This window comes from Hahella ganghwensis DSM 17046, from assembly GCF_000376785.1.
Lineage (GTDB): Bacteria > Pseudomonadota > Gammaproteobacteria > Pseudomonadales > Oleiphilaceae > Hahella > Hahella ganghwensis.
In genome coordinates this window covers 57,672-115,342 of sequence record NZ_AQXX01000131.1, presented here as the reverse complement: position 1 = coordinate 115,342, position 57,671 = coordinate 57,672, and the positions used below count along the sequence as shown (strand labels likewise).

At 50.3% G+C, this 57,671-nt stretch carries 53 protein-coding genes (1 of these 53 only partly in view); 36 read left to right on the top strand and 17 right to left on the bottom strand.

The window, feature by feature from the left end; genetic code table 11:
• Positions 1 to 7: 7 nt before the first annotated feature.
• A complete protein-coding gene (locus F566_RS35725) occupies positions 8 to 280 on the top strand; it encodes a DUF2061 domain-containing protein (RefSeq protein WP_051085411.1) in 273 nt (90 codons plus the stop codon).
• Positions 281 to 411: 131 nt separating this feature from the next.
• On the opposite strand, the gene ltaE is transcribed toward F566_RS35725, so the two are convergent.
• A complete protein-coding gene (gene ltaE / locus F566_RS0121705; protein WP_083921152.1) occupies positions 412 to 1,419 on the bottom strand; it encodes a low-specificity L-threonine aldolase in 1,008 nt (335 codons plus the stop codon).
• 541 nt (positions 1,420 to 1,960) lie between these two features.
• Here ltaE and F566_RS0121700 point away from each other — a divergent pair.
• Complete coding sequence (locus F566_RS0121700) at positions 1,961 to 2,341, top strand: hypothetical protein (protein ID WP_020409140.1); 381 nt, start codon at positions 1,961 to 1,963, stop codon at positions 2,339 to 2,341.
• A 195-nt stretch (positions 2,342 to 2,536) separates the two neighbouring features.
• On the opposite strand, the gene F566_RS0121695 is transcribed toward F566_RS0121700, so the two are convergent.
• Positions 2,537 to 3,562 carry an AraC family transcriptional regulator gene (locus tag F566_RS0121695; RefSeq protein ID WP_020409139.1) on the bottom strand — a complete coding sequence of 342 codons (1,026 nt, stop codon included), beginning with the start codon at positions 3,560 to 3,562 and terminating at the stop codon, positions 2,537 to 2,539.
• 401 nt (positions 3,563 to 3,963) lie between these two features.
• On the opposite strand from F566_RS0121695, the gene F566_RS0121690 reads away from it, so the two are divergent.
• The 5 genes from F566_RS0121690 to F566_RS0121670 all read left to right on the top strand — a co-directional run bounded on the left by F566_RS0121690 (position 3,964) and on the right by F566_RS0121670 (position 8,804).
• The gene (locus tag F566_RS0121690) at positions 3,964 to 5,775 is read left to right on the top strand and encodes a choice-of-anchor D domain-containing protein (RefSeq protein ID WP_033416699.1); all 1,812 of its coding nucleotides are present in this window, start codon (positions 3,964 to 3,966) and stop codon (positions 5,773 to 5,775) included.
• 212 nt (positions 5,776 to 5,987) lie between these two features.
• On the top strand, positions 5,988 to 6,614 hold the full coding sequence (locus F566_RS0121685) for a DUF6160 family protein (RefSeq protein WP_020409137.1): 627 nt from the start codon (positions 5,988 to 5,990) through the stop codon (positions 6,612 to 6,614).
• Positions 6,615 to 6,747: 133 nt separating this feature from the next.
• Complete coding sequence (locus tag F566_RS0121680; protein ID WP_020409136.1) at positions 6,748 to 7,470, top strand: helix-turn-helix transcriptional regulator; 723 nt, start codon at positions 6,748 to 6,750, stop codon at positions 7,468 to 7,470.
• Positions 7,471 to 7,610: 140 nt separating this feature from the next.
• A complete protein-coding gene (locus F566_RS0121675; protein WP_026180213.1) occupies positions 7,611 to 8,363 on the top strand; it encodes a transglutaminase-like domain-containing protein in 753 nt (250 codons plus the stop codon).
• Positions 8,364 to 8,387: 24 nt separating this feature from the next.
• Positions 8,388 to 8,804 (top strand): LIC_13387 family protein, encoded by a 417-nt coding sequence (locus tag F566_RS0121670; protein ID WP_020409134.1) that lies wholly within the window; start codon positions 8,388 to 8,390, stop codon positions 8,802 to 8,804.
• Positions 8,805 to 8,844: 40 nt separating this feature from the next.
• Here F566_RS0121670 and F566_RS0121665 read toward each other — a convergent pair whose 3' ends face one another.
• A complete protein-coding gene (locus F566_RS0121665; RefSeq protein ID WP_020409133.1) occupies positions 8,845 to 9,831 on the bottom strand; it encodes a lipin/Ned1/Smp2 family protein in 987 nt (328 codons plus the stop codon).
• Positions 9,832 to 10,137: 306 nt separating this feature from the next.
• Positions 10,138 to 10,893, bottom strand: a complete 756-nt coding sequence (locus tag F566_RS0121660) for a hypothetical protein (RefSeq protein WP_020409132.1) — start codon at positions 10,891 to 10,893, stop codon at positions 10,138 to 10,140.
• 486 nt (positions 10,894 to 11,379) lie between these two features.
• On the opposite strand from F566_RS0121660, the gene F566_RS0121650 reads away from it, so the two are divergent.
• Both F566_RS0121650 and F566_RS34960 read left to right on the top strand, forming a co-directional pair.
• A complete protein-coding gene (locus F566_RS0121650; protein WP_020409130.1) occupies positions 11,380 to 12,117 on the top strand; it encodes a DUF481 domain-containing protein in 738 nt (245 codons plus the stop codon).
• 144 nt (positions 12,118 to 12,261) lie between these two features.
• Positions 12,262 to 12,939, top strand: coding sequence for an MBL fold metallo-hydrolase (locus F566_RS34960; protein ID WP_020409129.1), 678 nt, complete (start codon positions 12,262 to 12,264; stop codon positions 12,937 to 12,939).
• A gap of 84 nt (positions 12,940 to 13,023) precedes the next feature.
• Here the strand turns inward: F566_RS34960 and fabR are convergent, their stop codons facing one another.
• Positions 13,024 to 13,716: an HTH-type transcriptional repressor FabR gene (gene fabR / locus F566_RS33725; protein WP_083921151.1), complete on the bottom strand. Its 693-nt coding sequence runs from the start codon at positions 13,714 to 13,716 to the stop codon at positions 13,024 to 13,026.
• A gap of 208 nt (positions 13,717 to 13,924) precedes the next feature.
• Here fabR and F566_RS0121635 point away from each other — a divergent pair, with 208 nt between their 5' ends.
• From F566_RS0121635 to F566_RS0121615, 5 genes are all read left to right on the top strand, one after another.
• The gene (locus F566_RS0121635; RefSeq protein WP_169334457.1) at positions 13,925 to 15,109 is read left to right on the top strand and encodes a flavin reductase family protein; all 1,185 of its coding nucleotides are present in this window, start codon (positions 13,925 to 13,927) and stop codon (positions 15,107 to 15,109) included.
• Between the two features lie 40 nt (positions 15,110 to 15,149).
• Complete coding sequence (locus tag F566_RS0121630; protein ID WP_020409125.1) at positions 15,150 to 16,256, top strand: fatty acid desaturase family protein; 1,107 nt, start codon at positions 15,150 to 15,152, stop codon at positions 16,254 to 16,256.
• Between the two features lie 447 nt (positions 16,257 to 16,703).
• Positions 16,704 to 17,702 carry an amidoligase family protein gene (locus F566_RS0121625; protein ID WP_020409124.1) on the top strand — a complete coding sequence of 333 codons (999 nt, stop codon included), beginning with the start codon at positions 16,704 to 16,706 and terminating at the stop codon, positions 17,700 to 17,702.
• On the top strand, positions 17,681 to 18,379 hold the full coding sequence (locus F566_RS0121620) for a gamma-glutamyl-gamma-aminobutyrate hydrolase family protein (RefSeq protein WP_020409123.1): 699 nt from the start codon (positions 17,681 to 17,683) through the stop codon (positions 18,377 to 18,379). Before F566_RS0121625 ends, F566_RS0121620 begins: the two co-directional genes overlap by 22 nt.
• Positions 18,380 to 18,411: 32 nt before the next feature.
• A complete protein-coding gene (locus F566_RS0121615) occupies positions 18,412 to 18,843 on the top strand; it encodes a YqaA family protein (protein ID WP_020409122.1) in 432 nt (143 codons plus the stop codon).
• A 75-nt stretch (positions 18,844 to 18,918) separates the two neighbouring features.
• Here F566_RS0121615 and F566_RS0121610 read toward each other — a convergent pair whose 3' ends face one another.
• Together F566_RS0121610 and F566_RS0121605 are read right to left on the bottom strand one after the other, a co-directional pair.
• Positions 18,919 to 19,911, bottom strand: a complete 993-nt coding sequence (locus tag F566_RS0121610; protein WP_020409121.1) for a substrate-binding domain-containing protein — start codon at positions 19,909 to 19,911, stop codon at positions 18,919 to 18,921.
• A 160-nt stretch (positions 19,912 to 20,071) separates the two neighbouring features.
• Positions 20,072 to 20,977, bottom strand: a complete 906-nt coding sequence (locus F566_RS0121605) for an aldo/keto reductase (RefSeq protein WP_020409120.1) — start codon at positions 20,975 to 20,977, stop codon at positions 20,072 to 20,074.
• Between the two features lie 289 nt (positions 20,978 to 21,266).
• Between F566_RS0121605 and F566_RS0121600 the strand changes: the two genes are divergently transcribed.
• The 3 genes from F566_RS0121600 to F566_RS0121590 all read left to right on the top strand — a co-directional run bounded on the left by F566_RS0121600 (position 21,267) and on the right by F566_RS0121590 (position 26,147).
• Positions 21,267 to 22,505, top strand: a complete 1,239-nt coding sequence (locus F566_RS0121600) for a multidrug effflux MFS transporter (RefSeq protein WP_020409119.1) — start codon at positions 21,267 to 21,269, stop codon at positions 22,503 to 22,505.
• A gap of 26 nt (positions 22,506 to 22,531) precedes the next feature.
• A complete protein-coding gene (locus F566_RS0121595) occupies positions 22,532 to 23,323 on the top strand; it encodes an SDR family oxidoreductase (protein WP_026180212.1) in 792 nt (263 codons plus the stop codon).
• Between the two features lie 175 nt (positions 23,324 to 23,498).
• Complete coding sequence (locus F566_RS0121590) at positions 23,499 to 26,147, top strand: response regulator (RefSeq protein WP_245555285.1); 2,649 nt, start codon at positions 23,499 to 23,501, stop codon at positions 26,145 to 26,147.
• A gap of 17 nt (positions 26,148 to 26,164) precedes the next feature.
• Here F566_RS0121590 and upp (F566_RS0121585) read toward each other — a convergent pair whose 3' ends face one another.
• The 3 genes from upp (F566_RS0121585) to F566_RS0121575 form a co-directional block, all read right to left on the bottom strand.
• Positions 26,165 to 26,827: a uracil phosphoribosyltransferase gene (upp, locus tag F566_RS0121585; RefSeq protein WP_020409116.1), complete on the bottom strand. Its 663-nt coding sequence runs from the start codon at positions 26,825 to 26,827 to the stop codon at positions 26,165 to 26,167.
• A 139-nt stretch (positions 26,828 to 26,966) separates the two neighbouring features.
• Positions 26,967 to 28,292 (bottom strand): DUF1688 family protein, encoded by a 1,326-nt coding sequence (locus tag F566_RS0121580; protein WP_020409115.1) that lies wholly within the window; start codon positions 28,290 to 28,292, stop codon positions 26,967 to 26,969.
• A gap of 2 nt (positions 28,293 to 28,294) precedes the next feature.
• Positions 28,295 to 29,548 carry a GTP cyclohydrolase II gene (locus F566_RS0121575; protein WP_020409114.1) on the bottom strand — a complete coding sequence of 418 codons (1,254 nt, stop codon included), beginning with the start codon at positions 29,546 to 29,548 and terminating at the stop codon, positions 28,295 to 28,297.
• A 682-nt stretch (positions 29,549 to 30,230) separates the two neighbouring features.
• Between F566_RS0121575 and upp (F566_RS0121570) the strand changes: the two genes are divergently transcribed.
• The 3 genes from upp (F566_RS0121570) to F566_RS0121560 all read left to right on the top strand — a co-directional run bounded on the left by upp (F566_RS0121570) (position 30,231) and on the right by F566_RS0121560 (position 34,065).
• Positions 30,231 to 30,869 (top strand): uracil phosphoribosyltransferase, encoded by a 639-nt coding sequence (upp, locus tag F566_RS0121570; RefSeq protein WP_020409113.1) that lies wholly within the window; start codon positions 30,231 to 30,233, stop codon positions 30,867 to 30,869.
• 3 nt (positions 30,870 to 30,872) lie between these two features.
• Entirely contained in the window at positions 30,873 to 32,189 is a 1,317-nt protein-coding gene (locus tag F566_RS0121565) for a uracil-xanthine permease family protein (protein ID WP_020409112.1), read from the top strand.
• Between the two features lie 448 nt (positions 32,190 to 32,637).
• Complete coding sequence (locus tag F566_RS0121560; protein ID WP_020409111.1) at positions 32,638 to 34,065, top strand: M28 family metallopeptidase; 1,428 nt, start codon at positions 32,638 to 32,640, stop codon at positions 34,063 to 34,065.
• A gap of 80 nt (positions 34,066 to 34,145) precedes the next feature.
• On the opposite strand, the gene leuA is transcribed toward F566_RS0121560, so the two are convergent.
• The gene (gene leuA, locus F566_RS0121555; protein ID WP_020409110.1) at positions 34,146 to 35,828 is read right to left on the bottom strand and encodes a 2-isopropylmalate synthase; all 1,683 of its coding nucleotides are present in this window, start codon (positions 35,826 to 35,828) and stop codon (positions 34,146 to 34,148) included.
• Positions 35,829 to 36,154: 326 nt separating this feature from the next.
• On the opposite strand from leuA, the gene F566_RS0121550 reads away from it, so the two are divergent.
• On the top strand, positions 36,155 to 36,640 hold the full coding sequence (locus F566_RS0121550; protein ID WP_020409109.1) for an Lrp/AsnC family transcriptional regulator: 486 nt from the start codon (positions 36,155 to 36,157) through the stop codon (positions 36,638 to 36,640).
• A 149-nt stretch (positions 36,641 to 36,789) separates the two neighbouring features.
• A complete protein-coding gene (locus F566_RS0121545; protein ID WP_020409108.1) occupies positions 36,790 to 37,230 on the top strand; it encodes a VOC family protein in 441 nt (146 codons plus the stop codon).
• A 28-nt stretch (positions 37,231 to 37,258) separates the two neighbouring features.
• Here the strand turns inward: F566_RS0121545 and F566_RS0121540 are convergent, their stop codons facing one another.
• Complete coding sequence (locus tag F566_RS0121540) at positions 37,259 to 38,269, bottom strand: hydrolase (protein WP_026180207.1); 1,011 nt, start codon at positions 38,267 to 38,269, stop codon at positions 37,259 to 37,261.
• 313 nt (positions 38,270 to 38,582) lie between these two features.
• Here F566_RS0121540 and F566_RS0121535 point away from each other — a divergent pair, with 313 nt between their 5' ends.
• Both F566_RS0121535 and F566_RS0121530 read left to right on the top strand, forming a co-directional pair.
• The gene (locus F566_RS0121535) at positions 38,583 to 39,020 is read left to right on the top strand and encodes a nucleoside deaminase (RefSeq protein ID WP_020409106.1); all 438 of its coding nucleotides are present in this window, start codon (positions 38,583 to 38,585) and stop codon (positions 39,018 to 39,020) included.
• A gap of 261 nt (positions 39,021 to 39,281) precedes the next feature.
• Positions 39,282 to 40,958: an acyl-CoA dehydrogenase family protein gene (locus F566_RS0121530; RefSeq protein ID WP_020409105.1), complete on the top strand. Its 1,677-nt coding sequence runs from the start codon at positions 39,282 to 39,284 to the stop codon at positions 40,956 to 40,958.
• Between the two features lie 414 nt (positions 40,959 to 41,372).
• On the opposite strand, the gene F566_RS0121520 is transcribed toward F566_RS0121530, so the two are convergent.
• Both F566_RS0121520 and F566_RS0121515 read right to left on the bottom strand, forming a co-directional pair.
• Complete coding sequence (locus F566_RS0121520) at positions 41,373 to 42,158, bottom strand: hypothetical protein (RefSeq protein ID WP_020409102.1); 786 nt, start codon at positions 42,156 to 42,158, stop codon at positions 41,373 to 41,375.
• A gap of 220 nt (positions 42,159 to 42,378) precedes the next feature.
• Positions 42,379 to 43,278 (bottom strand): LysR family transcriptional regulator, encoded by a 900-nt coding sequence (locus F566_RS0121515; RefSeq protein ID WP_020409101.1) that lies wholly within the window; start codon positions 43,276 to 43,278, stop codon positions 42,379 to 42,381.
• 135 nt (positions 43,279 to 43,413) lie between these two features.
• Between F566_RS0121515 and F566_RS33720 the strand changes: the two genes are divergently transcribed.
• From F566_RS33720 to F566_RS0121480, 7 genes are all read left to right on the top strand, one after another.
• The gene (locus tag F566_RS33720) at positions 43,414 to 43,713 is read left to right on the top strand and encodes a putative quinol monooxygenase (RefSeq protein ID WP_169334456.1); all 300 of its coding nucleotides are present in this window, start codon (positions 43,414 to 43,416) and stop codon (positions 43,711 to 43,713) included.
• Positions 43,710 to 43,976, top strand: a complete 267-nt coding sequence (locus tag F566_RS0121505; protein ID WP_020409099.1) for a DUF2798 domain-containing protein — start codon at positions 43,710 to 43,712, stop codon at positions 43,974 to 43,976. Before F566_RS33720 ends, F566_RS0121505 begins: the two co-directional genes overlap by 4 nt.
• Positions 43,951 to 44,325: a RidA family protein gene (locus F566_RS0121500; protein ID WP_020409098.1), complete on the top strand. Its 375-nt coding sequence runs from the start codon at positions 43,951 to 43,953 to the stop codon at positions 44,323 to 44,325. The genes F566_RS0121505 and F566_RS0121500 overlap by 26 nt, the downstream gene beginning before the upstream one ends.
• A gap of 351 nt (positions 44,326 to 44,676) precedes the next feature.
• Positions 44,677 to 45,789, top strand: coding sequence for an extracellular solute-binding protein (locus F566_RS0121495; protein WP_020409097.1), 1,113 nt, complete (start codon positions 44,677 to 44,679; stop codon positions 45,787 to 45,789).
• Positions 45,790 to 45,894: 105 nt separating this feature from the next.
• Positions 45,895 to 46,977: an ABC transporter ATP-binding protein gene (locus F566_RS0121490; protein WP_026180204.1), complete on the top strand. Its 1,083-nt coding sequence runs from the start codon at positions 45,895 to 45,897 to the stop codon at positions 46,975 to 46,977.
• Complete coding sequence (locus F566_RS0121485; RefSeq protein WP_020409095.1) at positions 46,970 to 47,857, top strand: ABC transporter permease; 888 nt, start codon at positions 46,970 to 46,972, stop codon at positions 47,855 to 47,857. The genes F566_RS0121490 and F566_RS0121485 overlap by 8 nt, the downstream gene beginning before the upstream one ends.
• A complete protein-coding gene (locus F566_RS0121480; protein WP_020409094.1) occupies positions 47,854 to 48,654 on the top strand; it encodes an ABC transporter permease in 801 nt (266 codons plus the stop codon). The genes F566_RS0121485 and F566_RS0121480 overlap by 4 nt, the downstream gene beginning before the upstream one ends.
• A gap of 56 nt (positions 48,655 to 48,710) precedes the next feature.
• Here the strand turns inward: F566_RS0121480 and F566_RS0121475 are convergent, their stop codons facing one another.
• Positions 48,711 to 50,546, bottom strand: coding sequence for a PilZ domain-containing protein (locus F566_RS0121475; protein ID WP_157496973.1), 1,836 nt, complete (start codon positions 50,544 to 50,546; stop codon positions 48,711 to 48,713).
• 311 nt (positions 50,547 to 50,857) lie between these two features.
• Here F566_RS0121475 and F566_RS0121470 point away from each other — a divergent pair, with 311 nt between their 5' ends.
• The gene (locus tag F566_RS0121470) at positions 50,858 to 51,490 is read left to right on the top strand and encodes a TetR/AcrR family transcriptional regulator (protein WP_020409092.1); all 633 of its coding nucleotides are present in this window, start codon (positions 50,858 to 50,860) and stop codon (positions 51,488 to 51,490) included.
• Positions 51,491 to 51,546: 56 nt separating this feature from the next.
• Here the strand turns inward: F566_RS0121470 and F566_RS0121465 are convergent, their stop codons facing one another.
• Positions 51,547 to 52,452 (bottom strand): alpha/beta fold hydrolase, encoded by a 906-nt coding sequence (locus F566_RS0121465; RefSeq protein WP_020409091.1) that lies wholly within the window; start codon positions 52,450 to 52,452, stop codon positions 51,547 to 51,549.
• A gap of 182 nt (positions 52,453 to 52,634) precedes the next feature.
• The gene (locus F566_RS0121460; protein ID WP_020409090.1) at positions 52,635 to 53,897 is read right to left on the bottom strand and encodes a 6-phosphofructokinase; all 1,263 of its coding nucleotides are present in this window, start codon (positions 53,895 to 53,897) and stop codon (positions 52,635 to 52,637) included.
• Between the two features lie 300 nt (positions 53,898 to 54,197).
• Between F566_RS0121460 and mpl the strand changes: the two genes are divergently transcribed.
• The 4 genes in view from mpl to F566_RS0121440 are tightly spaced (at most 49 nt apart) and all read left to right on the top strand, a layout consistent with a single transcriptional unit that may run on beyond the window.
• Complete coding sequence (mpl, locus tag F566_RS0121455) at positions 54,198 to 55,568, top strand: UDP-N-acetylmuramate:L-alanyl-gamma-D-glutamyl-meso-diaminopimelate ligase (RefSeq protein WP_020409089.1); 1,371 nt, start codon at positions 54,198 to 54,200, stop codon at positions 55,566 to 55,568.
• Positions 55,568 to 56,218: a flavin prenyltransferase UbiX gene (locus tag F566_RS0121450; protein ID WP_020409088.1), complete on the top strand. Its 651-nt coding sequence runs from the start codon at positions 55,568 to 55,570 to the stop codon at positions 56,216 to 56,218. Before mpl ends, F566_RS0121450 begins: the two co-directional genes overlap by 1 nt.
• 49 nt (positions 56,219 to 56,267) lie before the next feature.
• The gene (locus F566_RS0121445; protein WP_020409087.1) at positions 56,268 to 57,029 is read left to right on the top strand and encodes an ATP-binding protein; all 762 of its coding nucleotides are present in this window, start codon (positions 56,268 to 56,270) and stop codon (positions 57,027 to 57,029) included.
• Positions 57,026 to 57,671: the start of an intermembrane phospholipid transport YdbH family protein gene (locus F566_RS0121440; protein WP_026180203.1), read on the top strand. 2,015 nt of this gene lie beyond the right edge of the window; the window shows 646 of its 2,661 coding nt (coding positions 1-646); it begins with the start codon at positions 57,026 to 57,028; its stop codon lies beyond the right edge, outside the window. The genes F566_RS0121445 and F566_RS0121440 overlap by 4 nt, the downstream gene beginning before the upstream one ends.

Sequence of the window (57,671 nt, the reverse complement as noted above, 5' to 3'; positions counted from 1 at the left end):
TACCGATATGGCCAAGACAATTTCATTTGCAGCGGTCCATTTCAGTGTTGCTTTTGCTGTTGGATATCTGATGACAGGCAGTTTTGTAGTCGGTGGTGCTATTGCATTGGTGGAACCCTTATGTAACACCGTTGCCTATTTCTTCCATGAAAAAGTCTGGGAAAGGATTCGCGTTAGAAAATCTACAAATGACGCTCCCAGATCTGTGAGCCGAGAGATGGCGAACGGCGAGGCACTGGGTCAGGAAACCGGGAATAACTCATTGGCGTTAAGTCCGTAGAATTGGTGTGAACAAATGCATCACCAGATGATCGGGGCCGACAACGAACCCATTGTTACCGGGACAACCTGAAGTGCATCCCGGTAGAGCTGCAGTGGATGAGAAAAAAAGCCAATGGATAAATTACAGTCTCAGGCGTAGAACTCCCGAATTGCCATTAACAGCCTGTCCACATCCTTGGCGCTGACGTCCATATGAGTGACAAAACGCATTGGCTCACCGGCTGTAATCAGGATGCCCTTATCGGCCAAGAAGTCTTTAAGTTGTTTGGAGAGGCCCGATTTACAGCGGGCATAGACAATATTGGTTTGTGTGAGCGCAGGGTTAATCTCCAGTTGCGGGAAATCAGCCAGACCAACAGCCAGACGCTGGGCATTGTCGTGATCTTCCTGAAGGCGCAGCGGCATCTTCTCAAGCGCAATGCGACCTGCAGCCGCGAGTACACCGGCCTGACGCATTCCACCTCCCAGCATTTTACGCAATCGTCTGGCTTTATTGATAAACAGCTGGTTCCCCAGCAACACTGATCCAACCGGCGCGCCGAGACCTTTGGACAGACATACACTCACCGAATCATAGAGGTTTGTGATCTGAGTGACGTCAACGCCGCTCTTAACCGCAGCGTTGAAAACCCTGGCGCCGTCCAAATGGAGCGATAGTTGATGTTTGTCGCAAAATGCGCGGGCTGACTGCTGATAGTCAAGTGATAGAGCTTTGCCGCCAATGGTGTTTTCAAGCGACAGCATACGGGTCACCGCAAAGTGAAAGTCATCGGGTTTGATCGCTGCTTTGGCCTTATTCAGATCAATGCTTCCGTCGGCATCATTCTCGATTGGCTGGGGCTGTATACTACCGAGAACTGCTGCACCGCCGGCCTCATAACGATAGTTATGAGCGGACTGCCCACAAAGGTATTCTTCTCCCCGTTCACAGTGACACATGATGGCCAACAGATTGGCCTGGGTACCACTGCTGGTAAACAATGCGGATTCAAATCCCAGTCTTTGCGCAGCAAACTCCTGCAGCGAGTTAACGGTGGGGTCGTCGGCATAAACATCATCGCCAACCTCTGCATTGGCCATTGCCTGGCGCATTTCCGGGGTGGGACGGGTAACGGTATCGCTGCGGAAATCCATCATAATCAATTCTCTTCGATGATGTGGTTTGATGATTGTTGCTGCTGAAGGCTGGACTAACATCCTGCCGTCATCATACGGAGATTCTATCCCCGAAGACGAGTTCTTTGTGAACAGACTGCAAAAAAGAGGTTCTATTAGACCACGTCAGGTCAATGGGATGAGGATGATGACTTTGAAGTGCATGACAGCTTCGAAGAATCAAGGATGACTAACGAGATTGAATTTGGCAGTTTCATTTCTGAAAAGTCAAAGAGGTCCGGAGGCAGCCTCGAATTTCACAATAAGACCTTGCTCTAGCTACCGCTAAAAGCTTTAATTTAAATCCTGATAATTAAAACTTCACAACCACAGTATTCTTCCCAATTTAAAGTCCACTTTCGCATGCTAGTGAAATTGCTTGACGGCTTTTTCATGTGAGTGTCGCTACTATAGTTTGGCAAAAAAAAAGTCATACTATTTCAAGAGCCGATATTTGGCTTTTGAGGAATTAGAAATTTTCTTTGCGATTCCCTTTGATCCTTAGAGATGGAGGTCAATCAGAATGTCTCAAATGGATGTTTTTCTTTTATCCGTTAAAGTTCGAGCCCTAGAAGGCAGCTCGATTGATATGGATGGATGTGAGTTCTATTACGTGGAAATATTCGTACCTGTAGATTCGACTCTTGGCTTCGAGCAAAAAATTGCTGTGGCAATCGATAGCTCAAAAGAAGTCCTTTCAAGCGACAATCTGCAGCTTGAAGAAATTTCCAAACTATTGCTATTCAAAGAGGCTGAGTGGAAGGGCGAAGGTGAGTTCAATGATGAGCTTCGTGAAGAAGCCAGGAAGTCACTGGCTACCGGGAAAGTTTGTAAAGGCGCCTTCCGTTCAGAAGAAATTGAAGAGGAATGCGAATACTCAATATCACTAGATGATTTAGCCTGATCCAATCAACGAGGCGGTGCGTCCTCTGTGTTCAGTGATGAACGGCGACATAGAGTGCTGATAGGAAACAATGCCGGTACCGACAGAATTAGACAAAATACGAATTATCATCTGGCGATGTTTAATCTTTAGCTTTATGTGTCCAAGGTTCGCTTAAGCAACAACTAGAAGACTTCACCCCACCTCCCACCAGATTCAATTGCAGGATGTTGCGCTCTTGGCCTGGCGTCGGTAATCCCCGGGGGTTTTTCCCGTCCAGCTTCGGTAGGCTCTGGTAAAGCTGGCCTGATCACTGAATCCCAGTTTGCGGGCAATGTCTTCCAGGGGAACAGGGGTTTCAGCAAGATAAAGATCCGCATAACTGCGCCGAATCTCATTGTGCATTTCCCTAAAGGAGGTTCCTGCCTGGGATAAATGATTTCTGAGGTGGCGTGCGCTCATATTCAGTTGCTGAGCGGTACGTTCCAGTGTGGCTCTGCCAGGGGATTTCAGAATCTGTTCGCGTACCTGAGTGGCAATTTCATTGGCTTCTTCGCTGACAGTCGCATTCTCGCGATAACGTTCTTTGGCCAGGGAGTAGGCAACCCTTTGATGGTCGTCCTGATGATGACGCCCGATAATCGGCAGCGTCACCTGGTTGTGTTCTGCTCCAAAACGCCACTTGGCGTCAGGAGCCACAGCGTGCCAGGCAGCGTCGTTCAGTTCGCTGCTGAAATCAAACTCAAATTGCATGTTGCGTGAAATCTGGGAGGCTACCGTATAGATACTTCCCATGTAAATTTTCGCCAGGAAAGGACGGGCCTTGCCCATTTGCCAGGTATCATGAAGTCTGATTCTCACGTCAGAACCGCTGATACTGACTTCCATGTCCACCAGCGGAAGACAGACCCTCAGGTGTTCCACTACCATTTCCACCAGTTTGCAGTAATCATCCTGGCTGAGCAGTACGTAGCCAAAAAGTCCGTGAGCAATCAAATCCAGCTGCTGGCCAAATTGAAACGCCGCGCGCTCGTCCGCCACCAACCATTCCGCGTGTTCAAGTGTTCTGATGACCTGATTGACAGAAAGAAAGGCATCCGGGTTGTTCAGGGTGGCAGCATCTACCTCACTGTTGGACAGGAGTACATCAGCGCTTACACCTTTTGTTCCCATGAAACGCAAGAAACGGCGTGCGTATCTTGTCGATATCAGCGGGACATCATAGGTCAAAGCGTTAGTCATAATTCCGTTTTCAAGTCGTCCTGGTCTTTGGGATTATTGTTCTGCATTGGCTGCCTCGCCAATGCTTTTCAACAACCTGCTAGGATTCTAGTGCTGCGACTCATCAATTGAAAAGCGCTTTGTTCAAATTTTCATTTTTAAAGTTTGATCGGTTTCACGAAACGGGCGTTCAGTTCTATCCGTTTCCGCTTTTAACAAATCCCCTGCCGTTTAAGTCAATGACCGCCCCCCTCCCGGTAGGCTTAATTACGGGAACTGGTCTGGTTAAATCAAGACAAAACCTCATGTCTGATTTGTTGGTAGCCGCTACGAGGCACGCAGCAGATGGCAGCTCATTCCCGCTAACAACCACCGAGCAGCCTTACTGTGTTTCATAAAAAATACAAAAGAGAGGATGAAACATGAACCCAACAAAGACTATCTTTCAAAGGAACCGGCTACGTGTAGCGATCGCCAGTGCAGTCCTGATGACCGCTCATGGAATGGCAAACGCCGATCCGGTGACATTGAACCTGGAAATGATGTGTCCCTTCCCACTGATCGGTGATCAACCGATTCTGGCAACCATTAACGCGGACTATCCGGCAGAGGTAACTGTCGGTGAAAGCTTCGGTCCCTTTGCCGTTGATACCATCACCGTAGTTAACGATACCTCTCGTCAGGGATTGTCATTGATGCAGGCAAAAACTGTGACAGGGGAGGCGTCCAGTTTTACCACTATTTCCACGGGACATCGTGATATTGCCAATGATGTTTTGCTTACGGTTGAGCCGACGGCGGTGCCAGAGGAATCCGGCTCCTTTGATGTTCCAGCTGTCGGCGATGCGCCTGCAGTCGTCTTTACTGTTGCCGATGTGGGGACGGCCCAGATCACTGTGGATGACTTGATTCTGGACCTGATTAACCGTAAGGCAGACGGCACACCAGCCAATCCTCCCATTGGAGAATTTACCTCCGACTGTACTGTGGTGGAAGGACAGAATAACGTATTGCACACCTTTGAAATTGTTGAAGGTGATGTCAGCGTTCCGCAAAACATTGAAGTTGATCAAACGGCTATCGACTTTGGTGATGTGCAAATGGGCATGACTGAGCAAATGACGGTGGCTATCAGTAACAGTGGTGGTGAAATTCTGGGCATCAATGGCGTTTCCATCGCTGGCACAGACGCTGATCAGTTTGTTCAGACCAATAACTGTACCACTTTGGCTGCCGGCGAAAACTGCAGCGTAGTTGTCACCTATTCAGCCTCGGAAGAGGGTGTGCAGAATGCCACCCTGACCATTGCCTCTGATGATCCTGATACTCCAAACGTCACAGTCGCTCTGACTGGCAACGGGTTGATTGAACCGGTTTCGGACATTGTGCTGAGTGATGAATCATTGGATTTCGGAGCCATTGAAATTGGTACTTCAAGCGAGAAAACACTGACAATCAGCAACCTCGGTGGAGCCAGCCTTAACATCAGCAACGTGTCTTTGGCCAACAACAGTGACTTCCAGATCACCAGTACTGACTGTGACATTGTGGCGCCGGACGCTAATTGCTCCGTGACGATGACCTACACCGCTAATTCGACTGACACCAGCAGTGACGTGTTGACCATTGAATCCAATGATCCTGATCAGGCTTCTGTCACCGTCGCACTCAGTGGCAGCGGTAAAGACCCGGTCGACAATACACTGGAGATCTTCATGAATGTTGAGGGGACAACTTATGTGTCGGCCTCAGATAACTCTCTCCCGCTGTCCGGCTCGATCGACAGTATTCTGGATCTTTCCACAGGGATGATCACTGCCGACCTGATGCTGAACCCAACCAGCGGAACTTTCCACATTTCCCAGCTATTCCGTAAATTGACTGCAACAGCTCATGTTGAGTTCGAACAACTGGGTCAAACCACCGGCAGTCTGGTTAACGGTGTTCTGACGGCCAACTCTCAGGCATATGTCAAAGTGCCTAAAGTCACTGTGAACATATTCGGTTTGCCGATTCCCATCGGTGGCGGGAACGATTGCCGTACGATGGATCCTGTGACCTTCAGTGTGGCGACTCCGGACGGGGAAATTTTCCAGCCATTGGAAGGAGGCAGCCTGGTAGGCAACTATGAACTTCCGGCACTGGAGAATTGTGGGCTGCTGACAAGTGTTCTCAGCCAGTTCCTGGCTGGACCTGGTAATACCATCGATCTTGACCTGACCCCTCAACAGTAATGGACGGACGGTAACTTTTGTAGGGCCGAGGCCGCTCTAAGGATGATCTATCACTCCCATTTGGATTTATCAGTCCTATAGAGCGGCCGGTTTTTTTAAGTCGATGAAGGAATTCATCCGGGGAATCCCTAACTGCCCCGTATGACAGCGCTGTAGCCGATCATTTGGCGAGGCATCAAAAAACAAGTAAAACAATATGTTGGAGAATAAAAATGAAAGGGCTGAATAAAAGTATTGCATTATTGGCAGCCGCTGCGGTTTCTTTGACTGCACAGGCCGAACTTAAATCCATAGACGATACCACCCTGGCCGACGTGACTGGTCAGAGTGGACTGGTGATTGAAGCCGGGTTTGGCTCGATCTCAGGCGTTGATGCTGCAACAGGGGATTTTTACGGAATTGACTGGAGTGGTGCCGGTATCACCATTGATGCATTCAAATGGATTGTGGATATCGAAGGTGGCTGGGATCAGGATACCAACGAGGGGGTAAACACCCGATTGCTGCCATTGCAGGACAGTCTGGTGGAAACACCTTACGCGGGCTTCCTCGCTGAAGATATCTCCATTGCCGGGTCAGTGGACATGACCATTGATGCCACCGCCGATCTGGCCAATGTGATTGGCAATGGCGGTGCCGTTTCGGAAGGAGACGGCGGTATCGGGATTACATTCGCCAACTCTGATATTCACTTTAGGGTCGGCAATCTTGGCGTATTTGTAGAAGACTATAACGGTCTTCAAATAGATGGCCAGCAGGTCAGTAGTTTTGGCGGAGTTGAGTTGATCGGTATGAACATTGATGGGCTTAGCTTGGTTGTGAGGGGTAACGGACTGTAGTATTCCCCTGATAATCACTTACCTCCCCGGCGGATTGAGCCATCCGTCGGGCTTTTTCCGCTGTCAGATTATTAGCATGGCGATATCGCTGCCATGGTAGTATTTTCATAAGAAAACTCTGCATTAGACGCTTATGAATAATACTATCTCGATACGTCCAGGCCTGATCACCTTCCGGGGTGGAGCCTTTGATGCGTCACCTCATGCACATCATGCTATTCAGGTAGTGAAACAGGAAAATGGCAGTGTCATGACCTGCCAGATTGATGGTGAAACTATTACTTCGGATGTTGTGATTGCTCCTGATATCACCCATGAACTTCGCTTGAAACAGGGGCTGGTGGTTTTGGTTGAGCCCCAGAGTGTAGTGGGGCAGAAACTGATGGATTATCTGGGTAAACGGGAGTACCGGGTGATCGAGTCATCTGATCCATTCAGCGCAGCCGGATGCGATATTTCTACTGGCATATTGAGTAACGCAGGAAGATCTGACGCAGAAGAAAGTCAGGTTCCCGTCCCGCTGGATACCCGAATCCAATCTTTGATTAGCCGGTTAGATCTGTGTCTTCAGGGAGAGTGTATAAAACCCTCCCATTGGAAAGCGGCGGAAGTGGCCGATGAACTTGCGATCTCCGAAAGCCGGTTTCTGCATTTATTTCGGGAACAGATGGGCGTGGCGTGGCGGCCCTATCTGTTATGGCGACGGCTGATTTGTGCCCTGATGGCAATGCAAATGGGAGCCAAGGCAACGGATGCCGCCTACCGGGCAGGTTTTTCGGACAGCGCCCATCTCAGTCGCAGCTTTCGGCAGAATTTCGGTATGAGTATTCGTGAAGCCTCTCGTCTATTTTCATAGTTCTGGATTCGATCGCTTTCCAGATTCTTTGTTTTATTGAACGGCAACTGAATTTTACAATGTAGCTGGTTTATTCAATTATGTTCGGCTCGATCTGGATATCCTCAGTATCTGTTAAATGCAGAAGAGAGGGAATGGGTATGACGTCGGTCAACGAACGTTATCTGATGAAAACGCACATGCTGGATTTTGATCACCCGGAAATCCAGGCTCTGATTCAAGATAGGGGGTGGAAGCGATTGGTCCCCTATGAAGCTATTGGTGCTGTTTATGCCTTTGTCCGGGATGAGATCCTGTTTGGTTACAATCGGGATGACAGTATTCCGGCCAGTGAGGTTTTGAAGGACGGATATGGTCAGTGTAATACCAAGGGCACGCTGCTTATGGCGTTACTCCGTGCGGTAGGCATTCCGGCCAGGATTCATGGGTTCACCATATTCAATGAGTTGCAGCGTGGGGCGATTCCAGGAGTCCTGATGCCGCTGGCGCCGTCGCGGATATTGCATAGCTGGGTGGAAATCCAGTGGGATGGACAGTGGGTGAATCTGGAAGGTTATATTATTGATCGCGAGTACCTGACCAAGGTGCAGCAAACTTTTGCCGGTCAATGTGAGCAGTTCAGTGGTTTTGGTATTGCCACACCCTGTCTGAGCCAACCTCAGGTGGATTGGAGCGGACAGGACACTTATATCCAGAAAGAGGGAATTGCGGACGACTATGGCGTGTTCGCCCAACCTGACGATTTCTATCGAAAACATGGTATAAATCTGTCAGGAGCCAAAAGACTGCTGTTTCGATATCTGTTGCGTCATTGGCTCAACTGGAATGTGGACCGCATAAGGCGAAAAGGTATCCCGGATAGTTATATACGGACTCGTGAGAGTCCTCGTTGATTGTGTTGACTCAGGTGGTTACTCGTGATTGAAATTCTTCTTATGGCACTCAGTGCTGGCATCGTTTTATTGTTGGGATTGGTTCACTTGTTCTACACCTTTGCAAGCAATAAGTTTTCGCCGAGAGAGCATGACTTAAGGACATACATGGAGCGGGTTTCACCAGTGATCACGCGTGAAACCTCTATGTGGAAAGCCTGGGTTGGATTTAATGCAAGCCACAGTATGGCGGGCATTCTATTCGGTCTGATCTATGGGTATCTGGCTTTCTATCACAGCGAGCTGCTGTTTCAATCCGCTTTTCTGCTGTTGACCGGCGGATTGATGCTGGTGGGATTATTTATCCTGGCCTGGCGCTACTGGTTTCGCATTCCCCTGGCAGGGATCAGTCTTTCTCTCGCGCTCTATCTGTCCAGTGTCATAATGGTACTGATGTCGTGATGGTGCCGGACGACTGATTGTCGCCCGGCCACAGTCGGCGTTAACGCCAGGTACAACCGGAATTTGGGATGCCGATCACCTTCGTTGAGTAATGATAGGCGTAGTCGCCGTCGATCGCCTGGGTTCCTCCATTGCCGGCTTCCGGGCCGATAATATAGGTTTCCGACTTTGGAATACCGGCGTCGGCATAAGCGGCGATGTCCGTATCGGCATTACCGTAGGCTCGGACAATATCCAGTTCCACATCATTCAGCAGATAACGGATGTAGTTGGTTTTATATTCCTGGGTCTGAGGGTCTACCGGGTTCTCGGCGTTGCTGTCAGTGCGCAGGTGCCACTGAAACAATCCTTGAGTGTTGAACCATTGACGGGTGGTTTTGGCCATCCAGTACTGACGGCCTGTCAGGTAGATAATCTGGTAACCTTTTTCCTCGTAGTTCCAGACAACATCGGAGGCATATCCATGCATCTCGGCGGAGTCGATGCCCAGGTAATCTCCTACGGCTTCGAAGTCGTTTAGCGTCAGGGTCCCGTCGATATCAAACAATACCGCTTTACGGCCGGGTTGAACGACCGTCAGGTAACCGGTTGCCTCGGAATGATCTCCTTCGACAATCATTCTGACCCGATAGTCCCCTTCGGGCTTGTTGACATCCACATAGATTTTGCCGTCACTGTTGGTGCGGTACTCGCCAAGATACTCCCAGTCAGCCATACCGGTACCGTAGATGTAGACATGGATATCCTCGTCTTCCAGGTCTTTGTGAAAAACACTGGAGTAATCGAACTTTCCGACCATGGTGGTGGCAGTACCGGTTTTGACGATCTGATCATGCACCATATGAAAAGGACGGTGCCAGGACGATAACCATCTGTTGCCCCAGTGCCGAAAAGATTTCTGGTGAGGTTTCTGCAGGTTGGGAGTATTCGTCACACTGCCGTAATCCGGGCAATATTCCGCGACCGAGGTGCCGCTTAAGGTGACGGCGATCAGCCCGCAGGCTGCTATGGTAAGTGCTTTGTTCATGGAAGGTATCCTTGCCTGTTTTTATAGGTTGTATTGGCTAGGGTCTGTAGACACTTTGTTTGGTGCTCGTGTTGAGTCTGAGAGCAGACCCTAAGGAAACACTGATATTTCCCTGATCAATTTAATCTCGTTCAGCCAATAGAATATGTGAAACGAGCCAGATTTTGATGGTTGGGTATGAAAATTAGATGAACAGGCAGAGATGAGTAAAAGAGATGAGTAGATACGGGAGAGGCTAAGTGAGTACGAAAGAGGATATGGCGGACATCCGTGCAGGTTGACCGCCATAATGGTGAAAGAATGGCCTCAGGTAGAAGCCATCTTGGAAAAGATCCAGTAACCGGCTTCATCGCTGTCCATGGCGCGAATGGCTTTCATTTCCTCAGGGCTCCAGAGTTCGGATACGATATCTTCTGCCAGATTACAGGTGCAGGAAACCAGGTGCACTGTCAGGGCTTGGGCCATGTGATGACGCTGTTTTCCTCGGTTGCCGCTCAGACGCTTGAATATACTGCGCACACCTTCTTCTGCAGTGGTCAGGGCGCTTCCCAGTAACGGCACAGATTCTTCACCTTTTCGACGCATCTTGCGCTTTTTCTGCTGGATAATGTAAGGCAGCACGACACTAAGGAGGTACTTGTGCTGCTGATTGTCACCGTCGCAGAATTTAACGCCCCGCTGCAGCTGTATCTTTTCCAGATTGCGGATATGATCCAGTGTTTTGCAGAACGATACTCCAGCGGCCACGGAGCTTCCCAAAGCAACGGCACCGGCAGTTGCAACTGCCCCAATACCTGTGGCCGACAAGGCAACGGCGCCACCGGTTGCTGCACTATAGGCCAGGGTTGTGAAGCCTGTGTTGGTGGCCGTGCTGAATGCGGCGGATCCTGTTGAGACCAGGCCTTTGCCTACAGCTTTGGCCATCCCCCAGTCCCCATGAGCATGATCACAACGGTGAACGCTTTTCACGTGTCCCCAGTTATGCATATCAACACTAGATCTGTCGAACCATTCCCTGTCGACGTGGTTATAGGCATTGTACACTTTGTCACCGAGTCCCATTAATACCTCCGGGTGTGGTGATTTAGAATTGTCTATAGCTCAATGTCACTGTTTCCACAGGGATCCTGCAGTCGAGAGACGTGAATGGTTATAGTGTTCTTGGGTTGTAGCGTTTTTTAAATGCAAAAGCCTTCAATATAGTTGATTGATTGTCATGAAGTGTCCGCACCTTATAAAAGAGCGTAAACGCTTCACTCTGAGGTCGCCTTTGGGCCGATTGCCTGTTGTTTCATGCGACAGATTGCAAAAAAGACACTTAACTATCTGAGCTGCCTCGATTATGGTGTTTGTCCAGCAGGGCATCCAAAACCACAGCCTTGCCAGTGAAATAGCTGACATCAACCGACATCAATATTATCTATCTGCCCGGGTCATTCTTCCCGGCAGTACAACCGAACTTATATTGGAAAAAATTCCCGATACATGACTGTCGTTCGGCCGTTCAAGCGGTCTTGTCGGTCATGCGGTTTCAGGTAAGGAGAACTTATGCGGTTGTTAACGGCGGGCCTGGTTATTGTCGTTCAGGCTATGTCTTTTCAGGTGTTGGCTCAGCAAGGTCAGTGGGAGGGGGAAACGGAACTGGGTGTACTGGTGACTTCCGGCAATACAAAGCAGACCAATGTCAAAGGACGTCTGGCGCTGAAATATGATAACGCTCCCTGGCGGAACAGTATTGATGCCCGTGTCATCTATACAGAGTCTGATAACAGCACCACTGCTGAGAAATATCGCGCGCAATTGAAAACCGACTACAAATACACGGAAAGGAAATATTGGTTTATACAGGAATCATACGCCAACGAGCGTTTTTCCGGGTATGATTTTGAAGTGTCTGCCACTACTGGGATGGGATATCGCCTGTGGCAGTATGGTGAACGCTCTGTGCTGGATGTTTCTGCCGGTGGCGGATACAAATTCAGTAAGCTGGAAGAGAAGCAGGAAGAAACGGGTAGCCGTAATGCTCACGAAGCGATCGCCCGGCTTGCCGGGCAGTTGGATGTGGAACTCTCGGATACCGCATTGTTTCGACAGAAAGTCAGTTCTGAAATGGGGCTGGAGGAAAATGATGTGGTGGCAGAGTCAGAGTCTTCAGTTCAGTCACAAATCATGGAAGGGCTGTCGATGAAGATATCCTTTTACGTTAAGCATCGCAGTGATCCACCTTTCGGTGCGGAACGAACCGATACGGAGACTTCTCTGTCGTTGTTGTACACTTTCTTGTAGTGATTTGTTTATCGTTACCCGAAGATAAACGCTAATATTTTGGGCGGGTTTGATTTATGCCTGGCTGCAAATGACTCTGCATGCCACTTAATTCCGCTTTAGTTGCCCGTTAGGAGTCAGGTGTCTCAGACAAGGACCATATCTATGTATCAACTGAAGATTATTGGCAATGGCGAAGCGTTCTCCGCCACGAACTTCAATACCTGTTTTCTGTTCAATACGCTTCGGGGGGCAATATTGATTGACTGTGGTTACCAGGTCCCACCACGACTCTGGCAAGCCGGTCACCATGAGGAGATAGAACTGATCCTGCTGACTCACTTCCACGCGGATCATGCCTTCGGTGTTGTCCCCCTTCTGGTCCGGTATCTGGAAGAAAAGAGAACCCGTCCATTGCACATATGGGGTCCCGTCGGAGTCGAGGAGTATGTCTCCGGGATACTTCAGATGGGATATCCTAACGTATCAAAGTACTTCCAGTTCCCCATTGAGTATCAGGAATTTCAGGAGGATGTTCCGGATCGAAAGGAATTTGGCGATATCGCTATTTGCAGTGCCCCCAGTGTTCACTCTATTACCAACCTTGTGTATCGCCTGGACTTTGCATCAGGCTCTATTTCTGTGTCTGGAGATGGTAAGCTCACTGACGAGGCCAGGAGCATGATCCGTGGAGTGAAAATACATTTTCAGGAGACCTATGAAATGGAAGACCGGATTCCCAGTCATTGCTCCTTCGAGGAAGTTCTGGCACTTGTCGACTCGCACCTGTGTGAGTCAGTAGGAATAACGCATATTGCGCCCGCCACGCCATCGAGTCCATGAGTGAACATTATCTGGACCTGGTGGACCGGGGGAGAGTGCCGGAAAAGCGCTTGTTTATGACATACCCCGGGCAGGAGTTTGTATTTAGCTAGGCTCTGATGACACAGAAGAAGATGACCTCGCGGCATAAGCACCCTGCCAGATGAGGTCCAACTTCTTCACCATGGTCGTGGAGAACTCCTGGCGAAAGTCTGTGGAACCATTTGAAAGGTCCAATATGTCAACGGTGGCATCTGCCACGGTTGTCACGATCAACTGACACATGACATCCAGATCCTGACTGCTGATACCGGCCAGTAAGGATGTCTGGCGAATATCCGAGGCCAGTTCATTGGCGAAAAATTTCAGTTCGTTGCGAATCGCGTTGCGCAAGGCCAGTGTCCCGGCAGTCCGGCATTGGGACATGAAGGCAAAGTGATTACGGTGCTGCAGTACAAAATCTATGTAGACATCGATCGATTGCAGCATCTGTTCCTGAGGTGAGCGGTCGGGTTGCCTGGCAGCTCTCATCAATTTTCGCAGCAGCATTCCAAGCTCGTCTGCCAGATTGAGGCCGAGTTCTTCCATATCACTGAAATGCCGGTAGAAAGAGGTGGGGACGACCCCGGCGGACTTGGTCACTTCCCGAAGACTGATACTCGACAGACTTTCCCCTTTTCCAACCAGATCCAATGCGGCATCCATCAAGGATTTTCTGGTCTGTTGTTTTTTTTCATCCCGACTCATTACCCGAGTCTCTTTTGGTAAAGCGCTATTGGTTTGTTTTTGTGTGTTCATTTGTTTACTGAAACTTCTATCGTGCCAATCTCAGCCCAACGTTAATACAGCTGGGATATTATTAGAATTATAGTAAAAGTAAGATATTTGTCACATGTTTGCCGAAAAATAGCTGATTTATTTCAGTGTGCAAGTGTTGACTGAAAGAGATAGATCACGTAGCTTTGTGTACACGTGTTCACTGAAACTGACTTTGAAGATGGCAATCATGACGACCTTCCTTACGGCAACATTCCATCATGCGTTAAGTTCACTTACCTCCCGGCTCTCTCCACTGTTTAGGATTATCGGTGGGGGAGCAAGAGAGGTTGGTGAAAGGTTTTGGCAGTCTTCTGGTTGTTTACAGAACTGGATAGAAATGACTCTCTGTGAGATTGATCCATTGTTCAGTCGTCAACGAATGGCAGCTGAAGTCATAGCGGTCTTGGATGAGACGGCGCAGGTTAAAACTTTCGTTATCCGTCCGCCGTCTCGCTGGAAGGGATTTATTGAGGGGCAGCACATTCCCGTTGAGGTCGAGGTCAACGGTGTGCGAATGAGGCGATTTTATTCTATCTCTTCAACACAGCAGAGGTACCTGCGCGAGGGGGTGATCACAATTACCGTGAAGCACCAGGAGCATGGGAGGGTGTCCGGGTTTCTCCATGAGCGTGTGAGGACAGGGGGAATTCTCTATATCGGGGAGGCCTCTGGATCTTTCACCCTCAATCACAGCAATCCCCCTGGTGACATTGTCTTTATAGCGGCGGGAAGTGGTATTACCCCCATCATATCGATCATCGAAAGTCTGGGAGAGCGTCAACCAGGTCTGGCAATGACGCTGATTTATTACGTTAGAAATTCAGGGCAGGTCATTTTCAGAGAACGTCTGGAACTATTATCAGAAAGATGTCACCGGCTGAATATACATCTTCACTTTACGGCTGAGGAAGGGCGTGCCAGCCGTGATCAGCTCTTGCGGGACTCCCCGAATATCACAGCCTCTGCGGTATATTTATGTGGACCTCAGCTATTTATGCAAAGAGTGATTCAGGAGCTTAAGGCTTCGGGAAGCAGCTCGCCTGATATTCGCCAGGAACATTTTGGTGGTCCGTTTCTCGCTGAACGAACACCGCTTCCGGCAATGGATAAGGTGACGGCCAAAGTGCATCTGCAGCAGTCTGGCCGGGAGATCGAAAGCCAGGGGGGGCAATCATTGCTGGAGATTGCGGAATCCCATGGACTGCAGCCGAAATTTGGGTGCCGCAGTGGTGTGTGTCATGAGTGTACCTGTGTCAAAACCGGAGGTCAGGTGATTAATCGCCTGACGGGCGAACTGGTGCCGGAAGAGCAGGAATTTGTACAGGCCTGTATCTCAATCCCTGTCGGGGCAGTGACTATCGAAAACTGGTAATCGCGATGCTGGTTATCACGAGATAAGCGGAGATAAAGCAATGATGAAGACAACAACACCGGCCCGTTCGTTAAGTGCCGAGCAATTGGAGAGCCTGGGACGTTTACTGGACCAGGTACGGCAGGATGTCCTGGGGGATTTGGGGCAAAAGGATGCTGACTACATCAGAGGAATTATCCGTAAGCAGCAGATGGCAGAGATACTGGGGCGGGTGTTAATTCACTTCAGCCTGACACCTGTCAGTTGGCTAATCGGTGTGGGGCTTTTGTCGACAGCAAAAATCCTGGAAAACATGGAGATTGGTCACAATATCATGCACGGTCAGTATGACTGGATGAATGATCCCAAGCTCTTTTCGCAGACCTACGAATGGGACACCATCTGCGATGGTGATTCCTGGCGTAAAACCCATAACTTTGAGCACCATACTTACACGAATATTCTGGGGATGGATCGTGATTATGGTTATGGGCTGTTGCGTTTGACCAATACAACTCCCTGGCGACCAAAACATCTGTTTCAGTTCATCAATTACTTCTTCCTGTCTTTATTGTTTGACTGGGGAGTGGGGCTGCATGAGTTGGAAGTGGAAAAAATCCGTTCCGGAAAAACCCGGTTACGCGACAAGTGGCCTTTTCTGAAACGTTTCTTCAGGAAGGCGCGCAATCAGGTCCTCAAAGATTATGTGCTGTTTCCACTACTGGCTGGCCCTATGGCTTTAAAAGTGTTGCTTGGCAATTTGATGGCTAACCTCATTCGTAATCTATGGGCTTCCACCATTATTTTCTGTGGCCACTTCACAGAGGGGGCTCAAACTTTCCGTAAACAGGATTATGAAAATGAAAGTCGTGGCATGTGGTATTACCGGCAATTATTGGGATCGAGTAACTTTACCGGCTCCCGGTGGCTGCACATTATGAGTGGGCACCTCAGTTTTCAGATTGAGCATCATCTGTTTCCCGACATCCCTGCACATCGTTATCGGGAAATAGCGCCCAGGGTAAGGCAAATCTGCGTGGCTCACGGGGTGCCATACAACACCGGAGGTTTTTGGCGCCAATGGTCGACTGTTGTGGCCAGGATCTGGCGATACTCACTGCCGGATTCCCTGTTCTCTGAACCTCGCGGACTTCCCCGGGCCGGTTAATCAGTCCTATGGCCCTGGGGGAAACTTCAGGGTCATTTTTCAATTTCTGCTATTGCCGCCTGCCCACTCGATTTTCCGTATTGAATCTTGTTAATCCAGACGTTTGGATGCTGCTGACATAACCAGTCTGCCGGCCCTGTCGAGGATAGTGCCAGGTGTTGTGGGTGTTAACGCCAGTCAGTCGATGGCCATCCGAAACTCCTGGAAACTCACAAGAAATCCGGGTTAAATCAATACACGAAATACTTTTTGACGTAACTATTGGCATTAATGAAAAGACCCGGTGGCATTCATAAATAGATCCGCTGGCATTCATAAATAGATCCGGTTGATTGGTCAACCGGGCTAAAAAAGTTACCCTGATAACCTAAACCGCCATAGTTGGGCAATGCCCTTCAGGGCCGCGCACGAGAGTCTTACATTCATCAAGACAACGGCAGGATGATCATGACATGGGGAAGCTTTAAAAAACCGGGACAATGGCAGAAAGCCGACGGCACCGAGCGCAGGGTCGGTGTTGAGGTAGAAATGTCCGGTATCGAGCTGGTGACAATTGCCGAAGAAGTGGTCGAGCAATTTGGCGGTACTCTCAATAAACGATCGCCTTATGAGTACGATGTTGAAGGCACTGCATTCGGAAAATTCAAGGTTGAACTGGATTTTGGATACCTGACCAAATATGGGCGCGAGAGACTGTCTCCGGGGATGGATAAAGCTGGAGAGCTGGAGTTGATTGCTTCCGATGCTCTGGGGGCTCTGGCCAAGAATATTGTTCCCTGTGAACTGGTTGCTCCACCTATTGAAATCAGTCAGTTGCATGAACTTGATACCTTGATGGAGCGTTTGCGACTGGCTGGGGCTCAAGGCACCCGGGAAAGTGCCTTGTTTGCCTTTGGTGTACACCTTAACCCCGAGCTTCCTGATCTGCACTGCCAGACAATTCTAAGATATCTCAGAGCCTTTCTTTGCCTGTTTGACTGGTTGGTGGAAAAAGAGGAAGTGGTATTGAGCCGGAAACTGTCTCCCTTCATTCGGGCGTTTTCCAGTGAGTATACTGAATTGGTGCTGGATCATCATTATGCGCCTAAGATTACCGAACTGATTGATGATTATCTGGAGTTCAATCCAACCCGAAACCGGGTGATGGATATGTTGCCGCTATTTGCCTATCTTGATGAAGAGAGAGTCATAAACACCATAGGAAGTCAGAAGCTACGAAAGCGTCCGACACTTCACTACCGGTTGCCCAATTCCGATGTGGATAATCCTCAGTGGGGTATCTGGCGGTGTTGGAATGATTGGTGGCAGGTGGAGGAACTGGCCAATGACCCGGTCCGTCTGAAGCAAGTTTGTGAAGGGTATTTTTACAATCATAAGCTGTTGTCCAAAGAGATCATGACCCCCTGGAAGGAAAAAGTAAAAACATGGCTGATCGTCCCGACATAGGTGTTACCGGCCCGGATGATAAGTATCCTATTTCCTGGTGGGCGACGCGTATGGCAGTCGCATTGGCGGGAGGCAATGCTGTCCGTCTCACACCCGATACCTATCGGGAGCATAAGAAAGAGCGCTTCAGAGGTATTATTATCGGTGGTGGCAGTGATATCGATCCGACGCTCTATGGAGGCGAGGATAACGGACTGAGCAAAATTGATAAGCCCAGAGATGATTTTGAAATAGAAATGATTGAGCATGCATTGGAAACCCATTTGCCGATCATGGGGATATGTCGTGGTGCTCAATTGATTAACGTTGTCCTGGGGGGAAACCTGCATCCGGATATCAGACCGCTACGAAGCCTGACATCCAACCGTCGCACACCTTTTCCATCCAAAACGGCTATTTGCACGGATATCGGTAAAGTTCATGCCTCGATCAAAACAGAGAAGTGGCGTATTAACAGTCTGCACCATCAGGCCGTTGATGAACTGGGGCGCGGGTTAAGAGTGGTGGCCCGTGATATGGACGATTTTGTGCAGGCGATAGAATCAGACCTGCATCCCTATTTGGTCGGCGTTCAATGGCACCCGGAATATCTGCAATACATCGGCAGGCAACGTCGCTTGTTTCAACGTCTGATTGATGAGGCTATGGGTTCACGAGCGGAAGTGCTCTATAGCTGAAGTTCAAAACATGGCGATGAAGGGCCGAAAACGTGTTTGATTATCTGTTAATTTTTTTCAGTGCCTTCCTGGCAGCGACTCTGTTGCCATTTTATTCAGAAGTGCTGGTGGTGGCCCAACTTCTGAAAGAGCCGGAAGCCTGGTTTCTGATCTGGTTTGTTGCCTCTATGGGAAATACACTGGGGGCAGCAGTCAACTGGGTCATGGGCCGTTATCTGTTGCACTTCCAGAAGCGGAAATGGTTTCCCTTTAAAGAAAATCAACTCCATAAAGCCCAAAGTTGGTTCCAAAAATATGGCGTCTGGTCTTTGCTGATGGCCTGGGCACCAGTAGGAGGCGACGCACTGACGTTTATTGCTGGTATCATGAGAGTCAAGTTCTGGCTGTTTTTCCTGTTAACCTTTACCGGCAAAGCTGTGCGATATGCAGTGGTGATTTACTTTACGACAGTGACTCTATACTAGGACTAGGTTTTCGGGTTGGTTTGGCCGATGAGGTTCAGTGGTATAGTGGGGTTTCCAGAGAGCATTCTTGGTTCACTACTCCGTTGCAATACAAGTATCCAGGTTTTCCGGCGTGCAGTAATGGTACCCAAGGTGGAATAATTCTTTGTCCGGCTTTTCAGCATACTTGATATATCGATACAACAATTCGGTACCCTGACGGCCCATTTCAAAAGGTCTTTGACCGATATTGACGGTGGAAAGCCCTTCGGCCAAAGCATCCAATTGTAAGGGCTCAGTGTCCGCTGAAATGATGACCACCTCATCGGCAGCAATACGTGATTTAAATCGCTGCATACGCCCGATATATTTCTCTGAGAACTGGGCAAATCCAGCCACGGCAATAATGACTGGAGGTGGATCATAAGCCGTGATCATTTGTTCCAGTTGAAATATTGCAGTATCTCTTTTGCCTTCGGAGTAGAGCGGACAACGGCTGTTTTCTTTCCAACCGTTAACATTGTCGAGTGGCGCGACTGTTTCGCCGCCACTTAATGCGAGTCGGACGCCTTTAATTCGTTCATTCAAATTGGGAGTTGTATGGTGTCCGCTTTGAATGCAAAAACTGGTGAGCTCCTCTTTGCGCTTATATCGATGGGCATAATTTCCCAATGCTTTTCCGAAATCGATATTGTTGGTCCCGACATACGCCAGGCGGTATTGGCTATGCTCGGGTAGCAGATCAGAATCAAACATGACGGTTGGAATGGATTTTGATTTTGCTTTGACAAGCGCTTCTTTTACCAGGTGCTCAGAGTCCGTTGTCGATATCAGCAGGCCATCGACTCCCTCGGCGATAATCCTCTGCACCACTTTCGCCTGGGATCTGGGGTCCTGGTAATCTGCCGGGCCATCGTAGAGGCAGGAAACTTCAGGATGTGATTTCGCAAAATGCAGGCAGCCGTTGTGTGAGGATACGTAGAAGCTGTCATTCTTGGTTTTACCAATGACGGCAATGCGAATGGAGGCTTGCGCCACACTGGCGAAAGCCAGAAACAGGATAATCACAACTCTGATTTGATTAGTCATTACACGACAACAGCTATTTCCGTGAATTCTGGCAGGTATTACCTTCGACAAACTTAGTTTAGGTTAATTTCTCCATCATTGCTGGAAGGATATTAAGGTGGTGTAAGGATGTGCCTGCGTGGCTGCACATCCATTCAGTTATTTCAGTGTCTTTTTCAGGTCAAGGCAATTCCTGACCGGCGGAGGCCTCATAGATCTGGTACCAGTCTTCCCTGGACATTTTCATGGCTTCAGCGGCAACAGCGCTTTCAATTCGTTGGAGAGAGCCGCTACCAATAATTGGCATAATATTGGCGGGATGTTGCAGTAACCAGGAAAGGGCCACCTGATCCAGATGGGCTCCGCCCATATTCTTTCCGACCTCTTCCAATGCGGTACGCACATGGGATGCCCTGGTGGTGGTATCACTGAACAGGCGACCACCCGCGAGACTGGACCATGCCATCGGGCAGCGTCCCAGTTGCTGGGCCTGGTCGAGAGTTCCGTCCGTCAGTGGCGGCAAATGAAGGACAGAGACTTCCACCTGATTGGTGACTAAAGGAAACTCAAGCCTGGACTGGAGCAGATCAAACTGGCGTGGTGTAAAGTTGGACACGCCGAAATGCTTTACTTTCCCGCTGGTGTGCAGCGTAGTGAAGGCCTCGGCAACTTCATCGGCATTCATCAGTGGATCAGGACGATGAATCAGCAGAGCATCAAGATAATCTGTGTGCATCACGCGAAGGCTGTTTTCCGCCGAACGGATAATGTGATCTTTGGTGGTGTTATAGGATTTGGACTGATGATTCGGCCGGTTAGGGGAGACCAGTTGAATACCGCACTTTGTGACCAGCTCCATTTTTTCCCTGAGCTTTGGGGCCTGTTTCAGGGCCTGCCCGAATAACGATTCGCAGGTATAATCACCATAGATGTCTGCATGGTCATGGGTGGTAATGCCTTTGCTCAGACAATCTTCAATGCGCTGCTGAATATCTGCGGCAGACAGGTTCCAATCGGCCAGTCTCCACCAGCCATAAATGAATCGGGAAAAAGTTGGGCCGTTATGACATACGGGAATTCTTTGCATAGTCGAGCTTCCGTTTCTGCAGTTAGGGTCTCACTTGTCCTGAACTTTCAATAATTCTACACGAGTGATTGAGACCCATGGTGATGGAGATTTTGTGGTAAGTATAACCACTTAGCAGATTCTGTGGGTTAAATTCCCATGTAACAAAACCTTGCAATCGTGTCTGTCCCTTCAATCTGAACATCCTGGTCCGAAAGGACTGTTTCATAAATCAGAATTGTATTTATGGGGAAAGACGCTACTCTTTCATGCTTTTTTTCATATTCTCGCCAAAAAGGTTCTCTTTTTAATGTCCGTGAATCCTCAAGTTCCTGAAGACAAGACCGTTTCCAGCACCAGGCTGACATTGCTTCTGGCGTCAGCGGTTGCGCTAGGGCCATTCACTATTGACACCTACCTGCCAGCCTTTCCCAGTATCGCCCAGTCTCTTGGTATTGAACTGCATGATGTGTCGCTGACTATCAGTATCTATATCTTCGTGATGGCATTCGGCCAGCTCGTGGGAGGCCCGGTTTCTGATCGTTACGGCAGAAAACTGGCAATGATGTCGGGGTTGGCGGTCTTTATGCTGGCGAGCCTGATGTTGGCTATGAGCGACTCACTGGAGTCGTTATTGTTCTGGCGGGCGATCCAGGCTTTTGGTGGCGGGTGGACCTCTGTATCCATACCAGCTATCGTCCGGGATCGCTGTAAGGGGAAGGAGGCTGCCAAGTTATTTTCCATGATCGGTCTGATTATGATCATTGCACCAGCCATTGCACCGACTGTGGGAAGCACCATTTTGACTGTCACCAGTTGGCGTGGCATTTTCATCTTCCTGGCAATTTATGGCGGAATCGTGGCGATCTGCCTGTGGACTGGATTGTTTTCGCGTATGCCACCTCATGTCCCTAAACCTCCGCAGAAACTTTTAAGCAGCTACTGGAGTGTGTTTACCCGCCCAATGGCGATCAGATTTATTGTGATTCAGGCCATGGTAATCAGCGTCATGATGATATTTCTGACGCATGCCTCATTTATTTACCAGGAGTGGTTCGGCTTAACGGCCTATACATTTTCGATCCTGTTTGCCGGTAATATTGCGGTCATGGCCTGCATGAATATTCTTGGGCGCCGTATGCTGAAGTTTTATGAGCCGGTTCAGGTTGTCAAACTGGGTGTTTCAATTCAGATCATGGCCGTGATACTTCTGTTGGTATCGGTCACCTGGATGCAGAGTCTGTATCTGTTCGCTCCGGCACTGATGCTGGCTGTTGGCTCTTTAGGTGCGGTAGCCCCCAATATACAGGCGAGCTATATGCACTTTTTTGAGCGTAACAGCGGCACTGCTTCAGCGTTGCTGGGAGCGATACCTATGACATTGAGTGGTCTGGTCAGTGGTCTGGCCACTTTATTGTCAGATTCGACCTTGAACCCTATAGTACTGTTAATGCTCGTCTGCGTTGTGGTGGGCTTGATCCTGGTCTGGCGTGCTCCGCAACTTTACCGGCAAGAGCTTGCTGAGGAAACTGACAACGCATCGCACTGATGCCGATAGCAATCGGGGGAACGGATATGGATCTTGGATTACAGGGTAAGACGGTGATGGTCGCGGCAGCCAGTTCCGGGTTGGGCCTGGCCATTGCCCGGCAATGTGCCCGGGAAGGGGCCAATTTGTCCATCATGAGCCGATCCCCGGAAAAAATTGCAGCGGCGGCTGACAGTATTCGTCAGGAATTTGGGGTGAAGGTGCTGGCTCAACCGGTGGATGCGCTGGATGCAGAAGGCATCCAGGGCTGGTTTGACAGGACGGTTGAATCACTCGGCATTCCGGATGCACTTTTGGTCAATGCCGGTGGGCCGCCTGCAGGGCAGTTTGACGACTTTGATGATGTGGCCTGGCAGGCAGCATTTGATCTTACCATGATGAGCAGTGTGAGGATGATTCGCTGTGCGCTGCCCCTTATGCGTCAGGCCGGGAACGGCAGTATCGTGGTAATTACTTCCTCCTCAGTGAAAGAGCCTATTGATATGCTGCTGTTATCCAATGTAATGCGCACAGGAGTGACGAGTCTTGTCAAAAGTCTTTCACGACAATGCGCTGTTGATGGAATACGGCTGAATACGATTATCCCCGGACGAATAGACACACCGAGGGTTCAGGCGCTGGATAAGACGGCTGCCGGTAAGAAGGGAATTACCGTGGCTGAGCAGAAAGCGTCTTCTGAGTCTTCGATCCCGCTCGGTCGCTATGGGCAGCCAGATGAATTTGCCCAGGCTGCCTGTTTCTTGCTTTCTGAGGCTTCAGGTTATGTGACCGGTACCGCCATGGTGGTTGACGGTGGCTCAATGAAATCCCTGTTTTAAGAGGTTGTTCACAACTCTCAGGCCAGATCAGGATAAAGGGATTACACTTAATAATAAAATGTTGCTTATTTGCAGAATGAGAGCCGAGATCAACTGAGGCCCGCCAGTTGGCGTTGAGATGCCGTCGTTTTAAAACACTGGTAAGTGACTGCGGTAAAAAAAGGTACGAGTATAGGTGATTAGAGCAATAGTGGCGCTGTACCGGCACGGCAAAGAGGGGGCTGTTGTCCACGCTCATCCTTTGCGGGTATTGGCCTGTCTGATAGTTCTGCTCATGCACTGCGCCATATTGGGAACTTCAGTATCCGCAGGCTTATGGTCCATCCTGTTGCTGCACACTTTGTTATATCCCCACCTGATTCATCTTTTTACCAAAACCGAAAAAGACGAACGTCGAAACATCCTGCTGGATAATTTCGCCTACGGGGCTTCTATTGCCATATGGGGGTTTAATCCCCTGGTAACCGTTGCCATGATCAGTAGTGCGACCATGAGCAATTTCAGTGCAGGGGGATTGCGGCTGTTGTTTGTTGGTACTTTCAGCATGCTGCTGGGTATGGTGATCGTGTCTGCCGTCTATGGTTTCTATTTCCGTGAATATCTGAGTCTGTTCGCCACCATCCTTGTTTGTTCGGCACTTTATATCTATATGCTGAGTCTGGGAGGAATGTTCTACAAGGTGAACCAGAAGTTGATCCGGGTGAAGAATCGTCTGGCCCAACAAAAAGAGACGCTCCAGGATATCAGTGAGCTGGCCCAGCGGGTCAATACCCATCTGGAGCTGGATGAGATTATGAAGCCTGTCCTGGCAACGCTTAGGCAGATGTACTCATTCGAGCAGGTTTATCTCACCTCCCTTAGCGATGATGGACAATGGGTGCATATCGAAAGGAGTTATGGTGATTATGTGTCCGGGGATATTCTTGGTGAGGTAGTGGGGATCGGCTTTTCAACCCGCGAGGAGGCAAAGAGTATCTTTGTATGGCCGCTGCTGAAGGATCGACAAGTCTATATTCCCAGAGCGGAACGCCCGAATCCTGACATTGCGCCTCCCATTGATATGGAGCTCTATGAACTTAAAGCGCCGATATCGGTCGCGTATTTTCCCCTCCATGTGGAAAACAAGGTGATTGGCGGATTCGCGATTTTCAACTATGAAAAGCCGCTGGAGCTGGACGAACTGGCTTTTCATACTATTGGTGATTATTTGGTCCAGGTCGGTACGGCGATCCGTAACGCGCGATTGCTGGAGAGGGAGAGAGTAGCGCGGGAGCAGGCAACCCAGGCCCAGCATGCAGCAGAGGAATCGGAAAAGGCGAAAAGCCGTTTTCTGGCAAATATGAGCCATGAAATCAGAACCCCCATGACGGCCATACTGGGATATGCTGAATCGCTCCTGGATCAGGATATCAGCCTGAAAGAAAGGCGTCAGTTTGCCGGTACAATTATCCGTAGTGGATTCCATCTCCTGACAATTATCAACGACATCCTGGACATCTCCAAAATTGAAGCAGATCAACTGGAGGTTGAGCGGATTGATATTAATATTGCCAATATCCTGGAAGAGCTGCGTTCACATCTTGGAATGCGGGCCAGCGAAAAAGCGCTCAGTTTCTCCATTACGCCGGTTTACCCCCTCCCGAAAACTTTTGTATCAGATCCTACAAGATTGAAGCAGATACTCTTCAATCTAGGTGCGAACGCGATCAAATTCACTCATCGGGGGAAAATTGATATCCGGGTCGCCTATGATAACGCCCATCATCTACTGTCTTTTGCTATTGAGGACACCGGTATCGGTATGACTCAGGAAGAGCTGGACCGGGTTTTTGAGCCTTTTGTTCAGGCGGATTCGTCTACTACCCGGCAGTATGGTGGGACTGGTCTGGGTCTCCATATTTCCCGGGAGCTGGCCAGATTGCTGGGCGGGCAGATCATAGCCAGCAGCAGTAAAGGACAGGGGAGTTGCTTTGTGGTGACGATAGATCCAGGACCAATGATCGGGGTGAAGTGGATCACCTGTGACGAAGAGCTTGAGCAGGCGACCGAAACCACGTCACTTGAGGCTGATCTGATTATTCCCCAGTTGCAGGGGAAGGTCCTGTTGGCCGAAGACAACCCGGATAATCAACATCTGATATCCCGGCTGCTAGGACAGGCCGGGCTGGATGTCAGCATCGTGAACAATGGCAGGGCCGCGATTGAGGCAATGGAGAAAGAACGCTTTGATCTGATCTTACTGGATATCCAGATGCCTGAAATGGGGGGCGAGGATACTGCCAGGCAACTGGTAAGAATCCACCCCCGCGTGCCGCTGATTGCCATTACGGCCAATGTCATGAAACATCAGGTTGAAGACTACCTCAGTGTCGGTTTCGATGATTACATCGCCAAACCGATTAATCGGCGGGTATTTTACCAGATCATCAGTGAGCATCTGCGTCCTAAAACCTATGCAAAGTCCTGCAATATTTTGATTGTTGAAGACAATGCCACCAACCAGTTGCTATTGAAGCGGCAAGTGGAAAGTGCTGCGGAACACGCGGAAATCAAAGTTGCGGTGAATGGTGATGAAGCCGTGAACATTGCCTCCAGTCAGCCTCAGGACCTCATTATCATGGATATTCAAATGCCGGTGATGGACGGTATGGAGGCGTTGAAAATACTCAGGGGACAGGGATACACCCAGCCGATTTATATGTTGTCCGGCAATGCCTCGATCTCGGATATTCAGGCCTCTCTTGAAGCTGGCGCGAATGGCCACCTGTGTAAACCTGTATCCAGGGACGAATTGCGTCAGGTGCTGTTCCGTCACCTGGGTTAACAGGTCGATATTGAGTTTTATTTGGTACCGTAGATACGATCCCCGGCATCTCCCACACCGGGACGAATATAAGCGTTCTCATCCAAGTGACTGTCGATGACGCCAGCGAAAACGGGCACGTCAGGATGTTCCTCGCGAAACAGGGCGAGTCCTTCAGGGGCTGCAAACAGGCAGATAAAACGGATCTCTTTAGCTCCCATGTCCTTGATCTTATGAACCGCTGCAGTAGCAGAGTGTCCGGTTGCCAGCATCGGATCGACGCAAATGATCGTACGTTGGTCCAGATCCGGTGGCATCTTGACGTAATACTCAATCGGCAGTTTGGTCTGTGGGTCCCGGTACAGGCCGATATGCCCAACACGGGCAGAAGGTGAGAGCTTCAATACACCTTCGGTCATACCGTTGCCGGCTCGCATAATTGTCACGACGCACAGTTTTTTGCCCTTTAAAGTAGGGCTTTGGGCGACCTCCAAGGGGGTTTCCACTTCCACCAGTTCCGTTTCCAGGTCGCGCGTGGCTTCGTAACCGATGAGAATACCAAGTTCCTCGACCAGCATTCTGAATTCTCTTGTCGGCGTATTCTTGTCCCGGAGACTGGTCAGTTTATGTTGCACAAAGGGATGATTGATCTCGTAAACGCCAGGGAATTTTTCAATCAGGGTGGTCTGCGTCATATCCATGCTCTCTTTCTTGATTAGGCAATGTCATTTCACAGCATGTCATTGCCATTACCTGGTGCCGCGGTATGCGATACCGTTAACAGACTCTAAAAACAGTAACTTAATAGCGTCGCTTTAAGATCCTTTAAAAGAGGTTCTTTTAAAAGAGTGTACCGTCAGCCTTGTATTTGATCGGCGGATTGCCACTCGGGGTGCGCGCAAACGCAAGCTTTCGTCCGGCTGTCCAGGTGCCGCCTTCCAGAACCTGCGCAAGCGTTAACGTAATTCCCTGGCCGGTCAGGCGCTCGTTGATGAGACTGGCAAGCTCATCTATCACGGCAACGGTCATGGCCCGGAGTTCGACCACTTCGGGGTCTGAGGGAGAGAAAACGGTGTCTGGAAAGTCTTCCCGCCGTGGTTTGAGCACACCCATGTCCAGCAGCAAACCTCCGTTTCTATACTCAGCCAGAGCCGTCAGTACTTGGTCATCGGTGGTGGACAGGCCAGTCAGGTGCCAGGCGTCAGTCAGGGAGTACAGCATCCATTGGGTCAGTTTGTGGAAGGGGATCAGATTGGCGCCGGGTTCATTCTTACCTACGCCGGGATATTCCCAGACATCTCCCAACGGGAGATCTCCGGAAATGCGTTCGGGCCAGATAACGGCCAGCAGTTTCAATAGCTCGTGAAACGCGGTGTCGATGGAAAGAGGCCCTTCCGACAGGCTTTTTAGATGGTCTGAGAGGCGGCCAAGGCGACCTTCCTGACCAAAAATGGCAGGACAGGTTGCAACCATTTGACCCAGTTGATGCAGCAGGGACAGACGTGCCTCCAGGCCAATCAATGGGTTCTTCTCTGACACCTGGAAACATTCAGCGAGCTGCTTACATGTTAGTGATTTCAGTCCTGCGGCATCCACCAGATAAGGTTTTCCACTTGCCGACAGATGGCCAGAAGCATAAAGCTTCAGGCTCGCCAGTCCCAAGCCTTCTGAACGGGTATAAGTCTGGCCGCTCACAATGTCGTTAAATTTCCAGTCGGCACCGGCTCCGGCATCCAGCAATACACTGACGATGGTCAGCTCAGTCGCGCAGCGTTGTAATTCGGCCGGAGCATCTGTGGTTGACGTTTCGGTCGCGCTGGCGATGGCCTGTGACATCTCCGACCAGCGATCAACGCCCCCTGCGGAGAAGTGCCGCCAGCGACTGTGTGGTGGAACGTCCAGCGAAGGATGGCTTTCACGGATGACCTGGACGACAAAATCGGCAACAGTCGGGAGCTTTTCAGCATAATATTCATAGCCGATCAACTCACCCCGGCGGGCCTTTTCGAGCACTTCCCGGCAACGGGAGCGAATGGTTTCGGCCCGCCAGAGATGAAGTTGTTCCGTGCTGTAAGCCATCTTATTCTTCGTGGCTTTATCTGATAATGATGGTTTATCCGACGATATCGTTCTTTCTGCGGATAACGTTTTCTCAGGTAATAACATAACTAATAGGCCTCCAGATCCCGACCGAACTTCTTGTTCAGAGTTTCATCGGTCACTTCCTTGCCGTCGGAAAAATAACCGGCCGCCATCTTGGCATCGATTTCCACTTTGGCATCTTCAGGAATCATCTCATCGGGGATCGTAATTCGGTTTTTGATTTGTATGCCCTGACTGGTCAGAGCGTCGAATTTCATGTTGCTCATGGAGGCCATATAATCAATACAGTTGACCCCCAGCCAGTGAAGAGGATCCGGCATCAGAGGCTGAAATCTCATGTCTTCCACACCGGCGATACACTCGGTACGCTGGAAATACGCAGAAGCGCGATCGCCACCCACTTGCCGTTTACGGGCGTTATAAACCAGGAACTTGGTAACCTCGCCCAAGGCCCGACCTTCTTTCCGGTTATACACAATGATGCCGACACCGCCCTGTTGTGCAACGCGGATGCAAACCTCAATGCCATGGGTCAGGTAGGGGCGGCAGGTACAGATATCTGAGCCGAATACATCGGATCCGTTACATTCGTCATGGACACGGCATGCCACTTCCCGCGCCGGATCCTGAATCGCCGTGTGGTCTCCAAACAGGTAAATGGTGGTACTGCCAATCGGAGGGAGAAATATGGGCAGGTCTGGTCGGGTAATCAACTCAGGGAACATGCCACCGGTGTGCTCAAACATGGCTTTACGCAGGATGGTCTCGTCCACGTTGATGCGACGCGCAATTCCGGGTAAATACCAGACCGGTTCCAGGGCAATCTTGGTCACATTGGCTTCACCAGTCTGTAGAAGAACTTTGCCATCTGCCTTGATCAGCCCCTGGCGGACACCGTACTGAATCTCCGGGATTGTGATTCGCGCTTTGGTAATCGCAACCGTCGGGCGTATATCCGTTCCCCGATCCAGCAAGTGTTTGAAGTCTGAGGCAACCCGGTGTCCCCAGGGATCAATGGAAACAATCTTGTCCTGTTCGGTCCATTGCGGGAAGGGGCCGATGTCGACCACCGGTTCAGTATTGGTCAGATCTGGCTTGTGCAAAGGAGAGAGGTCTCCTTTCGCGACGGCCATGGCGCGGTATACACAGTAGGAACCGGCATGGGAACCTATAGTGTTTTTGTCCGCAGGGTTAGTGATGGTGCCAATAACCGGCCCCCGCTCCTGGATGTTCGGTGCCCCCCAATTTACAGGATGTCTGACGCCACTGTGGGTGTGTGACGTTAATGAGATGGCACGAATATGTTGGTTTACTGCCATAGCCCTGTCCTCAGCTACTCGGTGAGCCCTCACCGATTTGATTGGTTGACTGCTTGCCCTTGCGGGTACGGTTAATTGCTTCCTGTACTGCTCCTGAAAATTTGTTCTGATTAATTGGTGTACTACTTTTTTACGACATTGTCATGACGTCAAATGTGGCTTTTTGCATCTCTCCTTATTTGCATCTCGAGTCTGTAAATCGTGGCTTCTTATTCTTTCTCTCGTATATGCCTTACATTTCTGCATTTTTTGTTCCAATCCTTGACTAATTGGTCAGGATTTAAAAAATACCTCTCTTGATACAGCCGGTGGGGAGCATTATTGGCTTTACCCAAGCTGTATAGCCTGTCTCCTTATCTGATATTAGAGAACGGGAGCGGCAAAATGCACCTTCTTTGGGCGCATTGAGGGTGATCGGTATGTTTTCGGAGCAGGCTGTCTTCCAGCAGGATCTCTGTGAGTGGGTTAATCTCGCTGATGGCTCCGGCTAGTTGGACTGCCTATAGCTATTAATACGAAGCATAAGGCTGTTCCTATCAACCAAATTCGCAACCTCCATCGCTGGATTTATATTCAGTGATGGCCTCGAGGCTTTATTACAGTATAGTTCCTCCTGGTCAGAATGGCCGGTTAATCGGCTGATGCCCCCTGATTGAATAATGAAAATGTCCGGAGATTTTATATGCCTGTCTACGAAATTCGACACCCTTTGATTCAACACAAAATTGGTCTGCTGCGGCGGGTTGATATCAGTACCAAGAATTTCCGGGAGCTGGCACAGGAAATATCCGCCCTGCTGACGTATGAGGCGACCAAAGACTTTGCACTGGAATCGGAGACGATTCAGGGGTGGGCGGGAGATGTCGAGGTACAGAAACTGTCAGGTAAAAAAGTGACCGTTGTGCCGATTCTGCGGGCCGGCCTTGGTATGTTGGATGGTGTGCTGTCGTTGATCCCCAGCGCCAAGGTGAGTGTTGTAGGGCAGGTACGTAATGAAGAAACGCTGGAAGCCAGCACATATCTGGAAAAACTGGTCGGCGAGCTAGACCAGCGTCTGGCACTGATCATAGATCCCATGCTGGCCACCGGTGGATCGCTTAACGCCACAATTGATCTATTGAAAAAAGCCGGTAGTGCAGAGATTCGGGCGCTTGTACTGGTGGCTGCACCGGAGGGCATCAAAGCGGTACAGGCACAACATCCCGATGTGGAAATATACACCGCCTCAATAGATAGCCACCTCAATGAAAAAGGTTACATCCTGCCGGGACTGGGTGACGCAGGAGATAAGATTTTTGGGACTAAACAGAAGGACGTCTAAACGATGAAAGAGTCCGAAAATTATTCGCCGGTCAATAATAGTGTTAGCCATGACACGCATATGAGTGACCCTCTCTGGAAGCAGGTTCTGGCTGGCTCCCAAATGCTTTTTGTGGCCTTTGGTGCGCTGGTTCTGATGCCATTGATTACTGGCCTGGACCCGAATGTGGCGTTATTTACTGCCGGTTTAGGGACCTTGCTGTTTCATATCATCACAGGTGGACAGGTACCGATATTCCTGGCTTCTTCTTTTGCCTTTATTGCCCCGATCATTGCGGCAAAAACCACCTATGGGTTGCCGGCCACTCTGGGTGGCCTAATGGCTGCCGGTCTGACTTATATGCTGTTTTCCGCCGTGGTGAAAATCAAAGGGACAGACATTCTGGATCGGGTTCTGCCACCGGTGGTAGTCGGACCCGTCATCATGTCCATAGGTCTGGGGTTGGCCCCTGTTGCTGTAAATATGGCGATGGGTAAGGCCGGCGACGGCTCAGCTGAACTGGTTCCCTACAGCACTGCGTTAATGATTTCAATGCCGGCACTGGCTGTGACCCTGATAGTTGCCGTTATAGGGAAAGGGATATTCCGTCTGGTTCCCATTCTCGTGGGGGTCGTCTTCGGCTATATTCTGGCTGCGCTCTTTGGCATTGTGGATACAGCGCCTATTGTCGAGGCAAGCTGGTTGGCGATACCGAATTTTGTCATGCCTGAACTTCATTGGGGTGCCATCCTGTTTATGATTCCGGTCGCCATTGCTCCCGCCATCGAACATGTAGGGGATGTGTTGGCGATCAGTTCAGTCACGGGTAAGGATTATCTGAAGAAGCCTGGCCTGCATAAAACGTTATTGGGTGATGGTGTGGCGACAGCCTCTGCCGCCATGTTTGGCGGGCCACCCAACACCACCTACTCGGAAGTTACCGGTGCGGTCATGCTGACAAAAAACTTCAACCCTAAAGTGATGATCTGGGCGGCAGTGATTGCTGTCTTGCTGGCGTTTATCGGTAAATTCGGCGCGGCCTTGCAGACTGTACCAGTCCCCGTTATGGGAGGAATTCTCTGTCTTCTGTTCGGTTCAATTGCTGTTGTGGGAATGAATACTCTGATTCGCCACCAGGTGGACCTGAGTGAAGCGCGCAATCTGGTGATTGTCGGCGTCACGCTGGTGTTTGGTATTGGAGGAATGGTGATCGGCCAGGGAGACTGGAGTCTCAAGGGCATTGCTTTGTGCGGTCTGGTTGCGATTCTGCTGAACTTGGTGCTGCCGATGCCCAAAGGTACCCAGACTCACCACATTGAGAAGGTCGACGATTTGGTGTAGCAACGATACAAAATATTTTGTTTTAATAGGCGCCGGTTGATACCGGCGTTTTTTTATGCGGGATAGGTGAAAGGTAGTAGCGGTAATTACTTATGCCAAAAAGCTTCTAAAAAAAAGAATGCCAGTTCACCATGAACACCCCTGGATGTCTAACCAGCGATGTAACAGGTTTAGACGAAGTATCAGGCCATGGAAGTAGGCTGGCCAAAAGCCGGCAAATAAAAAAAACACATTGCATAACATGCAATAAAAAGGAGTTCGACTGATGATAATAAAGTCCAAGTATATATCTTTCGCTCTATCTTCCGTCTTTCTTTCGACAGCTAGCAGTGCCTTTGCAGATTCAGATAGCAGCAATTTCCTACATGAGTACTGGAGTGGTACTCCCTCCTACTTTGAGTGCAAGTTCGGACGTTTAGGTAGTAGTCCCATTGGACTGCCCCGTTGTATGACGGCCGATAATATCAAAGAGCATCTTGAGATGTTGAATGATATTGCCCGTGCGAATAACGGCACCCGTGCCGCTGGCCTCAAGGGATATGATGATTCAGTAGACTACGTCATGAGTACGCTGGAAAAAGCCGGCTATAAACCAAAGCTGGACACCTTCCCATTCAACGCGTTCTACCCACAAGGTCCCGGAATTCTTAAGACCGTCGCTGGTGACTCCGGAACTGAGTATGAGTTTGAAGCTGATTTTAATTATCTGACTCAGACAGAAGGTGGTGACGTAACTGCAATGGTTGAAGCGGTTGACCTGGATCTGGGTCCGGACAATGCCTCAACCAGTGGCTGTGAACCAGAAGATTTCGATGGATTCACCGCTGGCAATATCGCGCTGATTCAGCGTGGTGCCTGTAGCTTCCAGCAAAAAGCTGAGAATGCGGCAGCTGCCGGAGCAGTGGGTGCAATTATCTTTAACCAGGGCAACTCTGATGACCGTAAAGGTCTGATCAATGCCACTCTGAGTGACGGTTATTCCGGTGGTATTCCGGTATTCTTCGCCACTTATGACAATGGCGTTGCCTGGACTGAAACCAAAGATCTGTCCATGCAAATGGTGGCGGACGTGATCCGGGTGCAAACCGAAACCGTTAACGTGATTGCTGAAACCCATGGCGGTGATCCAGACAATGTGGTGATGGTCGGTGCACACCTTGACTCAGTATTTGAGGGTGCCGGTGTCAACGACAACGGTTCAGGAAGTGCCGCTATCCTGGAAATGGCCATTCAGATGCGCAGAGCTCACGTGCACAACAAAGTGCGTTTCGCATGGTGGGGTGCTGAAGAAGCCGGTCTGGTGGGATCCACTGACTATGTGCTGAATCTGTCCCAGGAAGAGAAAGAGAAGATCAAGGTTTACCTGAACTTCGATATGATCGCGTCACCTAACTTTGCTTACATGATCTATGATGGCGATGGTTCTGACTTCGATCTGGAAGGTCCTCCAGGATCCAAGGCAACGGAGATGCTGTTTGAAGAATACTTCAAAATCCGCGGTCTACCTTCTGAAGGTACTCAGATCAGCTTCCGTTCTGACTATGCTCAGTTCTTCGAAGAGGGAATTGCATTCGGTGGTCTGTTTACCGGTGCGGAAGTTCCCAAAACTGAAGAGCAGGCAGCGAAGTACGGCGGTGATGCCGGTGTAGCGCTTGACTACTGCTACCATGCAGCATGCGACGACATCAATAACCTGAACCTGGAAGCGCTGGAAATCAATGCTGATGCAGCAGCCTTCGTGACCAGCTGGTTTGCTCGTACTACCCGTATAATTGATGAAGAAATCGAAGCAGCCAATGCGCCTACCATGTTCCGCATGATGAGCTCCAAGGTCGCTTACGACAAAACTCATTGGGGTAAATACTGGATCAAGTAAGTTTCATTGCTTGAACGAAAAAAGGGCCGTACGGCCCTTTTTTTATGTCTTAAAAATCCTTTGGAACAGGCTGGTAAATTTCAACCGGCTTTTTGTTCCAGCGCCGTTTCCCATTTGGATTCATAGCGCCCCACTGAGGTAAGCAAAGCCTGAAGTGTTGCGGTTGTTGTATCTTCAGCCAAGGCGGCGGCTGTGACGATCTGATCATTGATCTCTACTTTAATGCAGGCGAGAGCGTTCGCAGAAGTGCCCTCACTTAATGCAAACTCGTCATAGGCGTCAACCTTGATTGTGATCTGGAATCGATTCTGCAAAGCTTCAGCCAGAGCTTCAACTGCACCGTGGCCAAATCCACGCAGACCGGACACGACGGCCTCCTCACCAAATTCCACCTGTGCCTGTACGCCGTCATCGGTTCTGTGTAAATCGTAAGTCCGCAGACGCCAACCATTGGGAATATTCAGGTATTCTTCATCAAACAATCGATGGATTGAGTGTGAATCGATTTCCCCACCGGTTTCCTCCGCAGTTTTCTGTACAACTTTAGCGAATTCAATCTGCAGCCAGCGGGGCAGGCTGATATTGTAGTCCCGTTCCAGAATATGAGTGACGCCGCCTTTACCGGATTGACTGTTAATGCGCACCACTTCCTCATAGCGGCGACCCAGATCAGACGGATCAATGGGAAGATAGGCCACATTCCAGGGCTCATCCGCTTTACGGCGATGGAGGCATTTACGGATGGCATCCTGGTGGCTGCCGGAGAATGCGGTAAAGACCAGTTCACCCGCATAGGGGTGGCGTGGATGTGTGCTGATTTCAGTGCAGGACTCCACGGTATCGATAATCTCGGCCATGTTGGACAGGTCCACCTCTGGATCCACGCCCTGAGAGTAGAGATTCATGGCCATGGTGATCAGATCCATATTACCGGTCCTTTCACCATTCCCCATCAGAGTACCTTCGATACGATCTGCTCCTGCCATCACACCCAGTTCAGCGGCAGCCACTCCACAGCCTCTGTCGTTATGGGTATGCAGACTGACGATTACATGCTCGCGGTATTTTATACGGTCACAGACCCACTCTATCTGGTCGGCAAATACATTGGGGGTTGCCATTTCCACCGTGGCAGGCAGATTGATAATGACCGGCTGCCCCTGATCCGGGCGCCAGACGTCATTGACGGCATCCACGACTTCCACGGCGAAATCCAACTCCGTGCCGGTAAAGCTTTCAGGAGAATACTGGAAAGTCCATCTGGTGTCCGGGTATTGCTCAGCATGGCGTTTGACTTCACGGGCACCCTGTACGGCAATATTTTTGATGCCTTCGCGGTCCATGCCAAACACCTGCTCACGCTGGACGGTGGACGTTGAGTTGTAGACGTGGACAATGGCCTGAGGCACACCTTTCAGCGCTTCATAAGTTCTGGCGATCAGCTCCGGACGGGCCTGGGTCAGCACTTGTATTGTCACATCGTCGGGAATTCTGTTTTCTTCGATCAATTTACGACAGAAATCAAAATCTGGCTGACTGGCTGCGGGGAACCCGATTTCAATCTGCTTGAAACCGCATTTTACCAGCAAATCAAACAGGCGTTGCTTCTGCTGTACATTCATGGGCTTAACCAGTGCCTGATTACCATCGCGTAGGTCCACCGCACACCATAGCGGCGCTTTTTCGATCACCTGATCAGGCCAGCGACGGTCAGTTTTGCGAATGGGGGCAAATGCCCGGTATTTGCGATGGTCAAAGCTCATGACGATTTCCTTAATGGCTGCTTTTCACTAGGGTCTCTTGACGATTTTTGGCGTTGTATGTCAGGCGGGTGGTGCTCCATCCCGCCCCTCGGTCGTTCAGGGATGCTTTTGGCAAATCTGCACGCCGGTGTGCATCGGGCTTTTGGCCGTGGCACGATCTTAATGACCTGATCTGTAAATCAGATCGCTAGATTCAGTTCACCTTTTGAGTGTGAGGCATAGTGTAAGAAAACCGCTGCGCAAAGTGTTTGCGAAGTTTGTTATGAATGAACTATATTTGGCATTAAATTGCTAGAAAATATTGTTTGGTGAAATAAAATACCTCTATGTCAGAGAAGCTTGTTAAGATTGATCGAATTGACCGTCGTATCCTTGAGCTGTTGCAGAAAGATGGAGGGTTGTCGAACCAGGAACTCGCAGAGAAAGTGGGATTATCCGCCTCACCATGCCTGCGGCGGGTGAAAGCTTTGGAAGAGGCCGGCATTATTCTGAAGCGGGTGACGGTTCTGGAGCGAAAAAAACTCGGACTGGCGCTGACCGTTATTATTCTGATCGGTATGGATCGACATACACCGGAGAGGTTTGAGGAATTTGAAAGTCGTGTGGCCGAGTTGTCGGAAGTACAGGAATGCTACCTGATTACCGGGCAGGATGCGGATTATATGTTGAAAGTCGTCATACCGGATATGGATGCCTATCATGTGTTCCTGTTGAACAAGATTACTCGTATACCCGGCGTCAGTGGCGTCCACTCAAGTTTTGTGTTGCGGCGGGTTATCGACAGCATGGAATTGCCCTTGGCATACTGTTAGTTCTGTTTTTAGTGGGTTAAATAACCCTGTGTATCACTGGTGGTTCAAAGACGCTGGTCGATGATTGTCTCAATAGAATCATCAAATAATGCCAGGGTGTCGCCGATGAATTGGCCTACGGCACTTTGCAAACTGAAATGGAGTCTCTGATGGAATATTTACATACCATGGTGAGAGTATCTGATTTGGATGCCTCCCTGGATTTTTATTGTCAAAAACTGGGGTTGGTGGAAATCTCCCGCAAAGATAGCGAAAAAGGCCGCTTTACTCTGGTATTTCTGGCTGCCCCCGGAGATGAAGATCGGGCTCGGGAGAACAAGGCGCCTTTGGTCGAGCTAACTTACAACTGGGATCCGGAAGAATACACCGGTGGTCGCAACTTCGGGCATCTGGCATATCGCGTAGAGAACATATACGACATCTGTCAGAGACTGATGGACAAGGGAGTGATAATCAATCGTCCACCCCGGGACGGTTATATGGCGTTTGTCAGGTCGCCGGATAACATCTCAATTGAGCTGTTGCAGAAAGGTGAACCTCTGGCCCCGATGGAGCCATGGGCATCTATGGAGAACTTTGGTTCTTGGTAACGGGGTCGCTGGCCAGGTTCTGTATCGTTTAGCTTTTAATCATTCCTGCCAGCCAGGCAGGAATATACTGCTCAAGCCAAAACTCGGTTTTCCAGGGAATCCAACTTCCTGTCACAAAACCCACGTGACCACCACTCTTAGTCAGCACGAGAGTGACGCTATCGGGACACTCGTCGGAAGTTGGCGCCACATCGTTGGGCATAAACGGGTCATCCATAGCATGAATCAGGAGCGTTGGCGTTGCAATGTAGGGGACATACTGCCGGGCACTTGAGCGCTCGTAGTAATCCTCTGCTGAAACAAATCCGTGCAGTGGTGCCACCACCTGGTTATCAAACTGCCAGAAACTTTTCAGATCTGATAAGGGGCCAAGGTCGTCCAGGGCTTTCCAGTAATGATGTTGCCCGGTATGCAGAAACAGGTTTTTCTTCTGTTCGATGCTGCTTGTCAATTCCTGTATCAGACGCGTGCGATAGACTTTAGAGAATCCCCGGTCCAATTGGGTTGCGCATCTGGCTAACTGATACGGGGCTGAAACCACTATGGCAGCATTGATACAGGCTTGCTCTCCTTGCTCCCCCAGCCATTTGCACAGGGCATTTCCTCCCAGGGAATAACCGACTGCAATAATCTGACGAGTGGGAAAGCGGTGTCTCAAAGTACTCAACACAAAATGAATGTCCCCGGTTTCTCCTGAGTGGTAGGCCCGGGGAAGGCGGTTGGGACGACCAGAGCACCCCCGGAAGTTAACGGCAACAGAGCACCAGTTCTGTTCGCTTAATGCTTGCTGCAGGCCAAGGATATAGGGGCTGTTGCTTGAGCCGGTCAGTCCATGAAACAGAACGGCAAGAGGGCGGTGATCTATATCACCGGCGTTCGGACCAGAGGCTGAATTAAACCAGTCAAGATCGAGAAAATCGGTGTCGGGTAAAGTCAGGCGCTCTCTCGAACGCTGCAATAAAGGTGTTTTGCGGAACAGGGGAGCCCACATTGTTTGCAAGTGAGCATTTCGTAACCAGGGGGAGGGGGAAAATGGCATGGGATATCTAGCTGTCCATGGTAAGTGTAGAGCCTAGGGTAACTGTAGAGCACATAGCCAGCCCACGTGATTGGTCTCCCTCTCTACCTGAGGAGACGAATATAGCGGAATGACTGCTTCCAAGCATACGAAGCGGAGCGCGAAAAATCATCCTTTGTTTTAATGTCGAATAGGGCTAAAGTCAGAAAAGTGCCTGCAACTTTCAGCCTTGTTTTTGACTTCAACTGAATGTTGGCAGGTTTTTTATTGCCATTCTTTTTTAGCGGTCGGTGTTTTCAGTACCGCTACATTTTCAGATAGCAGGAGAAATTCTATGGACCCATTCATGCAGGCGGCAATTGATGAGGCCCGGAAAGGGCTCGAAGAGGGAGGTATTCCTATAGGCTCTGTCATCGTCCATGAGGGAAAAATCATTGGTCGTGGCCATAATCGCAGGGTTCAGCAGGGAAGTGTGGTGCTGCACGGTGAAATGGACGCTTTTGAAAATGCCGGTCGGCTTCCGGCGAAGGTCTATCAGGAATGCACACTGTACACAACACTATCACCTTGCCCCATGTGTTCCGGGGCTATTTTGCTCTACGGTATTCCCAAAGTGATTGTCGGCGAAAACAAGACTTTTATGGGGGAAGAAGAACTATTGCGCTCCAGGGGAGTGGAAGTCTCTGTACTGCAGAATGAAGACTGTATTGGCCTGATGAATGAGTTGATTGAGAAATCTCCGGAGCTATGGAATGAGGATATTGGGGAATAACTAAAGTAGACTAAAGCATGTCTCCCATGTATTGAGACTGAGGCTCTGCCAGCAAAGCTGTCTCGGCAATTGGCAGAGCAATTCCGCCTCCGCACTAATTTCCACCTCCGCACTAAATTCCACCGTATTTTCCCTGACTCTCGCTATGGTAGGCCTCTTCCTGCTGGGGAAGGCAGGTTAAAAAGTGAATTGATATTCAATTATTGTGATGGCAAGTCTATAATGGCTGGAAATTGAGGAGATAACCGAGCGAGCATATTTATGTCAGGCAACTACTTTGTGTCAGGCGACTGCCGGATTGCTGAAACTCATGATGTTTTCAACCAGCCGACAGCTTTGGAAGACTACAACGCCTATACCGCTGATAGCGTTCTACAGAGCTATGTTGACCAGTTTGGCGGCAGTTGGGGCAAGGATAGACTTGCGGACTATGGGCATAAAGCCGGTCATGAACTTCTTCGCGCCGGGTTTGATGCGAACAAGCATAAGCCGGAGTTTCAAACCCATAACCGATTTGGTCATCGGATTGATCAGGTGAATTACCACCCTGCCTATCATCAATTGATGCAGTCAGCCATTCAGGCTGGCCACCACAGCCTGCCATGGACTCAGCCTGGCCTGGGGGCTCATGTGGTGAGAGCTGGAATAGAATATCTGCACAGCCAGGCGGACCCGGGAAGTGGTTGTCCTCTGACGATGACTTTCGCCAGCGTGCCGGCGTTGCAACACCAGCCAGATATTGCCAGAGAATGGTTGCCGCGGATTACGGCGAACGTTTATGACGGCCGTAATATTCCTTTTTATGAAAAGGAGGGGGTCACTATCGGGATGGCGATGACCGAGAAACAGGGGGGGTCGGATGTCCGGGCCAATACTACCCGCGCCTACCCGTTGGGCCAGCCCGGACCTGGACAAGCCTATGAGATTGTCGGGCATAAATGGTTCTGTTCAGCGCCGATGTGTGATGCCTTTCTGGTACTCGCGCAGACTGATAACGGATTATCCTGCTTTCTGCTTCCCCGCTGGCGTCCGGACGGTTCAAAGAATGCCATGTACATACAGCGCCTCAAAGACAAAATGGGGAACGTTTCCAATGCCTCTTCGGAAGTTGAGTACCGGGGAGCCTTTGCCTGGATGATTGGTGAGGAGGGGAGGGGAGTCCGCACCATTCTGGAAATGGTCGCCATGACTCGGTTTGACTGTATGGTTGGCTCATCCGCCATAATGGGATTAGCCTCAGCACAGGCTCTTCACCACACCAGTGGTCGTGAAGTCTTTGGTAGAAACCTGCACCAGCAACCTCTGATGCAGAATGTCCTGGCTGATCTGGCTATTGAGTCTGAGGCTGCGCTGGCAATCAGTATGCGTCTGGCTTATGCACTGGATCATGCGAAAGAGGAATCTGAGCAACTGCTTGTCCGTATTGGCACGGCGATTGGGAAATACTGGATCTGCAAACGGGCTGCCCAACACACCTATGAATCCATGGAATGCATTGGTGGTGTGGCTGTGGTTGAGGACAATGTCCTGGCCCGGCTTTATCGGGAATCGCCGATTAATGCTATTTGGGAAGGATCGGGCAATGTGCAATGTCTGGATGTGGCGCGGGCGATAGAACGTGAGCCTCGGGTGGCGGATGCACTAATCCAGGAATTGGAAAAAGCAAAAGGCCACTTTGATCTGTTCGATACCAGATTGCATACCCTCAAGCAAAGACTTGCCGGGCATGAATTACAGGAATCCCAGCTCAGACGGGTTGTAGAATCCGCAGCCCTGTTGTGGCAGAGCGCCACCTTGATTCAGTACTCCATTCCGGAGGTGGCTCAGGCCTTTGTTCACAGTCGTCTGGGGGAAGGGGGGCATATGTATGGCACGCTTGACCAGAATGTTGAGCTGGAAACAGTTCTGCAGCGTGCTATGCCACAGGTTGGTCAATAATTCCTATGTGAATGTTGACTTGGACTTTCACAGGATGAAGTGCCTGTCTATGTCAGAAAGGGAGAGGAGTTTCGGTATCAGACCCTTTCCGACCTGATTGGCCGGAAAGGCGTTATCCCGGCCGGCATCAGCCTTTGCCAGAAATTTGATGATTCTTCCCCTGTACAGTGGGAATCTGAAAATCAGAATGCTGGGTTATGAGGACCTGGTATCCGTTTTGAAACCCCGTCAGCGTGAATTCGGTACATCTATCTATATCGCGGGAATCATCCTGTGTTGTCCTGCTTGAGAGCATCAATCGTCTGATTGATCAGCGTATTGAAGATGGCAGTATTGCAGCGATAATCTCGGCTTACCAATAGACGGTCCATTGTCATCCAGACCGATGGCACATTGTGCCGCTGAGGCATGTCGTCAGTTGATATGCTCGAAAGAAATTACCGGCTTGTCCTGTTGGCCAGGACATTCGTCGGAAAAATACCACACTTTACCTTCCTGCAGGCCGATGTCACCGTCGACCAGTTCAAAGCAACCTCTGTTACCGACTTTGACAAACTGTCGGCCTGTATGGTCCGTGTAGCTGGTGATCTGATTGTTAGAGTATGTCCCCGGCTGATTATAGATTTCCGCATCTTTTATCGCCTGGGTTAAGCGCCGGTCAAAACGTTCGGTGCCCGTTTCTGTTTCATCATCGGTAGTTTCTCTGGCAATAGATAGCGCGCTTTCCAGCAGAGATATCCCTGAATGTGGTTTAGGTTTTTGGCTGTCTGCCGCCAGTTCTGGCTGGGAAGGTGATGATTCAGTATTGGTATGGTCCTGCGAAGGAGGAGTATTTTCTTTATCGATCGGGGAAGGGCTGACAACCTCTGTTGAGGAAGAGGAGGCTGCTACGGAGGCTTGCGTTTTGTCTGCGTTTTTTATGGGTACCTCTGTGGCTGTTTCTGTTGATAGGTTTGACGATGTATCTGCTGCCACCTCTGAGTGGATTTCTCCAACAGCCGCCGTATTCACTTCGATTTGCAGAGTTGTCGTCTGCTGAACATGGTGAGGTTTTGGATATGACAGATAAAATAACGGTATATGCAGGCAAAGTGCCGCCGCGAGGGCGAAATAAAAAAAGTTCTTTTGTTCCGTTTCCCCGTATCGGGGAGTGGTCAGTAGCTCTGAAGAGTTCAGAGGTGGTATGTGGCTTTCCATCATCCGGTTGTGCCGAATATCCCTAAATCCCCATTTAACCTGAACCCGAAGACAACGACAACCTGTTCTGATTGGTGCAGGGTTACCGTTAGGTCATCTGGCGGTCACCCAATTTACTATTGCCACTGTTGGAAGTGCTCAAAGAAATCCAGGTAAAGGCTGCTCTCGTGAAATTGGTCTTTCCGCGCTGGCGAACTGTTCTCCGGTTATTTGAATCAGCTGGCTACATACCGGGAGCGTTAAACCAGGGTTGGCTGTGAAGAAATCTGGTTAAGGCAGAGATGAAAGCTTTGGCCCTGACAGATACGGCGCGCCGGTAGGGCCAGACGAGAGAGAAGTGTCTTTCCTGCCCTTGCCATTCGGGCATGACCCACACCAGTTTGCCTGATTGCAGATCATCATAGACGGCACTGAGCGGCAGCAGCGTTATTCCACCTCCTGCTTTAACGATATTAATCACCATGGAAAGGTCGTTGGAGATATAGCGGTGGGGTTTCTTCAATACGGTCTGCTGTCCATTCCGGTGAACCAACTCCCAATGATTGAGTATGTGTGTTGCGACAGTTTGCCGGTTTTCTAATTCGTTAATTGATTTAGGGGGCGTCTGTAAGTGAATCTCCTCAGGGGCAGCGACCAGTATCGTATTGATATATCCAAGAGTCTTCTGGATGAGTGCTGAGTCTGGTTGCTGTCCGATTCGTATAGCAACATCTGCCTGTGCGTGTTTAATGTCCACGAAATCGTTGCTTAATTCCATGGAGAGTTCAATTTCCGGGTATTCCTGGATGAACTCGTGCCAGAAGTTGTCCAGGGGCCCTACAGCAAAATTGGTCGGTGCCAGAATTCTCAGCGGACCTGCCAGACTGTTGAGCGTATCGTTAAGGCTTTCCATGCGCTGATCGAGAGATCTGATGAACTCCGCGCACTCGTTGAAGTAAGTCTGCCCCTCCTGAGTCATGCTTAAGCCACGGGGAGACCGATGTAATAAGCGACACTTCAGGTGTTCCTCCAGGCTGCTGAGTCTGCGTGAAACTGTGGCTACAGTCATATTCATTTTGGCCGCCGCCGCGGTCAGGCTGCCTTCCTCTGCCGTCACGATAAAAATCTTCAGTTCATCAAGCATTTTGCAAATATGTAAAATAGGTTTAAGGAAATGGCTATTCTTGCATAAATAATAGGGTGGTAGTCTTTGTTTGTACACTCGTTGTTTAAAACACCGGTGGAACGAACTCTGAAATTGACATCCATGGGAGAAACCATGACCGCCTACTACCTGACTGCCCACATACGCGTGATCAACTTTCATCAACTCAATGTGGCACGCAGTGAACTGAAACTGTTGCAGCAACACACCCGTGAGGAGCCAGGGTGTATTGAGTTTCGCTTCCTGGAAGATCGGGAGCACCCCGGTGATTTCTGGCTCTGGGAAGTCTGGAATGGAGAGGAAGGGTTACAGGCTCATTTGGATGCTCCGCATACCAAGCGGTATTTCGGACTTGGCCTGACGGATGTCCTGAAGGTGACAAAACTGGACGCGTTGGAGGAGGTCTGCTTATGAGCACTCGCTATCGTTTTTTCTTTTCTTTGTTTATGTCGCTGGTCCTGTCCCTGTTGATGACAGCCTGGGTGACCTGGATCAATCTTGGGGTTGTCGATGGATTTCTCATGAAATGGGGGACTGCTTTCATCACTGCCTGGCCGGCGGCTGCCACCATTTCCTACATATTCGGTCCCCGAATTCATCAGGTAACCACCTGGGTTATCGAAAATCAAAATAAACAGAAGGAAACAGACTATGGAACTGCGGAGAATCAACTATGAAGGATTGGAAGCTCCAGTTGGGCCCTACGTGCACGCAGTGAAACATGGTAATACCCTGTTTCTGTCAGGGCTGACGGCATTTGGTACGGAGGCGCATCATTCCTCAATCGCCCATCAGGCCAGTGTCATTTTTCGACAAATTGATACCATTGCTGCGGCAGAGGGACGAGGGCTGGAGCATTTGATTAAAGTAACTGTATTTGTGACTGAGCTGGAACATCTGGATGAACTGCGCAAGACACTGTTGGCGGTTTATGGGGCTCACCTCCCGGCCAGTTCGTTGCTCAAGGTTGAAAAATTATTTGACCCCGAATTAAAGATTGAAATTGAAGCGACCCTGGCAGTTTAGCGGCTGCCGGCGAAAAATTACGAGCATCGCCACGGATCTATCCACACCAACTGTCATCATCCTGTCATCGTATTATGATTTCTAAGCCCCTGGAAAATGGGGCTTCCCAAATCCTGCCGCCATTTTCCTCCAAGGCGAAAAAAATCGAACAACTGTTCCGGTAATGACTGGACAGTTGTTGTTTTTTTATGCTTAAAATTGAATGTGTATTCAATAAAAACAGTTTCGGTTGAAACTTAACCGAACAAAAAGAATCTTTGCCGGAAACAAATGTTGGCGGATCTCTGCCGCATTTTGCTGTCGTCTTCGGATGTAACCTCCGGCAAACACACCAAGATACGAGGAACCACTATGTCCTTTTCTCGCAGACAGTTTGTTAAAGGCGCCATGTTGGCCGGAGCTGCAGCTGCCTCTCCGTTTTATATCAACAAGGCGTTGGCTGCCTCCAAAGAACTCAGGATCTATGCCTGGGCGGGTTATATCACCGATGAAATGCTGGCGGACTTCAAAGAGAAAACCGGTATCAATGCCACTTTCACACCCTATGGAACCAATGACGAGCTGATGAACTCACTGCGTGCCACCGACGGTACCGGGTTTGACATCATCATGCCGACAGTGGACAGGGTTCCCGGCTACGTTGATTTCGATCTGGTCCAGCCCCTGGATACCTCACGGATTAAGTGGAACGGATGTCTCGACAGCGCGATGAGCGGCTCGGAAGTCGGCGGCGTGGTAGATGGCAAGCGCTACTTCGCTCCATCTGACTGGGGAACAGAAGCCATCAGTTTCCACACCGAATATGCCAAGGTTGACCCTAAAAATCTGAGCTACGGGGACCTGTGGAATCCTGAACATGATAGCGGCGTGGCCGTTCGTGGTCACTCTGCGTTGGTGGGAATCGGCCTTTGGCTGGAGCAGCAGGGTAAACTGCCGCATCCGCTGTTGGATTCCTACAAAAACGAAAAGGCTATGCGTGCCAACTTCGACGTCATCCTGAAAACGGCTGTGAAGCACAAAGGCATGATCGCCCAGTTCTGGTCGACCGAGAATGAGGCACAGGGTGCATTCAGAACCAACGGTGCGGTCATCGGACAAACCTGGGACAGCACGGCTTTTAACCTGATGAAGGAAGGTGAGCCGATTGCTTACAGAGCGCCAAAAGAAGGTGCCCTGGCGTGGATGGAAGGCTTTGTTATTCCCAAAAACGCCAACAACGTGGACGCGGTGTATGAGTTCATTAACTGGTACTACACACCGGAAGCGGGCGCCATGTTTGTGGAATCCACTGGTTACAACTCTACTTCCAAGGGGGCAGATGCACTGCTGCCTGAAGCGACCAAGAAGTTCTTCCAGGAATCCTACACCGAGCAGGATCTGAAGAACCTGTGGTGGTGGCCGATCCAGGAGCCATGGTATGTGGCCCTGCGTAATGAATATCAGGACCGTTATCTGTCGGCCTGATAACCGACCCTTCGAAGCCCCTGGGATGTCCGGGGGCTTTTTCGTATGTTGGTGCCGGTGAAGACAGGTACCGCTATCTACTAGTCGAGATGTTTGGGAGAGATGATGGATAGCAGTGTTCATCTTGATAATGTGGTCATGCGCTTTGGCCATTTCACGGCGGTCCAGAAGACCGATCTTAAAATCGAGTCAGGGGAGTTTTTCAGTTTTCTCGGCCCTTCGGGCTGTGGCAAAACCACGATCCTGAATATGATCAGCGGGTTCCTCGATCCCACTGAAGGGGCTGTTCACATCGGCGGCCGTAATATGCGGGAGGTGCCTGCCAATAAGCGCCCCACCTCTATGATTTTTCAGAATCTGGCCCTGTTTCCGCTCATGACGGTGGCGGAAAATATTGAATTTGGTCTGGAAGTCCGCGGGGTGAAAAAAGCTGAGCGGAAAAAAGCTTCGGACCGTCTGTTGGAGCTCGTGGCTCTGCAGGGAAGTGGTAAAAAGAAAGTCTCTGAACTTTCCGGCGGTCAGAAGCAGCGTATCGCCATTGCTCGTGCTCTGGCGGTGGAACCGCAGGTTCTGTTGTTGGATGAGCCTCTTTCCGCGCTGGATCTGAAGCTTCGCCAGCATATGCGGGCTGAGCTTAAGGAAATTCAGCGAAAAACCGGCATTACGTTTATCTATATCACCCATGATCAGGGTGAAGCGCTGACCATGTCAGACCGGGTGGCGGTAATGTCTGCCGGGAAACTGCAGCAGGTGGCGGACCCCATTACGCTCTACCGAGAACCCGCGACGGCTTTTGCGGCATCATTCGTAGGCGAGAACAATGGTCTCAAAGGTACCATCAAATCTGTTGATAACGGCCTGGCGGTAATTGACTGTGGTGCATTGGGCGTATTTCCCGGTAAGGCTGTCGGGGCATTGAGTGTTGGCGAGCAGGCAACGCTGTTTATTCGTCCGGAGCAGCTTTCCCTGGACCAGCAGGACCACCCGGCGAAAATTGCTGCCCGCATCGAAGAAATCAATTTCGAAGGTTCTTACCTTACATTGAATGCCCGAACGGACTGCTCACGTGATCTGGCTGTGCAGATCAGCTCAGAGCAATATACCGAAGCGTTGGTTCCCGGAGCTCAGACCACTTTGTCTTTCCGGCCGGAGGACGCGGTGGTGATTGCCGGAGGTGATCATGTTTAAGCAACTGGCCGGACGGTTCGGAGGAGGGCTGGCCGCCGGTATTATCGCGATGATCGCCGTCTGGCTCTTGGGTATGGTGATTCTGCCCCAGTTGCTGATGGTGGATTACTCTTTCCGTCCCAATTTGCTTCCGGCAGAGCTGGGTGGACCGAAAGATACCTATTCGCTGATCAATTACGAAACACTGTTTAACAATAGCATTCACTTGTCCATTTTCTTCAAGACCATTTGGTCGAGTGTTCTGGTCACGTTGCTGACTTTGGTTGTCAGTTATCCGCTGGCCTATTACCTGGCCAAGGTGGCAACGCCAAGGCAGGCAGCCCTGTGCATCCTGCTGCTGATTATTCCCTTTTGGATCAACGAGATACTGAGAACGTTCTCCTGGTATATCATCCTTGCCTACAAAGGTCCCCTCAACGCTTTACTGTTGGCTTTGGGGATGATTGACCGACCTGTACGCTTTCTATCCGGCGACGGCGGGGTCATGATTGGGATGGTGTACGCTTATATTCTGTTTATGATTTTCCCCTTGTACAACGCAATCGAGAGCCTTGATATCAACCAGATCAAGGCGGCGCGGAACCTTGGGGCAGGCTGGATCAGAACCCATTACCGGGTCATCATACCGCATGCCAAACCGGGGATTGCCACTGGTTGCATCATGACCTTCATGCTTGCTGCGGGAAGCTATGCGGTACCAGCGTTGCTGGGATCACCGGGCAGCCGCTGGTTTACCCAGATCATCTATAACTGGTTTTTTGAGGGCGGCAACTGGAATCAGGGCGCAGCCTACGCGTTTCTCCTCTTGATCCTCTGTATCGGGTTTATTGCTCTGATCATGAAAGTATTTAAAGTTGGGCTGGGGGATATCGCGAAATGAAGTCAGAGACAATTCTGCGTTGGGGAGTGCGCTTCTATATCGGAGTTTTCTTCCTCTACCTGTTTACTCCCCTGATCATTATGGGGATCGCCACCTTCAACGATAGCCGGTTCCCGACTGTTTCTCCCTGGAAAGGCGCCACGATGAAGTGGTTCGGGGTGCTGGCAGAGGACGGCGCCATGTGGGATGCATTGCTGACCAGTGTGATTGTGGCAATTGGGGTTCTGCTGGTAGCTGTTCCGATTGGGGTGTGTTGTGCGCTGTTTCTCTCTACTGTGCAGGGTCGGGGAAAATCATTCCTCTATTCCCTGATGATGTCACCTCTGTTGACTCCGGGCGTGATTGTCGGGATTTCCACGCTGATCTTCTGGAAGGGATTGTCTGTGAACGGTGGAATCGTTCTCACTGTCATCGCCCAGACAACCTTTATTGCAGCCTATGTCATGCTAATGATTCTGGCACGTTTGCAGCGTTTTGACCGAACGCTGGAGCAAGCGGCACAGAGCCTGGGAGCGACTCCCTGGCAAACTTTCAGGAGAGTGTTGCTGCCTTATCTGAAACCGGCGATTATCTCCGCCGCGGTAATCGCGTTCCTGCAGTCGTTTGAGAACTACAACACCACCTTGTTTGTGAAGGGGTACGATACCACTCTCACTGTCTATATCGCCTCAAAGGTCCGTACCGGATTGACACCTGCGGTGAATGCGCTGGGTCTGGTGATGATTGTGGCGACAGTTCTGCTGGCGATTGTGTATGAGGTTAAAAAACGGCGTGAGTCACGGGTGGTGAAGCTATAGTCCTGTAGGCCCGGTGATGTGGTGTCGGTAAATCGGATAGCCTTCGGCAGATCGGTTTACCGGTACAGCATCTGGGGGCCGAACTGCCTGCGGATAAAACCTTCGATGGGTTTCAGGGACTGGTCGGTGTGCTCAAAGCGTATGCCCAGCCTGGACCCCGCCCGCCAGACAACCCGGCCGACAACGGAGGCAAAGGATAGCCTCAGAGTGATATGCTGGCCCACTTCGACATTGTCGTTGAGGGTCAGCATCAATCCGCTCAGGGAGATGTTCTCAGTTGCCGCATAAACATTTCTCGGGCCAACTTCAGCCTGTACTTGCTCGATAAACCTGGCTCTGGGGCTACGACGGTTCCGACACACCAATTGCGCCCTGATTTCGTGGGCGAAAACAAAGCCGATGATGAATCCCATGGAGGCTCCGATCAGGCCTCCAAAAAAGGTGAATCCAACCGCTTCTGCAAACGTGAAGTTGGAGGCGGGAAACAGAACTGAGCGTCCCAGGCAGATTAACAGTGTGACGGTGCCGAGAATGGCTGCCTGATGGGTCGCAGTCCTCAACGGTGCCTGCCAGCGACCATTGCCGAGTATGAAATACTGTGTGTTGAGTAAGTTCCAGACGACCAATGTGGAGGCCGTTGCAGGTGACAGGGAGTACAGGTAGAACTGCGGCAAGAGCTCTCCCCGCAGACTGACCAGGTAGATGAAGGCGATCAGGTAGCTGACCATAAACGACCAGACATAGGATCTGACGGAGATTTCGTATTGGTCTTCCTCGAACATTTTTTCTGTCATGATGCCGGTCAGTATGGCTGAGAAAAACAAGATGGCCGTGGATTTCACCCAGGAGAGTATTGCCATAAAGGAGCCCGGACTGACTCTTTCCAGTTCTGTCATTGAAAACAGGTTGATAACCACTTCATAACTGATGGTCAGTAGCATCGACAGACCCACAATACCCGCCAGCATCAGCCAGAGTATGCCCTCCAGTTTAGGGCGGGTGTCTTTGTATGGGAGCTTGAGATTGTAACGCAGAAAAGTTCGGCGTTGGCTTTCTTCTGATGCACATTGAATCACGGTCATACGGGCAATACATTCGTAGATAATGTCCTGGAGTCTGTTCAGTTCATCTCCGTAGGTTTTTTCGGTGACGACATCAAGGTTGCCAACGGATAGCGCCAGACCGATCTCGTTCAGTCTTCTTTTCTTGTCATCCAGGTTTTGCAGATAATTTGCCAGCCCTTTGGGTTTGTCCGGTGCCTCTGTCTGAATTCTCTGCAGAAGATAGGCAATTTTGACGTAGAGGTGTTCAACGGATTTTTCTTCACCTGCGCCTTCAATAAAATCTTCGGGGGAAACCTGTTTGAGATGAATGTTGTTTTCCCTGAGATAATCCAGAATGGGAATAATGTCCCGGTCTTTAGGGGTAAAGGATCTTGGGTTGGCTTTCAGTGTGGCGATTTTTTCATACACCGCCTGGGGGATGCGGGCAGCGCGTTGAAGAAACGTCCGCCACCGGATCTCGTAGGTTTCGGCAGTGGGAATTTTTATTATCAGGTACACAATAATGGCCGATGCCAGAATGCTGCTGTCACCAAACTGCAGACGGATGCCATGGAGCAGAGGCACGGTGCTGTAAAAATCGCCGGCATAAGTTTCCAGAAACTGGAATAGAATCGATCCCATGGAACTCAGGAAGAACACTACGATCGTCATTGAACTGGAATAAATCAGGTAAAAGGCGGAAAACCGGCTAAAATGGGTATACTCCCTTGGGGGGCCGGAGTATAAAGGCTGTTCTTTGATTGGCCATTGGTTGAAACGCAGCCCGATGACCCCGAAAATAAACAGGAGTCCGAGAATGACGTCGTGCCAAAAATACTGGATGTCCATAACCTGTTCCTGATAATCAAAAACTGGCTGAAAAGCAGCACGCAGTTGATTCAGTAACAATTTGCTGACCGAGAACCCCTGTACTACAGACTAAACATCAGCAAAGCCTTGTAACAGATCGCATGCGGACACATCCTGCCCTAATGATTAAGTATAGACAGACTGACAGGAAATCCAGTGACTGCTCACTTTAGAGTGATGATTAACTTGCGCTGGAACCATCCTGTGACAGGTAATAATGCTTAAAGTGTTCATTGTAAACATGCCTGTGCTATACTTCGGTTTATTCAATTTCAACGCGAGGTGAGGCCTTGGAAAAATCTGCCGTTCTTGATACCCAGCAAAGCTATCACCATGGGAACCTGCGCCAGGAGCTGTTGGAAAAAGCGCTGGAACAGCTTAAACAGGTTGGGCCCGATAAAGTCTCATTACGCGCTCTGGCGCGGGATATTGGTGTCTCCCAGACTGCCCCATACCGTCATTTCTCAGATAAAAATGCTTTGTTGGCAGCTTTGGCTGCTCAGGGATACCAGGAATTGACCAGGGCGACTCTCGCGGCGTCAGAGAATTGTGAAGATTCAGCCCAGAAAATGTTGCAGGCGGGGCTTGCCTATATTCATTTCGCCCGCCATCACCCGGAGCTGTACAAACTGATGTTCGGTCCTGTCATCGAATGTCCGCTGGAATATCCGGATCTTGCCGAGGCTGGCCAGGGGGCATTTAAGGTCATCATGGCCATTTGTGAAGAGGGTGTGCAGGCCGAAATGTTTGTTAACCAGGACGCATCCCTGATCGCCCACTCTATCTGGGCCATGGTCCATGGTATTGCCAGCCTATGGATTGACGGTATGTATCAATGTACTGAACGTCAGCATGATGAGAGCCTGATTATCGATTCCCTGCAGTTGGCGTTGCATGGCGTACTTAAACGGGATGGAAACTAATCCTTTCTGGCGCTTCTTTGACAGCACACCTTAACTTTCTCCTGCTGGCTTTGCTGCTAGCAGTGCTTCTGTAGAAAAGCTCCTGTGACCCGGACAAACTTTCCGGGTTCATCAACCATCGGCATATGGCCACTCTTTTTGAAAGGGATAAAGTTTCCTCGGGTACATTGGTCGGCGATATATTTCTGACCCTGCCAGGGGTACATTGCCGATTTCATTCCTGCCAACACCCAGACGGGGAAATTTAGTGATGCCATGAGCGGGCGCATGTCGTAATCCTGTTGCAGATAGGCCCCCAGACAGGTGTTGTAAGCAAACCAGTGGCTGGCCGGTAGAATTTGATTGGCCAGCAGAGGAAAGCGCCAAAGTTGCCTGACCAGACGTCTTTGGGCCGGGCTTGAGACGGCATAGCCTACAAACTCACTCAGTTCATGTAGAAACGCCTGCTGGAAATCGTCGGGTAACTCGGCAAACAGGCAGTCAGGTCCGAATTCAGCGGCTGTCTTATGCAACTCTTCCAGAATCCTGAATCGCACCGCGCCGTCCCGGCCGAACATTCCATAATGCCAATCAGAGCTTTGATGAACAAAAGGAGATTGGTCAATATTCAGATAAGCCGTGATCTTGTTTTCCGGGTGCAACCGGAAGTACTGCATGGCAACAAAGGCTCCCATGGAGATGCCGGCGAGAGGAAGACCCGTCAATTGGTAATGTTCCATGATGTCATGTAGGTCTTCGGCATAATTGGTCAGCACACAATCAGAGTTATGGCTGACAGCAGCGGATTTTCCGAAGCCGCGCATGTCTGGCAGGTAGAAGCGATAACGATGTGACAACGGGAGTAAAAACGGTAGCCAATGGCCGGAGTGCATGCCAAAACCGTGCAGAAAAATTACCGGAGATCCCTTTCCAATAATGCGTACATAGACGGACTTTCCGTCACGCATAGGTACCCAGGGCATAGATGACTACCAGAAAACAACGATGATTCAATTATAGTTCAGGATCAAAGTGTCGGTGAGGCCCGTCTCCCGGGCTGGCAAGGGAGTCGCGCATCAGTGCCGTTGATAAACTGATAAGGGAACAAGGGGCATAGACTCGGCCCATTTCTTCAAATCAGTGAATGGGCCGAGTGGTATGTTTTTCAAATGCTGAAACTGGTAGAGAGCTTCTTCTCAACTAACTGGTTTTTGAGTTTGACGTAGTCAGGCACGCCGTTTTTGTAGGGAGGATAGGATTCGCCTTCGATAAGCGGTGCCAGATAGCGCCGGGCTTCTTCGGTGATGCCGAAGCCATCTTCACTGATGAAGTTCAGTGGCATTTTCTTTTCCACGTTGGCAATCTGGGACAAAGGAGCCTCACCGATGGACCAAAGATAGGGACTGTCCTGGTCCCTGACAATTACAGGCATCAGGGCGTTCTTGCCCTGTACAGCCAGCTCCACTGCAGCTTTGCCGACTGCGTAGGCCTGCTCCAGATCGGTCTGGGAAGATATGTGCCTTGCTGAGCGCTGCAGATAGTCTGCTACCGCCCAGTGATACTTGTAGCCCAGCTCTGATTTGATCATGTTGGCGATAAACGGAGCAACTCCACCCAATTGAGTATGGCCAAAGGCATCGGTCACACCGGCATCTGCCAGGAAACGACCGTCCTCGTACTGAGCCCCTTCTGACACCACGATTGAGCAGTAGCCATCACGTTTAACCACTTTGTCCACACGTTTGAGGAATTTATCCCGGTCAAAGGGCACCTCGGGGAACAGAATGATCTGAGGTGCTGGTTGCCCCTCGTGTTGAGCCAGACCACCCGCAGCGGCAATCCAGCCTGCGTGGCGCCCCATGACTTCCATGACGAATACTTTGGTTGACGACTCGCACATGGAAATAATATCCAGTGACGCTTCACGAATTGAGGTGGCGATATATTTGGCAACGGAACCGAATCCGGGACAGCAATCGGTAATCGGGAGATCATTGTCGACGGTTTTTGGAATGCCGATACAGGTGATCGGGTAGCCCAGAGTTTCACTGATCTGGGAGACTTTAAAAGCGGTGTCAGAGGAATCGCCACCACCGTTATAGAAGAAGTAGCCGATATTGTGGGCTTTGAAAACTTCGATCAGTCGCTCGTACTCGGCCTTTTGCGTCTTGATATCCTTGAGTTTGTAACGACAGGAACCAAAGGCTCCACCAGGAGTGTGTTTCAGCGCGGCGATATCTGTGTCGCTCTCCAGGCTGGTGTCGATCAGCTCTTCCCTTAGTGCTCCGATAATACCGTTATGGCCGGCGTAGACTTTGCCTATCTTGTCCGGGTGTTGCCGTGCCGCCTCGATGACCCCACAGGCTGAAGCATTGATGACCGAAGTCACACCGCCGGATTGGGCATAGAACGCGTTTTTTACCGTCATTTGGCTGGGGCCTCTCGTGTTTCTGGCTCAGTACGATTTGCGGGCGCATCATACGCGAAAATGTCGGCCTTTTCATGTCGGGAATCGCGCAATTTATCGACGATAGAGATGCGACTTATCATTGCTCTACAAGATTAGGATGCAACTGTTTGATTTTCTCAGCTTCCGGCTGGCATGAACCAAGCCCCTCAGTAATAATGTGTTCTTTACGTGTACATTTGGGTCAGGTATTGCGCCAAAGAATCTGAGTTCAGGTGCCAATTTAAAGAAATCGTCAGGTATCAGTGTAAAGAAATCATCATGCATATTCACATTTTAGGTATTTGCGGAACATTTATGGGGAGTCTGGCTCTCCTGGCCAAGGAGCTGGGGTATCGGGTCACCGGTTCCGACCAGCACGTTTACCCGCCCATGAGCACACAGTTGATGTCCCAGGGAATAGAGTTGCGCGAAGGATTCGAACCTTCCCATCTGGACCCGATGCCGGACATGGTGATTATCGGCAATGCCATGAGTCGGGGAAATCCATTGGTGGAATATGTTCTGAACAAAGGCATTCCCTATACCAGTGGCCCGCAGTGGCTGTCCGAGCATGTCCTGCAGGAGCGATGGGTGCTGGCTGTGGCGGGAACCCATGGTAAGACGACAACGACCTCCATGCTGGCCTGGATTCTGGATCAATGCGGGCTGGCTCCCGGCTTTCTGATCGGCGGTGTTCCTCTTGGATTCGGCGTTTCTGCCAGATTGGGGGATACCTCATTCTTCGTCATCGAGGCGGATGAATATGACAGCGCGTTTTTTGACAAGCGATCCAAGTTTGTTCACTACCGCCCGCGTACCCTGATCATCAACAACCTTGAATATGACCACGCTGATATCTTTGATGACCTGAAAGCGATCCAGACGCAGTTTCATCATGTGGTCAGGACGGTTCCGAGTCAGGGGGTGGTGATTTCACCCGGCGATGTGGAAGCGATAGAAGAAACATTGGCGCGGGGCTTGTGGAGTCCACGGGTCATCTATGCCCTCGATGATCCCTCGGCGGATTTATCTGCTAACTGTTTGGAACCTGACGGCAGCCGGTTTGAAGTGTTGTTGAAAGGCGAAAAAGTCGGGACGGTGGCGTGGGGAATGAGTGGACTCCATAACGTCCAGAATGCCCTGGCGGCATTGTTGGCGGCTCGCCATATAGGTGTAAAACCCCAGAACGGCATTCAGGCTCTCAATGAGTTTCCTGGCGTTAAGCGACGCCTGGAAAAACTGGGCGAATCTGATGGGGTTGTGGCTTATGATGATTTTGCCCACCACCCGACAGCCATCAAGACCACCTTGGAGGGATTGCGGAACCGGGTCGGTAATACGCCGGTCTGGGCTGTCATTGAGCCTCGCTCAAATACCATGAAGATGGGTGTGCACAAAGACACCTTATTGGCCTCTGCCGAGTTGGCGGATCAGGTTATCTGGGCCAATTTTGACCATTATGACTGGTTGGATCAGGCGGTAGCGAATGCCGGAGCCAAGCATCAGGTCCTGCATGATGTGGACAGCATCGAAAGCTTACTGAAGACGGTGAATGGTCCAGCACATGTTGTGTTGATGAGTAATGGCGGATTTCAGGGATTGCCGGGAAGGCTGAAGAAGTATCTGGACCTGACACTGGAGGTTTCCTGATGTCCGGCGCACAACTGCCTGGGACACCATTCAAGGGAACCTTTACTGTTGCCGTTACCGGCGCCTCCGGTTTTCAATACGGCTACCGTTTACTGGAAGTGCTCGTTGCCGCCGGCTATCAGGTGTTTGTCATGGTATCCAAAGCAGCTCACGTGGTGGCGGTAACTGAAGCGGACATGAAACTCCCGGCGCAGGCGGCAAAGTTGCAGCAGGTGTTATCTGAAAACCTGAATGCAGCACCTGATCAGATCCGGGTCTTTGGACGTGAAGACTGGATGGCGCCCGTGGCGTCCGGTTCCGGTTCGCCGGAACACATGGTGGTTTGTCCATGCAGCACCGGGACATTGTCGGCCATTGCCACTGGCGCGAGTAATAACCTGATCGAACGGGCAGCGGATGTGGTTTTGAAGGAGCAGAAAAAACTGATTCTGGTGCCCAGGGAAGCGCCCTTTTCCACTATCCATCTTGAAAACATGCTGAAACTTTCCCGCATGGGAGTCGTGATTTTACCGGCAGCACCAGGGTTTTATCATAAGCCTCAGTCGGTCAATGATATGGTGGATTTTATCGTAGCAAGGATTCTCAGCCATCTGGGGGTTGAACAATCACTGATGCCAAGATGGGGCCGCGAAGGTTCGACACCGGACTGACAGGCTTCGGGGGTAGGCATGCAAACAGACACATAATGTTGGAATGACGATGAGTATTGAGTGGAAGAACACGCCTGCGGCTATCTGGCGACAATTGAAAGGCTCCCTGCGGGCCGTCAGAACCATAGACCCCATTCGCCTGGATCAACTCCTGGGGATCGATGATCAGAAGCAAACCCTGGTACGTAATACGGAAAAATTTATTGCTGGCCTCCCCGCCAACAATGTTCTCTTATGGGGTTCTCGCGGCACCGGTAAGTCATCCATGATCAAAGCGCTGTTGAATGAATATTTTGATCAGGGCCTGCGTATTGTGGAAGTGGATAAGGATGATCTGGTTTACCTGCCTGAGATTGTAGACGAGGTCCGCGATCAACCTCAGCGCTTCATTGTGTATTGTGATGACCTGTCTTTTGAAGCGGGCGAAAAGACCTATAAAGCTCTGAAGAGTGTTCTCGAAGGCTCAATCGAATCACCTCCTGAGAACGTCTTGATTTACGCGACCTCAAACCGGCGCCACCTGATGCCGGAGTACATGTCGGAGAATCTGACATCGCAGGTGGTGGATACCGAGATTCACCACGGCGAGGCCATTGAAGAAAAAATTTCCCTGTCAGACCGGTTCGGTTTGTGGATTTCGTTTTATCCGTTCAATCAGGATCGATATCTGGAAATAATCGATCACTACTTTCAGGATTATGAGGGCGATCGCAAAGAGCTGCATCGTCATGCTATCCAGTTTGCGTTGCAACGTGGCGGACGCAGTGGACGAGCCGCTTTCCAGTTTTACAAAAACAGCGTTGAAAAGTGAGTGATAGCCCAGACAATACTGTGACCATAGAAGGGGCCTCGACGACGAAAAGCAGCCCCTCCGGTAGAAGCAGAATCCGAAATGTCCTGATTCTGGGGACCTTGCTGGGAATCGTCCTGGCATTGCTCGCCAGTTGGTGGAGCGCGCCTCAATGGATACCTCCTCTGGCGGAGGAACTGGCTGACCGGGCCGGGGTTCAGATTCGTCGTCTGGATATGGGACGTCCCGGTTGGGGAGGGTGGCTCATTAGTGATCTTCAACTGGAGGTCGAGGGTAATGCCTTTCAGGTTTCCGATATGGTATTGGGCTGGAAATGTTGCCAGAACGTGGAACAATCACTTTCTGCCAGTATCCAGCATCTTGAAGTCTTGGTAAAGACCTCCGACTCGTCAGAGTCAAAGTCCTTTGTGGCCGTTTCAGCCTTGTTGCAAACCCTGCATCAACGTATTCCATTTCTTTCTGTGTCAGTCGATTCCATGGAGTTGTTCAGTGTGAATGAAGAAGGCACAAAACTCTTTGATGAAAAGTCCCCGGATAAGCTGTCCCCTGGTGGATCTTCCTCCAGGTCAAAGTTATGGGATGCTCCCGTAAGCATGGAATTGAAGCGTAAACCACAGGAGTTGGCGCTGACTGTCAAAACCG

Coding starts and splice junctions, on each gene's coding strand:
- F566_RS35725 (WP_051085411.1), top strand. CDS start 8: ATGGCCAAGACAATTTCATTTGCAGCGGTCCATTTCAGTGTTGCTTTT.
- ltaE (WP_083921152.1), bottom strand. CDS start 1,419: ATGATGGATTTCCGCAGCGATACCGTTACCCGTCCCACCCCGGAAATG.
- F566_RS0121700 (WP_020409140.1), top strand. CDS start 1,961: ATGTCTCAAATGGATGTTTTTCTTTTATCCGTTAAAGTTCGAGCCCTA.
- F566_RS0121695 (WP_020409139.1), bottom strand. CDS start 3,562: ATGACTAACGCTTTGACCTATGATGTCCCGCTGATATCGACAAGATAC.
- F566_RS0121690 (WP_033416699.1), top strand. CDS start 3,964: ATGAACCCAACAAAGACTATCTTTCAAAGGAACCGGCTACGTGTAGCG.
- F566_RS0121685 (WP_020409137.1), top strand. CDS start 5,988: ATGAAAGGGCTGAATAAAAGTATTGCATTATTGGCAGCCGCTGCGGTT.
- F566_RS0121680 (WP_020409136.1), top strand. CDS start 6,748: ATGAATAATACTATCTCGATACGTCCAGGCCTGATCACCTTCCGGGGT.
- F566_RS0121675 (WP_026180213.1), top strand. CDS start 7,611: ATGACGTCGGTCAACGAACGTTATCTGATGAAAACGCACATGCTGGAT.
- F566_RS0121665 (WP_020409133.1), bottom strand. CDS start 9,831: ATGAACAAAGCACTTACCATAGCAGCCTGCGGGCTGATCGCCGTCACC.
- F566_RS0121660 (WP_020409132.1), bottom strand. CDS start 10,893: ATGGGACTCGGTGACAAAGTGTACAATGCCTATAACCACGTCGACAGG.
- F566_RS0121650 (WP_020409130.1), top strand. CDS start 11,380: ATGCGGTTGTTAACGGCGGGCCTGGTTATTGTCGTTCAGGCTATGTCT.
- F566_RS34960 (WP_020409129.1), top strand. CDS start 12,262: ATGTATCAACTGAAGATTATTGGCAATGGCGAAGCGTTCTCCGCCACG.
- fabR (WP_083921151.1), bottom strand. CDS start 13,716: ATGAACACACAAAAACAAACCAATAGCGCTTTACCAAAAGAGACTCGG.
- F566_RS0121635 (WP_169334457.1), top strand. CDS start 13,925: ATGACGACCTTCCTTACGGCAACATTCCATCATGCGTTAAGTTCACTT.
- F566_RS0121630 (WP_020409125.1), top strand. CDS start 15,150: ATGATGAAGACAACAACACCGGCCCGTTCGTTAAGTGCCGAGCAATTG.
- F566_RS0121625 (WP_020409124.1), top strand. CDS start 16,704: ATGACATGGGGAAGCTTTAAAAAACCGGGACAATGGCAGAAAGCCGAC.
- F566_RS0121620 (WP_020409123.1), top strand. CDS start 17,681: ATGGCTGATCGTCCCGACATAGGTGTTACCGGCCCGGATGATAAGTAT.
- F566_RS0121610 (WP_020409121.1), bottom strand. CDS start 19,911: ATGACTAATCAAATCAGAGTTGTGATTATCCTGTTTCTGGCTTTCGCC.
- F566_RS0121605 (WP_020409120.1), bottom strand. CDS start 20,977: ATGCAAAGAATTCCCGTATGTCATAACGGCCCAACTTTTTCCCGATTC.
- F566_RS0121600 (WP_020409119.1), top strand. CDS start 21,267: ATGTCCGTGAATCCTCAAGTTCCTGAAGACAAGACCGTTTCCAGCACC.
- F566_RS0121595 (WP_026180212.1), top strand. CDS start 22,532: ATGGATCTTGGATTACAGGGTAAGACGGTGATGGTCGCGGCAGCCAGT.
- upp (WP_020409116.1), bottom strand. CDS start 26,827: ATGGATATGACGCAGACCACCCTGATTGAAAAATTCCCTGGCGTTTAC.
- F566_RS0121580 (WP_020409115.1), bottom strand. CDS start 28,292: ATGTTATTACCTGAGAAAACGTTATCCGCAGAAAGAACGATATCGTCG.
- F566_RS0121575 (WP_020409114.1), bottom strand. CDS start 29,548: ATGGCAGTAAACCAACATATTCGTGCCATCTCATTAACGTCACACACC.
- upp (WP_020409113.1), top strand. CDS start 30,231: ATGCCTGTCTACGAAATTCGACACCCTTTGATTCAACACAAAATTGGT.
- F566_RS0121565 (WP_020409112.1), top strand. CDS start 30,873: ATGAAAGAGTCCGAAAATTATTCGCCGGTCAATAATAGTGTTAGCCAT.
- F566_RS0121560 (WP_020409111.1), top strand. CDS start 32,638: ATGACGGCCGATAATATCAAAGAGCATCTTGAGATGTTGAATGATATT.
- leuA (WP_020409110.1), bottom strand. CDS start 35,828: ATGAGCTTTGACCATCGCAAATACCGGGCATTTGCCCCCATTCGCAAA.
- F566_RS0121550 (WP_020409109.1), top strand. CDS start 36,155: ATGTCAGAGAAGCTTGTTAAGATTGATCGAATTGACCGTCGTATCCTT.
- F566_RS0121545 (WP_020409108.1), top strand. CDS start 36,790: ATGGAATATTTACATACCATGGTGAGAGTATCTGATTTGGATGCCTCC.
- F566_RS0121540 (WP_026180207.1), bottom strand. CDS start 38,269: ATGCCATTTTCCCCCTCCCCCTGGTTACGAAATGCTCACTTGCAAACA.
- F566_RS0121535 (WP_020409106.1), top strand. CDS start 38,583: ATGGACCCATTCATGCAGGCGGCAATTGATGAGGCCCGGAAAGGGCTC.
- F566_RS0121530 (WP_020409105.1), top strand. CDS start 39,282: ATGTCAGGCAACTACTTTGTGTCAGGCGACTGCCGGATTGCTGAAACT.
- F566_RS0121520 (WP_020409102.1), bottom strand. CDS start 42,158: ATGATGGAAAGCCACATACCACCTCTGAACTCTTCAGAGCTACTGACC.
- F566_RS0121515 (WP_020409101.1), bottom strand. CDS start 43,278: ATGCTTGATGAACTGAAGATTTTTATCGTGACGGCAGAGGAAGGCAGC.
- F566_RS33720 (WP_169334456.1), top strand. CDS start 43,414: ATGACCGCCTACTACCTGACTGCCCACATACGCGTGATCAACTTTCAT.
- F566_RS0121505 (WP_020409099.1), top strand. CDS start 43,710: ATGAGCACTCGCTATCGTTTTTTCTTTTCTTTGTTTATGTCGCTGGTC.
- F566_RS0121500 (WP_020409098.1), top strand. CDS start 43,951: ATGGAACTGCGGAGAATCAACTATGAAGGATTGGAAGCTCCAGTTGGG.
- F566_RS0121495 (WP_020409097.1), top strand. CDS start 44,677: ATGTCCTTTTCTCGCAGACAGTTTGTTAAAGGCGCCATGTTGGCCGGA.
- F566_RS0121490 (WP_026180204.1), top strand. CDS start 45,895: ATGGATAGCAGTGTTCATCTTGATAATGTGGTCATGCGCTTTGGCCAT.
- F566_RS0121485 (WP_020409095.1), top strand. CDS start 46,970: ATGTTTAAGCAACTGGCCGGACGGTTCGGAGGAGGGCTGGCCGCCGGT.
- F566_RS0121480 (WP_020409094.1), top strand. CDS start 47,854: ATGAAGTCAGAGACAATTCTGCGTTGGGGAGTGCGCTTCTATATCGGA.
- F566_RS0121475 (WP_157496973.1), bottom strand. CDS start 50,546: ATGGACATCCAGTATTTTTGGCACGACGTCATTCTCGGACTCCTGTTT.
- F566_RS0121465 (WP_020409091.1), bottom strand. CDS start 52,452: ATGCCCTGGGTACCTATGCGTGACGGAAAGTCCGTCTATGTACGCATT.
- F566_RS0121460 (WP_020409090.1), bottom strand. CDS start 53,897: ATGACGGTAAAAAACGCGTTCTATGCCCAATCCGGCGGTGTGACTTCG.
- mpl (WP_020409089.1), top strand. CDS start 54,198: ATGCATATTCACATTTTAGGTATTTGCGGAACATTTATGGGGAGTCTG.
- F566_RS0121450 (WP_020409088.1), top strand. CDS start 55,568: ATGTCCGGCGCACAACTGCCTGGGACACCATTCAAGGGAACCTTTACT.
- F566_RS0121445 (WP_020409087.1), top strand. CDS start 56,268: ATGAGTATTGAGTGGAAGAACACGCCTGCGGCTATCTGGCGACAATTG.